The following is a 57,671-nucleotide window of genomic DNA, read 5'->3' on the forward strand; positions in this document are numbered from 1 at the left end:
GGTTGTCCGCATTCTCGAACTGGCTGGCGTCGAGCCATTTCACCTTCACCTTCACCCGATTGGCGATGCCGCCATGGTTGAGGGCTTCCAGAAGCGATTTGTAGGCGTCCACCAGAACCGTGTACTTGCCCACGACCGCAATGGTGACTTCGCCATCGGGATTGTTCACGGCCTCGGAAATGCCGTTCCAGATAGTCAGGTCCGGCTCGGGCGCGTCTTCCATGCGGAAGCGCTCGAGCACAACCTTGTCGAGCCCCTGCCCGTGATATTCGAGCGGCACGTCATAGAGCGAGGCCGCGTCGCGACCCTCGATGACAGCGTTCTCGGGCACGTTGCAGAACAGCGCGATCTTGCGCTTGTCACTGGGGTCGATCGGAATTTCGCACCGGCACAAGAGGATGTCGGGCTGGATGCCGATGGAGCGCAATTCCTTGACCGAGTGCTGGGTCGGCTTGGTCTTCATCTCGCCCGCCGCCTTGATGAAAGGCAACAGCGTGACGTGGATGAAGATGGCGTTGTCGCGGCCCAGCTCCTGGCCCAGCTGACGGATCGCCTCGAAGAACGGCAGGCCTTCGATATCGCCCACCGTGCCGCCGATCTCGCACAGGACGAAATCCACATCGCCGGCGTCCGACAGGACAAAGTTCTTGATGGCGTCGGTGACGTGCGGGATCACCTGCACGGTCGCGCCCAGATAATCGCCGCGACGCTCGCGCTCGATGATCTCGGAATAGATGCGGCCCGTGGTGATGTTGTCGCTCTGATGGGCGGACACGCCGGTGAAGCGCTCGTAATGGCCCAGATCGAGATCGGTCTCGGCCCCGTCATCGGTGACGTAGACCTCGCCATGCTGATAAGGCGACATCGTGCCCGGATCCACATTGAGATACGGGTCGAGCTTACGCAGACGGACTTTATACCCGCGCGCTTGCAAAAGCGCGCCGAGTGCGGCGGAAGCGAGGCCTTTACCAAGGGAGGAGACCACGCCGCCGGTTATGAAAATGTATCGCGGCATGGGCGGACTGCTTAGCGCAGAATCGTCCCCGACAAAAGCGCCCGATCTGAACTTGACCGTGGAAATCGCGGTTAAGCGCTGTTGAGCATGCGGACGAAGAAAATCACCCACATCGCGCAGAGCGCGAGGAAGTTGATGGAGAACACGACACCGCGCAGCACCACATTGCCCGTCAGGGTCTGAACCAGCGTGTGTGCGAGACGCCCCGCCACAAAGATCCAGGCCAGAACGAGCTGTAAAAACAGAGGCTCGCCAGCGAGAACCAGCGCCAGAACCAGCATGTGAAAGAAGGGCGGCGCTTCAAACTGGTTGCGCAGATTCGCCGCTACGCGCGCGCCGCGCCCCTGATCGGCGTCCACCCGCGTGAAATCGTCATAGCGATTGCGCCGGGAGATGACGGCGCCGGCGCGCTCAAGCGTCAGCCACAGATACAGAAAGGCCGTCAGCGCCAAATGGGCGGCTGACGGCCAGAGCAGTGCGGACACGGGGTCGAGCAATGTGAACATCGCGCGCCCCTATCGCTTATCAGTTCGGCAAATCAGGGTCCTGGGCCGGCTCATCCTGCGCAGGAGCGTCATCGGAAGCCGGTGCAGGGTCGGCAGGCGCTTCATCAGTCGGCGCAGGCACATCGGTTTCAAGCCCTTCCAGATCGCCAAAGGGCAGATCGGAATTGGTCTGGGTCTCGCCGACGCGGTCCAGGACCGAACCGGAGGACGTGGTGACGCCCGAAATGATGGCGAGCAGGATGGAGTTGCCGATGAACAGCGCGCCCAGGATCATGGTGACGCGCGTCAGCAGGTTGGCCGCGCCGCGGCCGCTCATCATGCCGCCGGGACCACCGCCGCCAATGCCCAGAGCGCCGCCCTCAGAGCGTTGCATCAGGATGACGCCGGTCAGCGCGGCGGCGATAAGAACGTGGATGATCAGAAGGACAGCAGTCATTGCGCGGCGTTTCCGAATAAACAGAGTTCGTCCGCGCGAGGACCGCGACGGACTAGTTGGCCGCGCGTTTTAGCTCAGCTTCAGGCGGAGCGCCACCTTCCACCTGTATCTTGCGCTTGGACGCCGCCGCCATGCGCCTCTGGAGCGCTTCAGCCGCTTTGGCCATCTCTTCCTGGGAGCGCTCCATGCCGTCATCTCCGGCATAGGCGACATAGGCGGCCATGGAGAGCTCCTTGGCCAGCGAGAGGTTGGCGTGGGTCAGGCCGGCCTGTTCACGCAATTCCTGAGAGACGTCGACCAAGGCCTTGGCGACACGGGAGGCTTCGCTGGAGCGGAACTTCGCCATGCGAGCCCGAAGCTCGCGCGCGCTGTTTTCGAACTCCGACAGATCGATCGCCGGCTGGCGGCCGACCTTCATCTCCCGCATGCCCGCTTCCGCGCCCACAATGATGCGCATGCACAGGCGGCGCAGGCGTTCGCCCTCAACCGTGCGCTGAGCCTCATCGATCCAGGCATGAGCTTTCTGCAGCGCCTCGATGTCGTTGGTGACGACCGCCTTGAGCACGTTGGGCGCCTCGATCGGCTTCACGGCGCCCGCGCCGCGTTCCTTGTCGCGACGACGGTCCGGGCCGATATAGTCACTGGTTACGATGAACGGCTTGCGGGCCCGGATCAGGGTGCGAATGCGGTCTTCGACAAAGCTGTTGGAGAGCGGCCGGATCAGTAGATCATCCGCGCCGCAGCCAATGGCGTTGCGCACCAGATCGGCGTCGCGACGCCAGGATGTCAGCAAGAGCGCGACAAACGGATTGTTGGACAGTTCGCCAGAGCGGATCGCACGCACGAGCCTGAACACTTCCGCCTCATGATCCGCGGTTTCCGCAATGATCAGATGCGGCGCGTCGTCCTGCACGATCCGGCGCAGCTCTGACAGGGTGTTGAGCTGGAAAATGTCGCGAAAACCAATCTCGTGGAGAGAATATCGCGTTGTGCGCTGGTTGACGGACACCGGATCGTAGAGCGCCACGCTCGCGCGGCTGTAATCGATTTCGCTCATGCACCACCCCGCCTGTTGATCAGGCCAATTCCTTATTCAACCGGGGAGACTAAATAAAAACTCTGAAGAACGCCTTACCGGAGCGTACGGATTATTGAGGCGAACTGTTCGGGCTTTAAGCTGGCGCCGCCTATGAGGCCGCCATCAATATCAGATTGCGACAACAGCGCGTCTGCATTCGCAGGGTTCATGGAACCGCCATAGAGAATGCGCAGCGCGTCGCCATCAGAACCCGGCCAGGCCGCGCGCAAGGCGGCGTGCATGGCCTGGGCGTCCTCAGGACTGGCGGTGCGCCCGGTGCCGATCGCCCAGACCGGTTCATAGGCGATGACGATCTGGTCTGCGGCGCACTCGGGAAGGCTGGCGCGCATCTGGGTGATGACGACCGCTTCAGCGTCTCCCGATTCGCGTTGCTCGAGCGTTTCCCCGACACAGAGTATGGGCGTGAGCCCCGCCTCCAGCGCCGCTTTCGCCTTTGCGCGCACAATCGCATTGTCCTCGCCATGATCGGCGCGACGTTCGCTATGCCCGACAATGACATGGCTGCAGCCCAGATCCGCCAGCATCCGCGCGCTGACATCTCCGGTATGCGCGCCCGATTGCGTCATGGCGCAGTCCTGCCCGCCCAGCATCAGCCATTCGGGCTTGGTCTGCGCCATGGCCAGGATCAGGGTTGCGGGCGGACATAAAAGGATATCCGCGTCTGGAGTCTGCGACAGCGCAGCGGAAAGTTCGGTCAGGAACGCCCGGTCAGCCAAGAGCCCGTTCATCTTCCAGTTGCCCGCCACCAGCTTGCGCCGCATCGTCGCCATCCCCGTCCTGCGTTCTTGTTTGGCCGCTTAGAAGAAGCGGCGCGCTGGGATAGCAGTGCAAGAACCCGGCTGCAACGCACTGGCCTGCTTGCCGCACAAGCCCCGCCCGGCTACGGTCCCGCCGCATACCCACCCGCCCCTAGGCCTGATCTGGAACGCTCCATGCTTTCGCTTATCCGCTCGCTCGCCCGTTCGCCCATTATCGGCGGCATGATCATCGCGCTTCTCATCGCCGCATTCGCGCTGTGGGGCGTCAGCGACATTTTCAGCGGCGGCGGCACGTCTGCGCTCGTCGTCGGTCCCCAGACCGTCAGCGCATCCGAGGTGCAGCGCAATTATGAGCGCCAGCTCTTCCAGATCCAGCGCGACAATCCCCAGATCACGCGTGAGCAGGCGGACCAGATGGGCCTGGGTGATTCTGTGGTGCGCCGCCTCATCGCCGAGACCGCGGTGGACGCCAAGGCGGATCAGATGGGCCTGACGATCTCTGACGACACGCTGTTTGAAACCCTGCGGTCGATCCCGGCCTTCCAGAACCCGTTCACCAATCAGTTCGATCCGGGCACCTACGCCTCCATCCTGCGCGAAAACGGCTATCGCGGCTCCATGGCCGAGCGTCAGTTTGAATCCGACATCACCAGCGAACTGCGCCGCGCCCAGTTTGTCGCTGCTGCGCTGGGCGGCGTCCGCGCGCCGGACATCTACGCCGAAATCCGGGCGGCTTACGAGAATGAACGCCGCAGCCTGCGCGCGCTTTTCCTGCGTCCTGTTCTGGTTGAAACGCCTGAAGCCCCGGATGATGAGACCCTGACCGCCTTCATCGGCGAGAACGCCCGCATTTTCGAACGCGCCGAGCAACGTCGGCTGACCCTGGTTCGCATCACCCCGACGGATCTGCTGCGGGATGTTGAGGTGAGCGAGGAAGACCTGCAGGCGCTTTATGACTATCGCCTTCAGAACGGCGAGCTGGCCGATCCGGCGACGCGGTCCCTGACCCAATGGCCCGCCCCGGATCAGCAAACCGCGGAAACCGCCGCCGCGCGTCTGGGCGCCGGCGAGTCCGTCGCCTCTGTCGTCGCCGAGCTCGGCCTTGGAGACGAAGTCGCTCTGGCGGATGTGGAAGCCTATCAGGTCCCGGACGCCCAGATCGCCGAACGCGCCTTCCAGATGCAGGCGGGTGAGCTGGCGGCCGTGGAGAGCCAGCTGGGCTGGCGCGTGCTGCGCATTGACGCCGCCAATGATCCCGACACGCCCGATTTCGCCGCCGTTGAGAGCGAGCTTCGCACGGAACTGGCGCGCGACACCGCAGAAGGCATGATGCTGGACGCGCTGGGAGTCTTCGAGGAAGCGCGCGGCAATGGCGCGACGCTGGAAGAGGCTGCGCGCGAGGCGGGACTGTTCGCCGAGCGCATCGATTTTGTCGGCGCGAACGGGTATTCGCCCGACCGCGAGCCGGCCCTGACCCTGCTACAGAACCCGGACATCCTGTCCGCCGCTTTCGCGGCCCAGCAGGGTTTTGCGACGGATCTTGAAGGCTATGGCGAGGATGGCGGGTATTTCGTGGTCCGCGTGGACGAGATTGAACCCGCCCGTCTCTACGAGCTGGACGAAGTGCGTGAAGACGCTTCGCGTTTCTGGGTCATGCGGGAAACCGACAACCGCCTTCAGGAGGTGGTCGACGACGTGCAGGCCCGGCTCGACGCCGGTGAAACCCTTGACGCCATTGCAGCATCCCTAGGCGCTGGCGCACGGGTTGAATCGGCTGTGCTCGGGCGGGAAGAAACCGCGGGCCCGTTCAACGCCCAGCTTGTCGCTCAGGCCTTCCGTCAACCCGAAGGCGGACGCTTTGTCTCCCGCGCTGACAACCAGACCACCCGCGCCCTGGTGCTCGTGGATGAGGTGATTGCAGCCGAGGGCGGCGCGGTCACCCAGGCCCAGCGCAACGAGATGACAGGCGAACTGCGCGATGATGCGACCCAGATCGTCACCAATGCGCTGATCAACGCCTACGATGTGCGTCAGAACCAGGACCTGATCGATCAGGCTCTGGGACGCACCACCGCACAATAACAGGCGCGTCATGACCGCTTTCGCCCCGGATCTCGAGACGGCGACAGAGCTGTGCGCGCGCGGGCAGACCGTCCTTCTGACCGCGACGCGCGTGGATGATCTGGAAACGCCCGTTTCCGCCTATCTCAAACTGGCGTCGCACAACACCAACACCTTCCTGCTGGAAAGCGTCGAGGGCGGCGCTTTCCGGGGGCGGTACTCCGCCATCGGGCTTGATCCGGACCTCATCTGGCGTTGCCGGGGCGATGTGGCCGAGATCGCCACCGCGCCCGCCCCAGGCGTTGCGCCGGGCGCATTCGAGCCCAGCGCAGACAAGCCCTTGCAATCGCTGCGCACACTGATTGACGAGAGCCGCCTCACCCTGCCCTCCGGCCTGCCGCCGATCGCGGCGGGGCTGTTCGGCTATCTCGGCTATGACACGATCCGTCAGGTGGAGCGTCTGCCCAACCATGCCGGACCGGATCCGCTGGACCTGCCTGAGGGACAGCTGCTGCGTCCGCGCGTCATGGTGGTGTTTGACGCCCTGCGTCAGGAAATCCTTGTCGCCGCGCCGGTGCGTCCCAAGCCGGGCATGGAAGCCGAACTGCAGGTCGATGCTGCGCGCCGCAGGATCGAAGCGGTCTTCGCACGACTGGACGCGCCGGCGCCGATCGCGGGTTCCGCCGCGCCCTGGACGCTGGAAGAGCCCGTCAGCAATATGGAGCCGGCGCAATACCGTCAGAATGTCGAGACGGCGAAGGACTACATCCGCGCAGGCGACATTTTCCAGGTCGTGCCCAGCCAGCGCTTCTCCGCGCCCTACACGGCGACGCCGCTGTCACTCTACCGGTCCCTGCGGCGCACCAACCCCTCGCCTTTCCTCTACTTCTTCAACCTGCCCGGCTTCGCCATTGTCGGCTCGAGCCCGGAAATCCTGGTGCGGCTGCGTGGCGACACCGTCACCGTCCGCCCCATTGCAGGCACGCGTCCACGCGGCAATTCGGAAGAAGCCGATCAGGCCCATGAGGCCGATCTGCGCGCCGATCCCAAGGAACGCGCCGAGCACCTGATGCTGCTCGATCTCGGGCGCAATGATGTGGGCCGGGTCGCCCAGGCGGGCACAGTGCGCGTCACCGAGCGCGAGATCATTGAGCGCTACAGCCATGTGATGCACATTGTCTCCAATGTGGAAGGTCAGCTGGCGGACGGCGAAGACGCCATTTCGGCCCTGATGGCCGGTTTCCCGGCAGGCACGGTGTCGGGCGCGCCCAAGGTGCGCGCCATGGAGATCATTGACGAACTCGAACCTCATCGCCGGGGCATCTATGCGGGCGCTGTGGGTTATTTCGGCGCCAATGGCGATATGGACATGGCCATCGCCCTGCGCACCGCCATCGTCAAGGACGGGCGCATGCATGTTCAGGCTGGCGCAGGGGTCGTGCTCGATTCCGATCCAGAGTCCGAGCATCAGGAAACGGTCAACAAGGCCCGCGCCCTGTTCCGGGCCGCATCCGAAGCCTGGCGTTTCGTCTAGCTCTCGATTTCGGAAGACGCGGTCGCGCTCAGCGCCTGGACGGTCACGAGCTCCACACCGACCGCCTCGGCGCGACGCGTCAGGTCGGCGAGCACGGCCAGGGTCTGCGGCCTTGGATGGCCAATGGCGATCGCCTGACCGTTCTGAAGCGCGAGAGCGAGTGCAAGATTGAGCTGGGCGCTGACCGAGGCTTCATCAGGCGCATGATCCAGAAACACATCACGCGTCAGCGCGTTGAGGCCCGCAGCCCGGGCAGAGCGCGCCGCCTGCGAGCGGGGATGGGTCAGGGAATCCACAAAGATCAGCTGTGAGGGAAATGCCCCCGCTGTGAACAAAGCGTCCATGGCGCGGCGGTCCGATGTCAGACGGCTGCCCATATGGTTGTTGAAGCCTGTCGCTCCCGGTACGCGCGAGAAGGCCCAGCGTATGCGAGAGGACATTTCGTCCGCACTCTGGAATTCCGTCAGCGCGTAAGGACCCGGATCCTCCACGCCAACCGGCTCCATGGGCAGATGCACGAAGACTTCACGCCCCGCATCCGCTGCTCGGCGGGCGATCACGGGCGCGGCCTCCGCATAGGGCAGGATTGACAGGGTCAGGGGTGCGTCCAGCGCCAGCAATTGCTCAGCCGCCGCCACATCCAGCCCCACATCATCCATGATGATCGCCAGTTGCGGACGACGCGGGGTCAGCATCGGCGCTGCGACAGGGGTCGGAGACTCGATGACCGGGATGGGTTCTTCCCCGCGAAGCGAAACCTCCGCTTCAATCCGCTGCGTCGCCTCGACACGGATAACGCCGGGCCAGAATGCCGATCCGGTTTCAGACGCCACGCCGATCTCGGACGCGACCGCTTCAGGCTCACCTGACTGCGCGCCCAGATTATAGGCGAGCGCTGCGACCAGCATGAAGCCAGCGGCCAGAGCCGAACCCAGGTGCGGCGCATATGAAGCAGTTCGCATCATCAAAGCGTATTTACAGCGAGTCGCGGTTGGCGGCGCGCACGGGCTTGCTTAAGTTCCACAGCTCATTTCACCGATGCGCGAGCCGCCCATGCTGTTGATCATCGACAATTATGACAGCTTCACCTTCAACCTGGTCCACTATGTCCAGGAGCTGGGGGCGCCGACGCGCGTCATCCGCAATGACGCCATGAGCGCCGCCGAAGCGCTGGCGCTTGATCCCAAAGGCATTCTGATCAGCCCCGGCCCGTGTGATCCGGATCGGGCGGGCATCTGTCTGGACCTGATCAAGACGGCCCCGAAAGACCTGCCGATCTTCGGCGTCTGCCTGGGGTTCCAGTCCATTGGTCAGGTGTTTGGCGGCAAGGTGGTTCAAGCCAAGGCCATCATGCATGGCAAGACCAGCCCGATCGAACATGACGGCACCGGTGTGTTCGAGGGCCTGCCCTCGCCCTATAACGCCACGCGCTATCATTCGCTCGCCGTTGATCTGCCCGACGGCACCGAGCTTGTCGCCAACGCCCATACCGCCGATGGCGAGATAATGGGACTGATGCACAAGACCCGTCCCATTCATGGCGTGCAGTTCCACCCCGAATCCATCGCCTCTGAACACGGCCATGCCCTGATCGGCAATTTCCTGCGTCTGGCGGGCATGGCGTCGGAGCAGGCGGCATGAGCCGCATACGTCCCGCCATTCAGGCCCTCGCTCAGGGACAGGAGCCGGAGGCGCCTGCGCTTGAGGCTGCGTTTGACGCCCTGATGGAAGGTCAGGCCGATCCGGTCGAGATTGGCGGCTTCCTGCTGGCGCTGACCGCGCTCGGAGAAAGCCCGCAAGCCCTGATGATCGGCGCAAAGGCGATGCGCGCTCGCATGACGCCCGTAAAGGCGCCCGCTACCGCCATAGACACCTGCGGCACGGGCGGGGATGCCCGCGGCACCTGGAACATCTCGACCGCCGCCGCTCTGGTCGCTGCGGGCGCAGGCGCGGTTGTCGCCAAGCATGGCAACAAGGCCGCCTCCTCCAAATCCGGCTCCGCTGAAGTGCTCGAAAGTCTGGGCGTGAACCTGTTCGCCAGCCCGGCGCAGGTGGAAGCGGCCCTGTCTGAAGCCCGGGTGGGCTTTCTCTTCGCGCAGGCCCATCACGGCGCGGTGCGCCATGTGGGGCCGGCGCGCAAGATCCTGGGCGTTCGCACGATCTTCAACCTGCTCGGTCCGCTCTCCAATCCGGCGGGCGCAAAACGTCAGCTGCTGGGCGTGTTTGATCGCAAATGGCTGGTTCCCATGGCTGAAGCCCTGCGGGGGCTCGGCGCGGAAGCGGCCATGATCGTGCACGGCGAGGACGGGCTGGATGAGATCACCACCACGGGCGTCAGCCATGTGGCAGAGCTCTTCCCCGATGGCGCCATCCGCGAATACGAGACCATACCCGAAGACGCCGGTCTGCCCCGCGCAGGTCTTGAAGATCTCAAGGGGGGTGAGCCTGAAGAGAACGCCCAGGCGATCCGCGATCTACTCAAGGGCGCAAAAGGCCCCTATCGCGATATCGTGCTTCTGAACGCTGCGGCGGCGCTGAAACTCGCGGGGCTCGCCGATGATCTGAAATCCGGCGCGGCGCTCGCCGCCAGCGCTATTGATGAGGGCCGCGCGCAATCCGCTCTCGACGCGCTTGTTCGCGCCAGCAACGCCTGACCCAGCCTGAAGAGTCTCCCATGAGCGATGTCCTCACCCGTATCGAAGCCTACAAGCGCGCCGATGTCGCCGAGCGCAAAGCCCGCCTCTCTTATGAAGCGGTGTGCGAGCGGGCGCAGGACGCCAGCCCAGTCCGCGGCTTCAAGGCGGCGCTGGAACGCGATGCGAACGCGAACGGTCTGGGCCTGATCGCGGAAGTGAAGAAAGCCAGCCCCTCGAAAGGCCTGATCCGGGCGGACTTCAATCCGCCGGTACTCGCCAAGGCCTATGAGGACGGCGGCGCAAGCTGCCTGTCCGTGCTGACCGACGCGCCGAGCTTTCAGGGCCATGACGATTATCTCATCGCCGCCCGCGCGGCGGTCGACCTGCCCGTCCTGCGCAAGGACTTTCTCTATGATCGGTGGCAAGTGGCCGAATCACGGGCGCTGGGTGCGGACTGCATTCTGGTGATTCTCGCGAGCGTGGATGATTCCCTCGCCGCGGACCTGATCGAGGAAGCGTTCAAATGGGGCATGGATGCCCTCGTCGAGGTGCACGACGCGGACGAAATGAAGCGCGCCCTCGCCCTGCCGAGCCCGCTCGTGGGGGTGAACAACCGCAATCTTCGCACCTTTGAAACCAGCCTGGAAACCTTTGAAACCCTTGCTCCCATGGTGGGCGATGATCGCGTTCTGGTGGCCGAAAGCGGCATTTTCATCCGTGACGACGCGGTGCGTTTGCAGGAGGCTGGCGCCAAGGCTCTGCTGGTGGGCGAAAGCCTGATGCGGCAGGAGGATGTGACGTTGGCGACGCGCACCCTCATGGGGCGCGCCTGACGCCGGGCCTTCACTTGACGTTAAGATGGAACATGCATAGAACACTTCTAGAGTTTCTATTTTGTTCCAAGAGGCGATCATGCTGACCAAAAAGCAGCACGAGCTTTTGCTCTACATCAACAAGCGTCTGTCCGAAGACGGCGTATCGCCTTCCTTTGATGAAATGAAGGAGGCGCTGAACCTCGCCTCCAAATCCGGCGTTCACCGTCTGGTCTCGGCGCTCGAGGAACGCGGCTTCATCCGCCGCCTCGCTCATCGCGCCCGCGCGCTGGAAGTGCTCAAGCTGCCCCAGGGCGGGTCCGGCAATTCGCCCGCCCCCTCCAAGACCAACGTCGTCAGCGCGGACTTCGGATCCAGCGTCTCTGACGAGCGCAGCCATGGGGTGGAAGTGCCGGTTCTCGGCCGGATCGCTGCGGGCGTGCCCATCGAGGCGATCCAGCATGAAACCGATCGCCTGCCCGTTCCCGCCGAGATGATTTCGGGCGGCGAGCACTTCGCGCTGGAAGTGCACGGCGATTCCATGATCGAGGCCGGAATCCTGGATGGCGACCTTGTGATCATCAAGCGCGGCGACACCGCCAATACCGGCGACATCGTGGTCGCCCTCGTCCATGACGAGGAAGCCACATTGAAGAAGCTGCGCAAGAAGGGCGGCTCGATTGCGCTCGAAGCGGCGAACCCCGCCTATGAGACCCGTATCTTCGGCCCGAACGAGGTGAAGGTTCAGGGGCGTCTCGTGGGCCTCATCCGCCGCTATCACTAGGCGTGCTGATCGAGCGAGGATAGTCTGGCGCACCCTTTTGAGGACGCCAGACTCATGACCGACGCCGCACCGCTCAGCCTTGACCTCTACTGGTCCTTCCGAAGCCCCTACAGCTATATCGCCGCGCAACGACTTCTTGAGCTGCGGGAGCGGTACGCCTTCACGGTGGATGTCCGCATCGTTCGTCCGTTGGCCGTCAGGAGTCCGCACTTCTTTGAAGAGCGCGATCCGCGGTGGATCCATTATGTCCTCATCGACGTGGCGCGCGAGGCGGAGCGTCTGGGGCTGCCCATCTCTGCGCCCTCACCCGATCCCATTGTTCAGGATCTCGCGACCCTGAAGATCGCGGCCGATCAGCCGCGTATCGCCTATCTCAATCGTCTGGGCGTTCTCGCCGCTGAAGCCGGCGATGGGCTCGCCTATATCGCCGCTGCCAGCCGCCGGATCTGGGGCGGAACCAGCGCCGGGTTCAACACCCCCTGGACCGATGACGGCGCCCTGGATGACGCCGCCAGGACGGCCGGACTGGATGCGGACTGGCTCAATGCCGAATCCGATGCGCAGTCTGACCGCATCGAAAGTCAGATCATCGAGAATGAAGCCAACCAGGACGCCGCCGGCCATTGGGGCGTGCCTTTGATGGTCTTTGAGGGCGAACCCTTCTTTGGCCAGGACCGGGTTGACGCCCTGCTCTGGCGCATGGAGCAACGCGGCCTGCAAGCGCTCTAGCGATCAGGTTTCAGAACCTCTCACCCACAAGCGTTCCCGCCGCATCGCCTGAGCGCTGCGCATGCGCACGACCTGCCCGTCCTGAACCCAGAACTCCATTCCGCCCAATTCGGCGCGGGCGGCGTCATCCAGCACCAGCGCCCGGCATCTTCGCTTGCGCCACGCGGAGACCTCGCCGTCAAACACGATCAGATCCGCGTAGGCACAATCCGACTCCAGTGATTCCGCAGATCCTGTGACAGCCAGCAGCAATCCCTCGGCCGTTCGACCGGTACAGCCCAGAGTGTCACAGCGGAGCGCCGCGCGTTCGGGTGTGCTGCTGACGCCTGCGCGCTGCAGGAAGACGCGCGCATCAAAGCGACCGCGCCTTCGGTCCGAGACCGCGAACTCCTCGCCCCCGCCTTCAAAACGCGCCAGCACCACGCCGCCATCGGTGATCATCATCTGGGGCGGGGTCTGGACCATGAACAGGCCGATCGCGATCGCAATCAGCGCGCCTCCAGTCACCCGCATCCATCCGAGCCCGATCACCAGACACGCAAAGCCCAGCCCGTAGAGCGCCACCAGCGCCGGGTCCGCAGCGTTTGCCCCCACCACGGCGCCGTCCAGAGATGACGCCCAGTAGGCGATGTCGAGCACCCGCCTCAGCCCCTGATCCATGACCCAGAGAAAGGGCCGCTCCAGTCCCAGAGGCGAGAAGACAAGCGCCGCACCGCCAGCGGGCATGACCCAGAAGGTGAAAACCGGCATGGCCAGCAGATTGGCGATGAGCCCATAGGCGGCCATGCGCTGGAAATGGAAAATGGCGAACGCGCCTGTCGCCGCCCCGGCAATGAGGGAGGTGGCGCTGAGCCCGGCGAGCGCATCCTTCACCTTGCCGATAAGCGAAGTCGAGAAGCCGCCTTCGGGCCGCCAGCGCTTATAGGCGTCAAAGCTAGCGATCAGGGCCGCCACAGCCGAGAAGCTCATCTGGAAGCCCGGCTCGATGACGCTTTCTGGCGCGATGAGCAGGATCAGAATCGCCGCCAGCGCCAGTGAGCGCATGGAGAAGGCCTGACGGTCAAACAGGACGCCCATCAACACCACGAACGCCATGATGTAGGCGCGCTGCGTAGAGACCGCGGCGCCCGAGATGACCAGATAGAGGCTCGCCGCGATCAGCGCGCCAAGGGCGGCGGGTTTTCGCGGGTCATGGGCGCGCGCCCAGGGCTCCCACATCGCAAACCCCAGACGGATCAACCAATAGGCTCCGCCCGCGAACAGCGCCATGTGTAGGCCGGAGATCGCGAGAATATGGCCGAGCCCTGACAGGCGCAGCGCTTCGGCGTCCTCGCGGCTGACCCGGGCGCGCTCGCCAGTCAGCAATGCGGCGGCGACTGCACCGGTGCGCGGGTCTGTGCGGGACTGCAAGTGCTCGGACAAGCGCCACCGGAAACGCGCCAGGATCAGGCCAGGAGGCACAGACGCCCCGATCTCGGCGCGCTCCAGATCTGAAATCGCGTAGCCCGTCAAACCGATCTGATCGAACCAGGCCGCACGCGCCGGATCATAGCCGCCCGCCGCCACAGGTGCAGACGGCCGTGCGAGCCGGGCGCGCACCTGAATCGCGTCGCCAGGCTCGAAACCGTCCAGTCCGGCGCGGATGCGGACCCTGTAAGGCGGCGTATCGGCATGTCCCAGCGTATGAACCCGGATCACAAGACGCGCACGACCCTCCATTCGCTCAACCCGCTCGATCCAGCCTGTGATCTGAGCGCTGCGCTCGGACTGAAAGGCCTCAAGGTTCGGCGCCCCCAAGGCGTGGGCCCTCTCGCGCGCCAAAGCGAAACCGGCAGTCAGGCCCAACATCAGCACCATCGCATAAAGGGTGACTGCGTCCCGGCGCGCGCCCCAAAGCGCCGCCGCCGACAGGCTCAGGCCCAGTCCGGCATGAACAGGCGCCAATCCAGGCTCGGAGGGCCAGGAGAAATAGGCGGCCGCTCCAATCGCCAGCGCGACCGGAGCCCACAGGATCAGACGATAGGGATCAGGTGAAGTGAGCGCCAATGGCCCGCCCAGTCCAGCCGCTACGGCTCGACGCAAGGCCGGGAATTCCCCCAAGGGTGGAAACTTTAGCGATTTCACACCTTCATCATGGCGTGAACATCAGGCGGAGGCTATGACGGAGACGGTTTGGCGTGCTAAAGAGCACCTCCCTTCGCACTGCAGCATGAATTCGCAATTGCAAGACACCATGAAAATCATCACGCGTTTCGCGCCCTCACCGACCGGCTATCTGCATATCGGCGGCGCGCGTACGGCGCTGTTCAACGCCCTGTTCGCCCAGGCGAATGGCGGCGAATTCAAGCTTCGTATCGAGGATACCGACCGCGCGCGTTCGACCGACGAGACCGTTCAGGCGATTCTGGACGGGCTTAGCTGGCTGGGTCTGAAATGGGATGGCGAGGCGGTCTCGCAATTCGCCCGCGCCGACCGTCACCGTGACGTCGTGGACGCCCTGATCGAAAAAGGCGCCGCCTTTCGCTGCTATTGCACCCCGGAAGAAACCGAGGCCCTGCGCGAACAGGCCTTCGCCGAGGGCCGCGCCCTGCGCTCGCCCTGGCGTGATCGCGACGCCTCTGATGCGCCCGCCCATACGCCTTTCGTCGTCCGCTTCCGCGCCGCCGATACCGACACCGTGATCGAGGATGCGGTTCAGGGCCAGGTCCGCTGGGGCGCCAAGGAGTTTGACGATCTCGTCCTGCTGCGCGGCGATGGCAATCCGACCTATAATCTCGCCGTGGTGGTCGATGACCATGATATGGGCGTCACCCACATCATCCGCGGCGATGATCACCTGACCAATGCGGGTCGTCAGACCCAGATCTATCAGGCGATGGGCTGGGAGATTCCGGTCTTTGCCCACATCCCGCTGATCCATGGGCCCGATGGCAAGAAGCTGTCCAAGCGCCATGGCGCACTGGGCGTCGAAGCCTATCGCGATATGGGCTATCTGCCCGAAGGCCTGCGCAATTATCTGCTGCGGCTGGGCTGGTCCAAGGGCGATCAGGAATATTTCACCGACGCCGAGATGGCCGCGGCCTTCGACCTCAAGGGTCTGGGCAAGGCCCCGGCGCGGCTCGATTTTGACAAGATGTCGAGCGTGAACGCCTGGCATATGAAACGCGCCGAGGATGCGCGTCTGACGGATCTGCTCTGGGACCGCCTTCAAGGCCGCGACGATCTGCGTCTTGATGATCAGGCGAAAGTCTGGGTTTCTTCAGCGATGAAAGTGCTGAAAGAACGCGCGGCGACCCTCGCAGAGCTGGAGGATCAAACCTATTTCCTTATTCGTCCGCGCCCGATCGAACTGACGGGCAAGTCCGCCAAGGCGATCAATGATGACGCCCGGGCGCGGCTGTCGCGTCTTGCGGACGTGCTAAGGGATACGCCGGACTGGACCGAGGCGGCTTTGGGCGATGTGCTTAACGCTTTCGCAGAGGCTGAGGAGGTTGGCTTCGGCAAGGTGGGTCAACCGCTTCGAGCGGCCCTCACCGGCGGCGCGCCAGCGCCGGACATGAGTTTCGTACTGGCTGTTCTGGGACGCGATGAGGTTCTGGATCGGCTCAATGACGTGATGGACTAGGCCGCGCCCCTATTCAGGCCGCGTCCGTCATGACCCACACAAAAGGGGTTGGAGATATGGAAAACAAGATTCAACCGAAAGGTTCCGCGCAACTGTCGATTAACGGCGAGACCTATGACCTGCCTGTGTATGGCGGCTCGCTGGGTCCGGACGTGATCGACATCCGCGCGCTGTACAAGAATGCGGGCGTTTTCACCTTTGACCCCGGCTTCACCTCCACCGCGTCATGCGAAAGCCAGATCACCTATATCGATGGCGATGAAGGCACGCTTCTGTATCGCGGTTATCCGATCGATCAGCTGGCCGACAACGCCAGCTTCATCGAAGTGGCCTATCTGCTGCAAAACGGTGAGCTGCCGAACGCCAAGGAACTCGAAGAGTTTGACTGGACGATCCGCCGCCACACCATGCTGCATGACCAGTTCGACCAGTTCTTCCGCGGCTTCCGCCGTGACGCCCACCCGATGGCGATCATGGTCGGAACGGTTGGCGCGCTGTCGGCCTTCTATCATGACTCCACGGACGTCAATGACCCGCAGGCCCGCCTGATCGCGTCCCACCGCATGATCGCCAAGATGCCGACCATCGCGGCACGCGCCTACAAATACCACATCGGCCAGCCCTTCGTGGCGCCGCAGAACGATCTCGACTATGCGTCGAACTTCCTGCAGATGTGCTTTGCTGTCCCGGCGGAAAAATACGAGGTGTCTCCGACCCTCGCCCGCGCCATGGACAAGATCTTCACCCTGCACGCCGACCACGAACAGAACGCGTCGACCTCGACCGTGCGTCTGGCCGGCTCTTCGGGCGCCAATCCGTTCGCCTGCATCGCAGCCGGCATCGCCTCGCTGTGGGGCCCGGCCCATGGCGGCGCGAACGAAGCGGCTCTGAACATGCTGCGTGAGATCGGCTCGGTGGACAATATCCCCGAATATGTCGCGAAAGCCAAAGACAAGAACGATCCGTTCCGTCTGATGGGCTTTGGTCACCGCGTGTACAAGAACTATGACCCGCGCGCCAAGGTGATGCGCGAGACCTGCCACGCCGTGCTTGACGAGCTTGGCGTGCGCAATGATCCGCTGCTGGCTGTCGCCATGGAGCTGGAGAAGATCGCACTCGAGGACGAGTACTTCGTCGAGAAGAAGCTCTATCCGAACATCGACTTCTATTCGGGCATCACCCTGAAGGCGATGGGCTTCCCGACCGAGATGTTCACCGTGCTGTTCGCCCTGGCCCGCACCGTCGGCTGGATCGCGCAATGGTCGGAAATGATCGAGGATCCGAGCCAGAAGATCGGTCGTCCGCGTCAGGCCTTCACCGGCGCGACGCAGCGCGATTTCGTGGCGATCGACAAGCGCTAGACGCTCTCGACACCAAGACAAAAAGAACCGGCGAAGCAAGTGCTTCGCCGGTTTTCCTTTGTCTGCACATCAGCTTTGCAGGGGGCCGAAACCCTGCCGGGAAAACAGAGCGTCCAGCCCCACGCCCAGCGTTTCGGACAGTCTCAACGCCACTTCGATGGTGGGATTGAACTGACCCCGCTCGATCGCCCCGATCGTTTGGGGATGGACCTGCACCCGTGTGGCGAGCTCCTGTCGGGAAAGACCGCAATCCACGCGATAGGTCTTCACACGGTTCTGGAAATTCACAGGCTCAGCCATGACTGTCCTCGTCCTCCAGACCGTCAAAGTCAAAGTCGGACGGGCGCAAGGCCCAGGCCAGGATCAGTTGCGGCCCGGCGATGACGAGCGAGACGCCGATAACCCCCACGGACAGGACGTAAGCGGCCGGCAGCGGGCTCACACCCACGGCCGTGATCAGCACGAGCACGATGAGGGCCAGCTTCAAGCCCCGTCGCGTGGCCATGCTCACCAAAGCCTGCTGACGTTCGTCATGGGGTTCACCGGGCAAGGAAAAGGCCGGGCGGCTCGCCAGAAACAGGTTGCGATCAAGCCGCATCGCGAGAAACACGAAGACGAACAATAGCGGCGACAGGGTGGTGACAGAGTTCGTCAGGCCCTCACCCTCTGTCAGCACTCCGGCGACGCCGTCGAGCACCACGCCAAGCGCAAGCGCGATCACCCCCATCAACACCATGATGCAAATGACCAGCGTCCGGCGCTTGGACACTGACGCCCAGTTCTTCGCCTTTTGCGGATCATCATCCGCATCAGCGATATGAAAGGCGTGCAAGGGACCGCGTACTGACATGACTTCCTCCTTAATACAAAGCATAACGTAGCATATATGCTACGTTATGCAATGCATTGCTTCTGCTATGAGAGTTCGGCAAACAAGTTAGGAAGTTACGAGGCCCAGTATCGCTTGAGCGGCGTTGACCGAGGGCGAGCCGCCAGCGCCGCGCATGTGCTCGGTGACCTCACGCAACCGTTTGGACACATCGGCCCGGCGTCCAGCGTCATCCAGCAACTCGCCGACGCTTTGCGCCAGCACGTCCCCGCGGCACCGCGTCTGGACATGTTCGGGGATCAGCATTTCATCCGCCGCAATATTGGCGAGCGAAATGTATTTCGATTTCATCAGGAAGAACCGCGCCGCCGCCCAGGCGAGCCAGCCCAGCCGGTAGGCCGCCACGGTCGGCACGCCCAACCTCGCCAGTTCCAGCGTCACGGTGCCCGAGCAGGCCAGCGCCGCATCGGCGGCATGGAAGGCGTCTCGCCGCTCATCACTCTCGACCACGATCAGATCCGCAAAGGCCGGCTCCGCTGCAATCATCTCCTGCGCCTGAGCCGCGATGGAGGATGCGAGCGGGGTGACGAATTTCAGGCCCGGGCGGTCGGCTTTCAGTCGTTTCACCGCGTCGGCGAAGCGCGGGAACAGGCGCGTGAGCTCGGACTTGCGGCTGCCAAAGAGAATGAGAAGAAGCGGATCCGTCTCTGCAACCCCATGGCGCGCCCGGAAGGCGGGCCCGTCACCGCTGAGATCGCGCTCCAGCGCCGGATTGCCCACAAAGGTCACATCCATGCCGTGCTCGGTGAAATAGGGCGCGTCAAAGGGATGGATCGCCAGCAAATGATCAAAGGTGTCAGCCGCCACCTTGGCGCGCTCCCGTCGGGCGGCGAAGACCTGCGGCGCGACGTACTTGATCAGCGGCGTGTCAGGCAGGACCTCACGCAGTTTCCAGGCCGCGCGTAGCATGAACCCCCAGGAATCGATGAGAATGACGGCGTCGGCCTCAAAGGCTTTTGCGGCGTCTGCGGTTTCCTGCGCGCGTTGATGAACGAGGTTGATGATCTTCAGCCCATCAAACAGGCCAAAGACCGAAAGCTCTGAAATATCAAAGGGCGAGAGTGCGCCGCGTCTGGCCATTTCCGGGCCTCCGACTCCTGCGATTTCCACATCCGGTCGAAGCGCGCGCAGCGCGTCCATGAGATCGCCCGCGAGCGCATCACCGGATGGCTCTGCAGCGACGAGGAAGATCCGCGGTGCTCTCGCCAGATCTGATGGGGTTTCAGGCGTTTGCGTCATCCGCTGGCCCATCCATCTCTACAGCCCATACCGCCAGGCCCGCCGCGTCAGCCGCCTGACCGACCGCTTCGCGGCCCAGCACCATTGCGCCGCCCGCCGGGATCACGATGCCGGCCAGCCCGGCCCTGGCCGCGCCCTGCACGGTCGACACGCCGATGACCGGCAGATCAATGCGGCGCTCCTGACCCGGCTTGGGTCGCTTGGCGAGCACTCCCGAGCGGTTGAGCTCATCGCCCCGCAATTCGGCCGGCAGGCCTGCGACCCGGGCCAGCATCTGATCGGTGCCTTCCTGCGCCTCAACGGCCAGCACCAACCCCTTGCAAACCACGGCCCCTTGCCCGATATCCTCAGCGCCCGTAACGCCCGCGACATGCAACGCCTTCTTGGCGTCAGCCTCGGCAATGGCGTCAGGTCTGATCGAGCCGATCAGCCCGGGCTCCACCAGAAGCTCGTCTGCGATGTCATTGGCGCCAATCACCGTGAAACCCTCTTTTTCAAAGAAGCCCACGATCACCCTCAACAGAGCGTCATCGCCACGCGCCGCTGCTGCCAGCGCCTGAGGCAGGAAGGCCATGCCCTTGAGATCGGGTTTCAGCGCCGAGAAATCCGGCCGCGTCACAATGCCGGCAAAGCAGACGGCGTCGCAATCGGCCTGACGCAGATCCTTCACCACCTGTCCCAGCTGGGCGATGCCGCGAATGACCGGGCTGTCATAGCGCGTGGGATCGGCGAACCCCTTGAGAGCGATCACGCAGGCCAGTCGATCGCCTGTCTGCGCCGCACGCGCCACATAGACGGGCAGATCCCCGCCCCCGGCGATCAGCCCGAGACGCTGGTAGACCGCCACACCTAGCGCCCTTCCGGCGAGCAGAGCGGGCGCTTGGCCGGCGTGCGGATGAACTCGACGATGTCCATGACTTCCGGCCGGTTCTCGAACAGTCGCGCCGCATCCTCGACCCGTTCGTGGAACGCGCCTTCATTGGCGAAGACCAGACGATAGGCGGCGCGCAGATCGTGGATGGCGTCCCGCGAGAAGCCGCGGCGCTTGAGACCCACAAGGTTCAGCCCGGCCAGCGCGCCCAGATTGTCCACCATGCCATAGGGGATGACATCGCCTGTCACCGGCGCTCCGCCGCCGATGAAGGCGTATTTGCCGATCCGGCACTGCTGGTGCAGCGCCGAGAGGCCGCCCATGATCACATAGTCGGCGACCGAGGAATCCCCGCCCAGCGTGGCGTTGTTGGCGAACACAACATGGTTGCCGACGGTGCAGTCATGGGCGACGTGCGCGCCGACCATGAAGAAGTTGTTTGAACCGACCTTGGTGATCCCCTTCGCGCCTTCCGTGCCCATATGCATGGTCACGTGCTCGCGCAGGGTGTTGTTGTCACCGATGATCAGACGCACATCGCCGCCCTTGAACTTGAAGTCCTGGGGCGGCTCGCCAAGCGCGACAAAGGGGTGGATCTTGCAATCCGCGCCAACTTCCAGATTGCCGTTCAGGCTGACATGGGAATGCAGTCGCGTGCGGTCTCCGATCTGAACGTTCGGACCGACAACGCAATACGGACCAATCTCGACGCCTTCGCCCAGGCGGGCGCTCTCGTCCACGATGGCGGTCGGGTGAATGCTGGTGGTCATGTGAACTCCGTCAGGCTTCGCGCGGCGCAGACGTGGCCGAGAAGGTCGCGTCCGCGCATCTCACGCCATTCACGCGCGCCTCGCCCTTGAACTTGAAAACGCCGCGGCGATTGGCGGTGACTTCGACCGGCATTTCAAGCACGTCGCCAGGGCGCACGGGGCGCCGGAACTTCGCCTGCTCCACACCCATGAAATAGATCAGCGTATTGGAAATATCCGCATCAAGCGTCTTGGACATCAGGATCGCGCCGGTCTGGGCCATCGCCTCGATGATCAGGACGCCCGGCATCACCGGGTTTTCAGGAAAATGCCCCTGAAAATGCGGCTCGGCGGCAGACACGCATTTGAAACCGACAATGGACTCGCCTGGCACATAGCGCTCAGCGCGGTCCACCAGCAGAAAGGGATAGCGGTGCGGCAAGCGGCGCAGGATTTCGTCGGGCCCGATCGCGGTCTCAAGATCACTCATCAGTCTTCCTTTTTGCGCTCGGGTTTGGATTTGCGGCTCACTGCGCGGCGCAGCCAGGCCGTTTCGCGCATGAAACTCTGAATCGGCTGGGCCGGCGAACCCGCCCAGGTCTCACCTGCGGGCACGTCCTTCATGACGGCCGCGTCCGCCGCCAGGCGGGCGCCCTGCCCGATCTTCAGGTGGTCCGCCACGCCGACCCGACCGCCAAACTGGGCGCCGGCGCCAATGACCGTGCTGCCTGAAATGCCGGCGAAAGCAGCCATGACAGCATACTCGCCCACATCCACATTATGCGCGATATGGCACAGATTATCGATGCGCGCGCCCTTGCCGATGCGGGTGTCCTTGAGCATGCCGCGATCCACGGTCGCATTCGCGCCGAGCGTCGCCTCATCCTCGATGATCACGCGACCGAGATGCGGCAAGGTGAAGACCTCGCCATTCTCATAGGCCAGACCAAAGCCCGCTTCGCCCACAACCGCCCCGGCGGAAATCTCGCAGCGCGCGCCGACCAGGGCGCACTGGACATTCGCGCGCACGCCAATTCGGGCGTGATCTCCGATGACCACGCCCGGACCGATGATGGCGCCGGCCTCGATGCGGGCGTTCTCGCCGATCACCGCATCGGGACCGACGATGACGCCGGGCGCGAGACGCGCGCTGTCTGCGATGGTCGCTGTCGGATGGATGAAGTCCGGGCCGTCATGAAACCGGGGCGCCAGAAGGCGGGCTGCGGCCTTGGCGAATCCAGCGCGGGTCACCCGGTGCACAAGAACAGCCTGACAATGGGGCAGCGCCTCCGCCCAGCTGGCGTCCGGCACGATCGCCACTCCGGCCATGGGCGGTGTTTCCGGCGGCGCCTTGCCCGCCAGGAAGATGAGGTCGCCCTCTCCGGCGGAGTCCGGCGTGGACACGTCAGAAACAGCGACATCGCCGTCGCCTATCAGATCAGATCCGATAAGCGCGGCGATGTCGGAAGCCTTGAGCGGACCGAGCCGCTCAAAAAATCGCGGGTCGGCCCCCATGTCAGACCAACCTTATTGCTGCTGTTGCTGAGCTTGCTGGGTCGGCACGCGAACGCGGTTCACCGGCGTGGTGGTGATGCGCTGGTTCAGGCGCTCAATGGCGGACTGGGTGATGTCCACAGAGTCGCGAGCGTACACGATCGCGGAGCGGTCAATCAGAACGTCCGCATTGCGCTCGTTGACGATCTCCTGCAGCACTTCCTGCAGCACGGGCAGCACCGGGCGCATGGCCTGCTGCTCGGTGGCCGCCAGCTCCTGACCGCGCAGACGGCGGGTCTGCTCGAAGGTCGCGGCGTCGCGTTGCAGGCTTTCATAGCGGGCCGCCAGGTCCGGACGCTGACGGATCGCGTCTTCAGACAGCGCGGAGAGCTCGGCGTTCAGCGCTTCGCTTTCGGACTGGATCGCAGCCTGTTGCGGCTCGAGCTCAGCCTGGATTTCCTGGCCGATGGCCTCCAGACGGGTGGCGATGTGCTGACCGACCGCGCTTTCACGCAGGATGCGCTGTTCGTTCATGACCAGCACGCTCTGGGCGTAGCTCGCGGCGCTGAAGCCGAGGCTCAGGACCAGCGCGGCTGAGAGCATGCGCAGCGGGCGCATGGCGGCGAAAAACTGACGTTTCATGAGTCTAGAACCCCGTTCGAGTGCTGAAGCGGAAGAACGCCCCTTGGTCGTAATCTTCCTTGATGAAGGCATGCGCCAGGTCAAACCGCACCGGGCCGAAGGGAGAATCCCAGAAGATGCTCATCCCGGCCGATGCGCGCAGCGCAAGGTCGTCGACAGTGTAGATGGCCGTATCCGAGCCATCATCGGCAATCTGGTCCTCGTCAGGCAGAAGACCGACCGTGCCGAATTCGGTGAACAGGCTGCCCCGGATGCCGTATTGCTCCGGCAGGCCCAGCGGGAAGCCCATTTCAAATGCGCCAATGGCGTAGAAATTACCGCCCAGGGCGTCGCCCGAGACGAATTCATCACCATCCTCGAGCGCTTCCGCACGACGCTGGACCACGCGCGGGCCAATGCCGGCGGTTTCAAAACCGCGGAAGGAATTGCCGCCCTTGAAGAAGCGGTCGTTGATCCGCGCGGTATCCCCGCCCCAGGAGAAGAGATAGCCCGTCGAACCCGTAGCGCTGAAGACCAGGCGGTCGCGCCAGACGCTGCGATAGATGCCGCCCTGCAGTTCCGAACGCACATAGCGCACATCACCGCCAAAGCCTGCGAAGTCCTGGTTGAAGCTCAGCTGGAAGCCGCGAGTCGGTTCACGGAAATCGTCCGTGCGGTTCCAGCGCAGCGAATAGCCCATCAGAGAGGTGATGCGGGAGCCGGCGGCGCGCTGGATGGATTCCGACACGCCCGAATAGGTGCGCACATCGTCCGTCCGCAGGGTGTAGTTCACGCCAGCCTGCACGGCGCGCGTGAGCGGGAAGCCTGCACGCAGGGTGAAACCGGTGGATTCGGTTTCAAACGACGCCTCGCGCGAGAAGTCGGACCGGACGCGGAACAGGTCAAAACCCGCCGCCAGATTCCGGTCCAGGAAACGCGGCTCGGTGAAGCGGATATCGATCTGTTGCTGGCGCGAGCTGGTGGAGACACGCAGGCGCAGGAACTGCCCCCGACCGCGCAGATTGCGTTCCGAAATCGAGAAGTCGACCAGGAAGGAATCCGTCGAGGAGAAACCGGCGCCGAAGGCCAGTTCGCCCGTAGGCTGTTCGGTCACCCGAACCTGGACCTGGGCGCGATCAGGCGCGCTGCCTTGCACCGGCTCGACTTCCACATCCTCAAAGAAGCCCAGCTGTCCCACGCGGGAGCGCGACACGTTCACCAGCGCCTGGTTGAAGGCGTCGCCCTCCACAAGGTCCAGCTCACGACGGATGACGCGATCCAGGGTCCGGGTGTTGCCGATGATGTCGATGCGCTCGATGTAGACCCGCGGGCTTTCCTCGATAACGAAGGTGATGTCGACGGTCTGATCTTCACGGTTCAGAGAGACGCGCGGGCTGACATCCACGAAGGCGTAGCCGGCGGCGCCCGCCGCAAAGGTCAGGGAGTCGGTCGCATCCTCGATCAGGCTGCCCACGTACAGGCGGCCTGGCTGCGTCGGCAGGACCGCTTCGAGATAATCGGTGTTGAGATCGGAAATCTCGGTTTCGACTTCGATTTCGCCGAAATTGTAACGCTCGCCCTCATCCATGGTGAAGGTGACGTAGAATTCCGACTGGTCCGGCGCGAGTTCCGCCGAGACCGAGGTCACGCGGAAATCCGCAAAGCCGCGGTCATTGTAGAATGTCCGCAGCTGTTCACGGTCGTACTCGATCCGGTCAGGATCGTAATTGTCATTCGAGCTGAAGAATTTCCACCAGCGCGCCTCGGTCGTCACGATCTCGCCGCGCAGGCGACGGTCGGAATACGCCTCGTTGCCCACAAAGGAAATGCGCTCAACACCGGTCACCGGGCCTTCGGAAATCTCGAACACCAGATCCACACGGTTCTGGGGCAGTTCGACGATCTGCGGCGTCACCTGGGCGGCGAAACGACCGGATCGACGATAGACTTCCAGAATGCGCTGCACATCGGACTGCACGCGCGAACGGGTGAAGATGGCGCGCGCCTGAAGCTCGATCTCGTCGGTGATCTTGTCATCGCCGATGGCGCGATTGCCTTCAAGAATCACGCGGTTGACGATCGGATTCTCCTCCACGAACAGCACCATGGAGGCTCCGTCGATCGCAACGCGGACGTCAGAGAACAGGTTCGTGCTGTACAGCGTCTGGATGGACAGGTTGATGAGGCGGGGATTGGGCAGGTCGCCCGGCTGGATCAGCAGGTAGGACAGGATCGTGTCCGCTTCCACCCGCTCATTGCCTTCCACGAGGATCTGCAGGATCGGCTGCTGGCGGACTTGCTGGGTCTCTGCGGACGGCTCGGCCTGAATCTCGGGCTGGCCTTGGTTAACATCCGCATCCTGCGCAAGGCTCGCACCTGCGCAGAAGACGCTCAGGAGCGCCGCCGCCAATCCCTTGAAGATCACATTCATGAAAGGCCCTCGTCCCTCGCCTGCGACGCCCCCATCACAGGAACTGACCGCGCAGATAACTCAAATCATTCCAAGTGGCCACCACGAACATGGCCAGAATAAAGCCGAGTCCCAGCCGGAACCCCAATTCCTGGACGGACGGGCTCGGCGGGCGTTTAGCTATAGCTTCATAGGCGTAGTACACAAGGTGACCGCCGTCGAGAACCGGAATGGGCAGAAGATTCATTAACCCCAGCCCAACGCTCAGAAGCGCGGACAGCGCGATCATGACAATCAGCAGTCGCTCGAGCCGGACCAGCAGCCCGATGGGTTGCGCGGCGCCATTGTCGCTGACGGCCAGGTTCGCCAGCTGTCCGGCCGTGGTCGCGATTCCGACAGGCCCGTTGATATGCTCGGTTGACGCCCGCCCGGTCACCAGACGGGACAGATAGCTGACAATGGTTCCGGTCGTATCGACAGTGCGTGTGACGCCATAGATCGGCGCCTCCCAGATCGCCGGGCGATAGATCACCCGTTCCGCCTCGGTCGAACTGCGGATGCCGATCGTGCCCAGCGGACGCTCCCCGCCCAGATTGTCGTCGCGCATGACCCGTGCCGGCGTGACAGTCAGCAAGACCCGCTCGCCATTGCGCTCCACGGTGACCGAGATCGGCTGCCCGGCGCGGGTGACCACATATTCGGTCATGTCCGTGAAGCCCTCAATGGGCGTATTGTCCATCCGGACGACCACATCTCCGGGCTGGAACCCGGCTTGCTGGGCGGGACTGTCCTCCATGACTTCGCCCACCAGCGGCTCCAGCCGGGATTCGCCCTGCACCACGCCCAGAATGGCGAACAGCACAATCGCCAGCAGGAAGTTGGCCAAGGGGCCGGCAGCAACGATGAAGGCGCGTTGCCCGACCGGTTTGAAATGCAGAACGCTGTCTGGATCCGGATGCTCGCGCCGCAGCTCTTCAAGCGTTTCATAGTCGGGCGCGCTGGCGGCGTTGGCATCGCCTCGAAACTGCACGAAGCCGCCCAGCGGCAGGGCGCTCACCTTCCAGACCGTGCCCAGCCTGTCGGTGCGGGAAAACAGCGTCGGCCCAAAGCCCATGGAGAAGGCGTCCGCATGCACGCCGCACATCCGTCCGGCCCAGTAATGACCGAGCTCATGGATGATCACGACGAAGCCCATCACAAGGATGAAGGCGAAGATGGACAGGGTTCCTGACCCAAGCCAGTCGAGCATGTAGTCTCCTTACGCAACGCCCGGTTCAGCGGGATCGCTGCTTAACTGCGTCGGTCGCCAACCGGCGTCCCTGTCGGTCTACGTCCAACACAGTCTCAAAGTCAGATGGCTCGACCGCAGCGACGCCATCCTTCTCCCCTCTATCGAGAGAGTCCGAAACGCATGCGGCGATGTCAAGAAAGCCAATCTGACCATTCAGAAAGGCGGCGACGGCCACTTCGTTGGCGGCGTTGAAGATCGCTGGCGCGCCCTTGCCCGCATCGAACGCGGCGCGCGCCAGGCCCAGGGCGGGAAACCGCACGGGATCAGGCGCTTCGAAAGTAAGCTGACTGAGCAGCGCCAGATCAAGGCGCTCGACGGGCGTCTCGATCCGGTCCGGCCACGCCAGGGCATGTGCGATCGGGGTGCGCATGTCCGGCATGCCCAGCTGGGCGAGCATGCCGCCATCGGCATATTCCACCAGTCCGTGGATGATGGATTCAGGATGCACCAGCACATCCACATCGCTGTGGGGCAAGCCGAACAGATGACAGGCCTCGATGATTTCGAGCCCCTTGTTCATCATCGTGGCGCTATCGACGGAAATCTTTGCGCCCATGCTCCAGGTCGGATGGGCGACGGCCTGGGCGGGGCTGGCTTGCCCCATCTGCTCCAGCGTCCAGCTTCGAAAGGGCCCGCCAGATGCAGTGAGAATGATGCGACGCACGCGATCGCGCTGGCGCTCGTCGAACGCCTGGAAAATGGCGTTATGCTCGGAATCCACCGGCAACAGGCGCGCGCCGGCGTCACGCGCCGCATGCATGAAGAGATCGCCCGCACACACAAGGGCTTCCTTGTTGGCGAAGGCCACGGCCGCGCCGCGCTTGACCGCCTCCAGGGTCGGCGGCAAGCCAGCCGCTCCCACAATGGCCGCCATCACCCAGTCCGCAGACAGACGCGCCGCTTCGCAGATGGCGTCAGGTCCTGCGCCCGAGCGGATGGCTGTGCCTTTCAGCGCCGCCTCCAGCGCCGATCCGGCTTCTGGCGCGGCGACCGCACAGAATCGTGCGCCCGTCCGGATTGCGAGTTGCGCCAGCTCATCCGCCTGAGTGTTCGCCGTCAGCGCGACGATCTCGAAGGCGCCCTCCGGCGCGCGCTCAATCAGATCCAGCGTCGCCCGCCCTACCGATCCGGTCGCGCCGAGGATTGTGACTTTCCGCGCGCTCATGCGCTTCCTCCCGGCCATCCGCCCGGTCCGAACAGGGACCAGACGCCGGCGAACAAAGCGGCCATCATCAGGGCGTCCACGCGATCAAGCACGCCGCCATGGCCGGGTATCACCGTACCCGCATCCTTGACGCCGAACCGACGCTTGGCCAGCGACATCAGCAGATCGCCCGCCACCGCCGCCACAGCCGTGGGCGCCGCCAGAAGCGCGCCATGACGCGGATCCCATCCGGCCCACCAGGCGGCGAAGGCGCCCGCGATCACGCCAAAGGCCAGCCCGGCCACCAGTCCGGACCAGGTCTTGTTCGGGCTGGCGGCCGGAAGCAGCTTCCACCCGCCCAGCCAGGAGCCGGCCAGATAGGCGAAGGTGTCCGCCGCCCAGACCACGCTGATCAGAAAGACGATGCCGGCGAGTCCGGCCATGTCATCCGTACGCAGTACGGCGAGGACTGCAGCGGCCAGCGCGACATAGGCGACCCCGAACAGGGCCTCGAGACCGCGCTCGCGCGGCTTGCGGTCCAGATAGGCCGCCAGAGCGCCCGCCGCGATCCAGACTGCTGCGCCATAAAGCTCGAGCTCACTCGCCAGCAACACGCCGCCCACCGCCGTGCCCGTCGCAATGGCGAAGGCGCGTGGAGGCGCATCACGATCTGACATCCGCACCCATTCCCAGGCCATGGCGGCGGCGAAAGCCGCGATGAAGATGGAAAAGGCCACCCCGCCCCATAAGATCATGCCGATCGCGACCGGCGCCAGCACCAGCGCCGACAGCACCCGGCGTGAGAACATCGGGTCGCCCCGCCTCAATCTTGACGGGTTGAGGGGCGGCTCGGTCGAGGGGTCTTCAGCCATGACGCACGCCGCCATAGCGGCGATCGCGACTCGCAAATTCAGCGATCGCACGCTGGAAAGCGGCTTTGTCGAAATCGGGCCAGAGAATGTCCATGAAAACAAACTCGGCATAAGCCGCCTGCCAGAGCAGGAAGTTCGAGATTCGATACTCGCCGCTGGTCCGGATCACGAGGTCCGGATCAGGCAGAGCCGCCGTATCGAGATACTGACCGAAATCAGCTTCGGTCAGCGCGGAGAGGTCCCCGTCAAGCGCAACGGCGGCGCGACGCGCGGCGCGGACGATTTCATCACGTCCGCCGTAATTGAATGCGATGTTGAGAGAGAAGGCGTCATTCGCCTCTGTCCGGGTCTCAACGGTCTCGATGAGCTTGAGAAGCTCCTCGCTGAGACCTTCGCGGCGCCCCAGAATGCGCACTCTCACGCCCTCGGCGTGAAGGCGGTCCAGATCGGCCGCCACGAACCGGCGCAAAAGCTCGAACAGCGCTTCCACTTCCGCAGCGGGCCGGCTCCAGTTCTCGGTCGAGAAACTGAACAGGGTGAGATGGCGCACGCCCAGTTCACCGGCGGCGCGCACCGCCTCACGAACCGCTTCAACCCCCTTGCGATGACCAAAGGCGCGCGGCCGGTCTCGCGACGCCGCCCAGCGTCCATTGCCATCCATGATGATGGCGACGTGCTGCGGCGTCGGGCCGGACGGATCGGTCTCGCTCATGGGAACGGCCCTCCCGCCGTCACAGGGCGCTCATGGCGAGCGCCCGTCCAATCAGACCTGGGTGATCTCTTCCTGCTTGGTCTTCAGCAGGGCATCAATGGCGGACACCTTGGCGTCGGTCAGCTTCTGGATCTGGTCCGCCAGCTTCTTGTGCTGGTCCTCGCTGATCTCGCCATCCTTCTCGTCGCGCTTGAGCTGGTCCATGCCATCCCGACGCACATTGCGCACGGCGATGCGCGCATTTTCGGCATAGGCGCCAGCGGTCTTCGCCAGCTCGTTGCGACGCTCCTCGTTGAGCGGCGGGATCGGAATACGCAGAGTCTCGCCTTCCGACACCGGGTTCAGACCCAGCGAGGAATTGCGAATCGCCTTCTCAACGGCCCCGGCGAGATTCTTGTCCCACACCGAGATCGTGATCATGCGCGGCTCGGGCACAGACACATTGCCGACCTGATTGATCGGGGTCAGCGCGCCATAGGCTTCCACCTTGATGGGGTCCAGCAGGCTTGCGCTGGCGCGGCCCGTGCGCAGACCGCCGAATTCCTTCTTCAGCGCGTCAATCGCGCCATCCATGCGGCGCTCGATGTCTTTGATGTCGAAACCGGACATGTCCGTGTCTCCCCTGTTTGTTTCGGGCTCGGCCTAGCCGCCCACGACCGTGCAAACGCCTTCGCCATCCAGAACACGAGCGAGACCGCCCTGCTCACGGATATTGAAGACCACGATCGGTATCTGGTTGTCGCGCATCAGCGTCACCGCTGATGCATCCATAACTTTCAGATCGCGCGCCAGAACGTCGATATAGTCAAGGCGCTCAAACCGTTCCGCCTGCGGATTCTTGCGCGGGTCGTCATCATAGACGCCGTCCACGCTGGTGCCCTTGAACAAGGCGTCACACCCCATTTCAGCCGCGCGCAGGGCAGCGGCCGTATCGGTTGTGAAAAACGGGTTGCCCGTGCCCGCGGCGAAAATCACCACGCGACCGCGCTCCATATGGCGCACGGCGCGGCGGCGGATATAGGGCTCGCACACGGTGGTCATGGGAATGGCGGACTGGACGCGGGTCTGCACGCCGACGCGCTCGAGCGCGGTCTGCATGGCCAGGGCGTTCATCACGGTCGCCAGCATACCCATATAATCGGCGGCGGCGCGTTCCATGCCCTTGGCGGCGGCAGTCAGGCCGCGGAAAATGTTCCCGCCGCCGATGACGAGGCAGAGCTCGTAGCCGGCCTCGACCGCCTCACCCACTTCCCGGGCAATGCGATCAGCGGTGTTCATGTCGATGCCATAAGGCTGATCGCCCATCAGGGCTTCACCGGAAACCTTCAAAAGCACCCGCTTGAACGGGCCCTTAGGCGTTTTTGACGGTCGGTCCTCGGTGTCAGTCACGGCAATCTCCGCATGAATGCTGTCTACAGATGGAATCCGGCCCGGACGTGTATACACAAGCCCGGGCCGAAAATCTTAGCCTTTGGCGACGGCTGCGACTTCTGCGGCGAAGTCTTCTTCTTTCTTCTCGACGCCTTCGCCCAGAACCATGCGGACAAAGCCGGTCAGTTCAATCGGGGCGCCCGCTTCAGCTTCGGCCGCTTTCACGGCTTCGCCAACGGTCTTGTCGGTGTCGAACACGAAGACCTGCTTCAGGAGCACGACTTCTTCGTAGAATTTGCGCAGACGGCCTTCGACCATCTTCTCGATGATCTGCTCGGGCTTGCCCGATTCACGAGCCTGGCCCGCGAACACGTCACGCTCTTTCTCGACCACGGCCTGGTCCAGCTCGCCCTCGTGGACGGCCAGAGCCGGGGCCGGAGACGCGGCCGCGACGTGCATGGCGATCTTGCGGCCAAGCTCGGCCAGAACGGCCTTGTCGCCTTCGGACTTCAGCGCAACCAGAACGCCGATCTTGCCCATGCCGTCGCCGGCGGCGTTGTGCACGTAAGCGGCCACAACGCCCGGATCCACGGACAGGGTTTCAACGCGACGCACCGACATGTTCTCGCCGATCTGGGCGATCAGGTCGGTCATGGTGTCTGCAACGGACTTGCCGGCCGAGGTCTGAGCCGATTTGAGCGCTTCGAGGTCGCCCGCATTGATGGCGAGGCCCGCAACTTCAGCGACGGCTTTCTGGAACAGCTCGTTCCGGGCCACGAAGTCGGTTTCAGCGTTCACTTCAACCGCAGCAGCGGCCATGCCGGCGCCACGCTCTTCAGCCTTGACGGCCACCAGGCCTTCAGCGGCGACGCGGTCAGCCTTCTTGGCGGCCTTGGACAGGCCTTTCTTGCGCAGCCAGTCGATGGCGGCTTCCATGTCGCCGTCAACTTCCACAAGCGCCTTCTTGGCGTCCATCATGCCCGCGCCGGATTTGTCGCGGAGCTCTTTGACGAGAGCGGCGGTGATCTGAGCCATGGGGAGGTCTCCTTGGATCGCGCTTTGGCGCTATTAGGATTTGGCGTCTTCAGCCGGCGCTTCGACAGCGACAGCTTCTTCGGCCTTGGGTTCTTCAGAGGCGGCTTCACCTTCATCCAGGCCCAGCACAACGTCGCTCGGCATGTCAGATTCGCCCAGATCCATGCCCAGAGCGGCCTGGCTGTCGGAGATGCCGTCCAGAACGGCGTCAGCGATCAGGTCGCAGTACAGCGACAGGGCGCGAGAGGCGTCGTCATTGCCCGGGATCGGGAAATCGATCGGGTCGGGATCGCAGTTGGTGTCGACCACGGCGACGACCGGGATGCCCAGGCGCTTGGCTTCCTGGATGGCGATGGACTCCTTATTGGTGTCGATCACGAACATCAGGTCCGGGGTGCCGCCCATTTCCTTGATGCCGCCGAGAGAGCGTTCAAGCTTCTCGCGCTCGCGGGTCAGCATCAGGATTTCCTTCTTGGTCAGACCGGTCGGGCCGCCTTCGGCGTCCAGCAGGGATTCCAGCTCGCGCAGACGCGCGATGGACTTGGAAATGGTCTGCCAGTTGGTGAGCGTGCCGCCCAGCCAGCGGTGGTTCATGTAGTATTGCGCGCAGCGCGACGCCGCCTGAGAGATCGGCTCGGCGGCCTGACGCTTGGTGCCCACGAACAGAACGCGACCGCCCTTGGCGGCGACTTCACGCACCTTCACCAGGGCCTGGTGCAGCATCGGAACGGTCTGGGACAGATCGATGATGTGAATGTTGGCGCGTTCGCCGAAGATGTATTCCTTCATCTTCGGGTTCCAACGGTGGGTCTGGTGACCAAAGTGACAGCCGGCTTCAAGCAGCTGGCGCATGGAGAATTCAGGAAGAGCCATGATTTCGGGTCCTTTTCCGGTTGGCCTCCACGGAGCGGAGCCGCGCCTCATGCCCAGAACCGGAAGCGGTTTTCAGGCACGACTTGCGACACCGGAGCGACTTTTCACCATGAAAAGCCGAAGCTCCGCGTGCGGGATCGGGCGCGCTTATACGGGCATGAGGACTTTGCCGCAAGCCATGAGAGCGGAGTTTTCCGCCTTTGACGCAGAGCCGAGCCGACTTTTTCAGCTAGGACATCCAAGCGCGGCGCTTTAGAGCGTTTCCACCTCGAGAACACCCGCCACAGCCTTCACCGCAGCGCGGGCGGCGGGATCAACGGCATGACGCCCGGGCAGTCGGAGCTCTGCAAGCCGACCATCCGACAGCGGGACAATAAGGTGGATCGACCCCTTCACCGCGCCCTGCCGGTCATTCGCCCGATCAATTCTCTTGCGCAGGGGCTCTAGCGCGGCGGGCTCTCCGACCCGGATCTTGAGCCCCTGCCCGATATGCTCGGCCGCAAACGGATCAATCGTATCCGCCCCATCAATGATGAGGCGCAACCCTTCATCCTGAGCCTCGATCTTGGCGTTGACCAGAACGGACGCGCCCGGTTCGATAACGTCGCGAATCTCGCGCAAGACCTTGGGGGGGACCAGCGCCTCGAACTCGCCGGACGGGTCAGAGAGCGTGACGAAGGCGAATTTCTCGCCCGAGCGTTGGGAGACCTTCTCCTGCCGTCGCCGCACGACAGCGGCCAGACGGGCTGCGCGCGCGCCCTCCGCCGCCTTGGACGGCAGATCGGCGAACACCACCACGCCGCGACGGCCCAGAGCGGGCATCATGTCATCGAGCGGGTGGCCGGACAGGTAATAGCCGATCGCCGCCAGCTCTTCATCAAGACGACGGACAGGATCCCAGGGCTCGGGCTCGGGCAGGTTGGGCCGCTCCAGCTTGGTTCCGCCGCCCTCACCGCCACCGCCAAAGAGCGAGGCTTGGGCGCTGTCGCGCTCGGACTGGGCGTTCTGGGACACCGAGAGCAGAATCTCCGCCGAGGCCAGCGCCTTGGCGCGATCCGGCTCCAGCGTATCGAAGGCGCCTGCACGCGCCAGATTTTCAAAGGCGCGTTTGTTGACCTGACGCGGATCGACCCGCTCGGCGAAGTCGAAGACGTCCCTGAAGGGACCGCCCGCCTTCCGGACGTCGGCCACATGCTCCATCGCCGAATAGCCCACATTGCGGATGGCGCCGAGCGCATAGCGGATCTTGCCATCTTCGAGCGAGAAATCCGCTTCGGACGCATTCACATCCGGGGGGAGCACCTCCAGCCCGATCCGCTTGGCCTCCTGAAAGAAGACCGCGAGCTTTTCGGTGTTCGCGCTATCCAGACTCATCAGGCCCGCCATGAAGGCGGCGGGATGGTTGGCCTTCAGCCAGCCCGTCTGATAGGCGATGAGGGCGTAGGCGGCGGCGTGCGACTTGTTGAAGCCGTAGCCCGCGAACTCGGCCACAAGGTCGAAGATGTAATTCGCCTTCTCGCGCGAGACGCCGCGCTTTTCCGCCCCTTCATTGAAGCGCACGCGCTGCTGGTCCATCTCCTCCTTCTTCTTCTTACCCATGGCGCGGCGAAGAAGGTCGGCCTCCCCAAGCGAGTAGCCGGACAGGATCTGGGCGATCTGCATCACCTGTTCCTGATAGATGATGACCCCGTAGGTCTCCTTCAGGACGGGTTCGAGATCCGGATGCAGGTAGTCGGGCTCGGCACGGCCGAATTTCCGGTCCACATACACGTCGATATTCTTCATCGGCCCCGGCCGATAAAGCGAGATCAGCGCGATGATGTCCTCAATGCTGTCAGGCTTGAGCTTGCGCAGCGTGTCGCGCATGCCCGTACTTTCAAGCTGGAACACGCCGATGGACGCGCCCACGCCCAGAAGCTCGTAGGTCGCGGGGTCGGTGAGGCTGATCGCGTCCATATCGGGGCGGTCAAGACCCGCGCTCTCGATATAGCTCAGGGCGCGCGAGATCACGGTGAGGGTTTTCAGCCCCAGAAAGTCGAACTTCACGAGCCCGGCCGGCTCCACCCATTTCATGTTGAACTGGGTGGCCGGCAGGTCCGAACGCGGATCCTGATAGAGCGGAACGAGTTCGGTCAGCGGACGGTCGCCGATCACCACGCCGGCGGCATGGGTCGACGCGTTCCGGAACAGCCCCTCCAGCTGCAGCGCCACATTGATGAGACGATCCACCATCTCGTCATTGCGCTGCATTTCCTGAAGCTTGGGTTCGGTCTTCACCGCTTCGGCCAGCGTGATGGGCTGGGCGGGATTGTTCGGCACCTGCTTGGCGATCCGGTCCACCAGACCAAAGGGCAATTGCAGCACCCGCCCCACATCACGCACCACGGCGCGCGCCTGCAGGGTGCCGAAGGTGATGATCTGGGCCACCCGGTCCTGACCGTAGCGCTCCTGAACATAGCGGATGACCTCGCCGCGACGGTCCTGACAGAAGTCGACGTCGAAGTCGGGCATCGACACCCGTTCTGGGTTCAGGAAGCGTTCGAACAGCAGGCCGAAGCGCAGAGGATCCAGGTTCGTGATGGTCAGCGCCCAGGCGACCAGTGAACCTGCGCCTGAGCCCCGTCCCGGCCCGACCGGGATGTCATGGGCCTTCGCCCACTGGATGAAGTCGGACACGATCAGGAAGTAGCCCGGGAACCCCATCCGCTCGATAATCCCGAGCTCGTAATCAAGACGCTCGAAATAGGCCTCGCGGGTATCGGCGAGCTCGATCTTGGACAGACGGTCTTCCAGCCCGGCAATAGAGCGGGCGCGCAATTCTTCTGCTTCGTTGCGATCCCCTTCGGTTGGAAAGCTCGGAAGAATGGGTTTGGAGGTCCGGGGACGGAAGGCGCAGCGCTGCGCGATCTCGACCGTGTTGGCGATGGCCTCAGGCAGATCGGCGAACCGGTCCGCCATGGCGGCGCCGGATTTGAAATCATGCTCGGCCGTCAGCTTGCGCCGATCCTCCATGCTGACATAAGCGCCTTCGGAGATGCACAGCAGCGCATCATGGGCCTGATAGAGCTCGGACCGGGGAAAATGCGGCTCATTGGTCGCCACGAGCGGCAGATCCAGCGCATAGGCGCGATCCACAAGCCAGTCCTCGGCCGTGACGTCATCGGCGCGGCCATGACGTTGAAGCTCGAGATAAAGCCGATCCGGGAAGCGCGCCCGCAGCCGGTCGAGAAGCTCCTGCGCGGGTCCTGTGCGACCGGCGCAGACAAAACGGTTCAGCACGCCGTCAAACCCGCCCGTCAGACAGATCAGTCCGTCGCTGTGCTCGAGCACCCTGTCGATCGGAACATGAGGCTCATCGGTCGCGGCGACGTCCAGATAAGCGGCCGAGGACAGCTTCATCAGATTGGCGTAGCCCAGCTCTGATTGCGCCAGAAGCACCAGCGTGCCGTCAGGACGCGAGCGTTCGCCCGGACGCGGCTCCTCCACCTGGATAGAGAGCGTAACTCCGATAATGGGCTGCACGCCCTCACCGGAAAGAACCTCAGAGAATTCGAGCGCGCCGAACAGATTGTTGCTGTCGGTCAGCGCCGCGGCGGGCATGGAGAAGGTTTTGCACAGCGCCGCCGTCTCCTTGATGCGGATCGCCCCCTCCAGAAGCGAGTACGGCGATCGGACACGCAGATGGACAAAGGGGGCATCGCTCACGGCAGGCGCTCCAGATCAGGCGGAATCAGGTCCTCAGTGTAGACCCCGCCTTGCATAAAGGTCAGCCCGCGAGTGCCGCTGAGAGGCTGAGCGCGACAGCGATAAAGCCGACGATGACAGCGGCGGAGGTCATATCTTCGATCAGGTTACGCATGGGACAACTCCTTGATCAGCTGCATCTAACGCAGCTATTCCTGTTTTGTTCCATTGCATGTTTTCTGCTTTTGTTCCGCGCGTCAAGCAGATTTTGATTCGGCTCGGAAAGCTGCGGAAAAACCGCCACTTGGAACATTTGAAGAACGAAGTTTGAGCCCAGCTCAGGCGTCCGCCCACGCCACCACGCGCCCCTGATCCAGGGTCACGACCCGGTCCATGCGTCCGGCGAGTTCATGATTGTGCGTCGCGATCAGGGCCGCCGCCCCGGCTTCCCGGCACGCCCGGGCCAGCGCTTCAAACACCTGATCGGATGTGGCCGGATCAAGATTGCCCGTGGGTTCGTCGGCCAGCAGGATGCGCGGTTCATTCACCAGGGCCCGTGCTATCGCGACACGCTGCTGCTCCCCGCCCGACAATTGTCCCGGACGGTGATGAAGTCGTCCAGCCAGACCCAGCGCGGCGAGCTGGAGCTCAGCCGCATCCCGCGCCGCCTTCTGACTGGCGCCCGCAATCATGCGCGGCAGCGCCACGTTATCAAGCGCATCAAGTTCGGGCAGCAAGTGGTGGAATTGATAGACAAAACCCACTTCCCGACGACGCAGTGCGGTGCGTTCACGCTCCGACAAGGCCAGTCCATTCTGGCCGCCAATCCAGACTTCGCCCGCATTCGGCGCCTCAAGAAGCGCCGCGGCATGAAGCAGCGAGGACTTGCCTGAGCCGGACGGCCCGACCAGGCCGACGAGCTCGCCGGCATTGAGGTCGAGATCCGCGTCGGTCAGAACCTCCAAACGCTCGCCCTCGGTTTCATAGATGCGGGTGATCCCGCGCAGGGACAGCGCCGGCTTACTCATAACGCAGCGCCTCCACGGGGTCGATGCGGCCCGCGCGCCAGCTTGGCGCCAGGGTTGCGATCAGCGAGGTGAAGAAGCCCCAGAAGGACACGAAGGCCACCTCGCCCCAATCAAGCCGCGCCGGCAGGCGGTAAAGCGAATAGACACTGGGATCGAAGACATTCACACCGCTGACCCAGCTGACGAAATCCTGCAGGGGACCAATACCGATGACGGCGAGCAGGCCGAGCGCAATCCCGGCCAGCGTGCCCAGCACGCCCACGGCGGCGCCCGCAATCAGGAAGATCCGCATGACCGCGCCCTGGCTGGCCCCCATTGTGCGCAGGATGGCGATATCCTTGGTCTTGTTCTTCACCAGCATCACAAGGCCTGAAATGATGTTCATCGCCGCGATCAGGACGATGGCGGACAGGATCAGACGCATGGCGACGCGTTCCACCTGCAGCGCATTCCAGAAAGCCTGGTTCTGTCGCCGCCAGTCAAAGATGACGGCGCCCTGCGGCGCCATGGCCCGGATCTGTTCCATGACCGGTTCGGGCGCATCGGGATTGGCGATGCGCACATCGATATATTCACCCTGTGCGGGCTTATTGAAGAACAGGGACGCCTGATCCAGCGGCATGTAGATGAGGACCTGGTCCAGATCCTGAACGCCGACGCTCAACAGTCCGCCAATGGTGTAGCGCTTGGAGCGCGGCGTCATGCCGAGCGCCGTCGTGGCGCCCTGAGGCGAGACCAGCGTCACCTGATCGCCGACCCCGACGCCGAGCTGATTGGCCATCACCGTCCCCATGATGATGACGTCGCCGCCATTGCGGCCTTCGCCGAACCGATCAATCGAGCCGGCCGCCAGACCGCCGCCCGCATCATCCGCACCGTGCGCGCCCGTAATCAGATCAAATCGAGCGAGGTCCTCGGGGCGAACACCTGACACAGAGGCGAACGCCGCCGAGCGGCCCGAAGTGACAAGCGCCTGCCCGGTCGCCACGGGTCCGGCCTGGCGCACGCCATCCAGCGCGCGGATCCGGTCCGCCAACGTCCGCGACAGCTCGCCCTGGTCCGCAGGAACCATGACGTAGACATGCGGCTGAACGCCCAGCAGCCGGGTCAGCAATTCGTGCCGGAAGCCGTTCATCACGCTCATCACCGTGATCAGAACCGCCACCGCCAGCATGATCCCCACAAAGGAGATCACCGAGATCAAGGTCACGCCGCCATGCTTGCGCCGGGCCCGCAGATACTTGAACGCCAACAGGAATTCATAGCGGGAGAACGGCGCCGCGCCCGATTGCGGGGCGGCTTCGGTCGCGGCGGCGTCTGAACTCACTTGAACGCGCCCTCCACAAGGCGATTGACGGCGTCCTCGAGGCTGAGTTCGTGGCGCTCGCCGCTGGCGCGGATCTTCACCTCGGCCTTGCCTTCCTTCAGGCCGCGCGGCCCCACGATCACCTGATAGGGCACGCCAATCAGATCCATGGTGGCGAATTTCGCGCCTGCGCTGGCTGCGGTGTCATCGAGCAAAGGCTCGAGCCCGGCCGCATCGAGCTTGGTGTAGATCTCGTCCGCCGCTTTCGCACAATCGGCGTCACCGGCGCGCATATTGATCACGCCAGCGCCGAAAGGCGCGACGGCTTCAGGCCAGATCACGCCATTCTCGTCATGGCTGGCTTCGATGATCGCGCCGAGAAGACGAGACACGCCCACGCCGTAAGAGCCCATATGGACCGCCGTCTCCTTGCCATCGGGGCCCGCGACCTGGGCTTTCATCGGATCGGAATACTTGGTTCCGAAATTGAAGATATGGCCCACTTCGATGCCGCGCGCGGAGAGACGCCGCTCCTCAGGCACCTCAGCCTCGAACCGGGCTGCGTCGTGCATTTCCTCGGTCGCGGCGTAGAGCGCCGTGCGCTGATCCACATAGGGCTGCAGATCGCCGTCAAAATCGACCTCGCCCGGCGCGGGCATGTCCACGAGACGGGAGTCGCAGAACACCTCGCTCTCGCCGGTTTCCGCCAGGATAATGAATTCGTGAGACAGCTTGCCGCCAATGGGACCTGTGTCGGCGCGCATGGGCACGGATTTGAGCCCCATACGCGCAAACGTATTGAGGTAGGCTACGAACATCTTGTTGTAAGCCTTTACAGCGCCTTCATAATCAAGATCAAAAGAATAGGCGTCCTTCATCAGGAATTCGCGACCACGCATGACGCCGAAGCGGGGACGGATCTCGTCGCGGAACTTCCACTGGATATGATAGAGGATCTTCGGGAGGTCCTTGTAGGAGCGGCAATAGCCCCGGAAGATCTCTGTGATCATCTCTTCGTTGGTGGGTCCGTAAAGAAGATCGCGCTCATGGCGGTCCACAATGCGCAGCATCTCCTTGCCGTAATCATCATAGCGGCCGCTCTCGCGCCAGAGATCTGCAGGCTGCAAGGTCGGCATGAGAAGCTCGATCGCCCCGGCGCGATCCTGTTCTTCCCGAACGATCTTTTCGATCTTGCGCAGCACCCGTAGGCCCAGCGGCAACCAGGCGTAAATCCCCGCCGCTTCCTGGCGGATCATGCCGGCGCGCAACATGAGCTGGTGAGAGACGATCTGCGCGTCAGACGGGGTTTCCTTCAGGACGGGCAGGAAATAGCGGGACAGGCGCATGGGGAAGAATCCGGCGTGAATGAAAAACTGCGGAACCCCACGATTAGACTTAGCGTTGCCTAAGAACAAGCCATCCCTGCGCGTCCCGTGCGGGTGAACTCACATGGCGTCCGGCAAAGAGACCCGCTCATGAGCGAAGGCCCTGAGACACCCGCCTCCTCCTCGACAGCAAACGGGCTGACAATTGGCCGGCTCTTCACCGGCATGGCGATGTTCGGCTCGGCGACACCGGTCAGCAAGATCGTCACCCAGGCGGCGCCGGTCTTCATCGCCTCACTCTTCCGGGTCGGGCTCGGCGCGTTGTTTCTGGCGCCCGCCGCCTGGTTCAAGCGCGAGGAAATCTACAAGATCAGTCGCGGAGACTGGGTCCGCATCGGTCTGATCGCGGTTTTCGGATGGTCGGATTCTCCGCCTTCATGCTCTACGGCATGCGCCTCGCCTCAGGTGTTACGGGCGCCATCGTGATGAGCACGACGCCCGCCGTCACCGCAGCCGCCTCCATGCTGTTTCTGGGCGACCAGGCCAGCTGGCGGAAGCTGAGCGCCATCGCCCTCGCCGTTCTGGGCGTCTTGATCCTGCAGCTCGGCGCCTCCCTGAACGAGACAGAAGGCGCGCTTCTGGGCGGCGCTCTGGTATTCGCGGCCGTGTGCTGTGAAAGCACCTACACGCTGGTGGGCAAGACCCTGACCCGGTCCATCGATCCGCTGCTGGTGACGTTTCTCGCCTCCGCCCTCTCCATCCCGCTCTTCATCCCGCTCGCAATCTGGCAATGGCCGAACTTCACGCCGCAGGATTTTGACGCCGGGGTGTGGACCGCCTTGATCTGGTATGGCGTGGGCACGCTCGCCCTTGGCAGCTGGCTCTGGTATGCGGGCGTTCAGAAAGCCGAGGGCTCAACGGCGGCCGCCTTCATGGGCGTAATGCCCGTCTCGGCGCTGGTCCTGTCCTACATTCTGCTGGGTGAAGCGTTCCGCTGGATCCATCTCGCAGGCTTCGCCGTGGTCTTTGCCGGCGTCCTGTTGATGAGCTGGGAGCACGCCAGAATGTCCAAGCAGGATACGGATGAGAGCTGAGCCTATTCGTACTCGACGAATTGCGGTCCCCAGGGCAGAGCATCCAGACTGATCAGCCCGAACTCCAGGATGCAGAACAGCACCAGCCAGACCCCGGCTGCGAGAACGGCGGCGAGCCACATCTTCTCCTTGATGCGGGGTGACACCGGCGCGCCCGGCTCTGAGCCTTCAACGATCTCGCCATCCTCGAACTGTCCGCGCACCTGAAGCGGCAGCGAGCCGAGAAACAGCATCCACCAGGAAATGAGATAGATAACAACGCCCGTCACGATCCCGACGCCACGATCGGGCAGGAAGCCCTGGGCGATCCAGATCACGAAGACGAAGCCCAGAAGGGCGTATTCGGCGATCCGTCTCAATGACCGCCCTCACCTTCGTAAAGCGCCGGGTCCTGCATCAGCTCAACCAGCACCCCGCCCGTATCCTTGGGATGGACGAAGATCACCGGTACGCCATGGGCGCCAATATAGGGTTCGCCCGTGCCCAGCACGCTCGCGCCGCGCTCCACCATGGCGTCGCGGGCCTTGATGATGTCAGCGACCTCGAAACACATATGGTGCTGGCCGCCCTTGGGGTTCTTCTCGAGAAACTTGTGGATCGGGCTCTGATCGCCCAGAGGCTCGATTAGCTCGATCTGCATGTTCGGCAGCGTCACGAAGACGACGCGAACGCCCAAGTGCGGGAAATCCTTGGCCTCGGTCCGATCGGTGACGCCATACAGGTCAGCATAGACCTTGGCGGCCGCTTCAACGTCCGGCGTCGCCACGCCCACATGGTTCAAACGTCCAAGCTTCATCACAGGCTCCCCGATCAGGCGGTCAATACAATGGCTTCCACATGGGGTTTCTTGCCCCAGATGCGACTGGCTTCACGACGCACGCCACGTCGAATGGCTTCCTCAACCGCAGCCGGGTCACGCCGGTCCCGGCGATCCAGACGCTTGAAGGCAGCCTCGGCGGCTTCGGCCAGATCATCGAGGAAGTCATCGAGATCGTATTCATAGGTCGAAGCCACGCCCATGGCGCGCACATCGATCTCAGACACCAGATTGCCGTCGGCCAGCACTGCCGCCACGGTCAGATGGCCGTTATAGGCCATGCGGCGGCGTTCCTTGATGGACTCTGCATCCGCATCGACCAGGAAATTGCCGTCCACATGCATGCGGCCCGCCGGGGCTTCATCCACGATGGACGCGCCGTCCTGGGTGATGCGGATGATCGAACCATTGCGCGGGACGATGGCGTTGGGCACCTGAAGGTCGCGCGCCAGCTGGGCATGTTCGACCAGATGGCGATATTCGCCGTGCACCGGGATGGCGGTCCTGGGCTTCGCCCAGGCGTACATCTGGCGCAGCTCGTCGCGGCACGGGTGGCCGGAGACGTGAATATGCTCGTCACGCTCGGTGATGATCTTCACGCCTCGCTCGGCCAGCCGGTTCATCAGGTCAAAGATGCCGCGCTCATTGCCCGGTATGATCCGGGATGAGAAAATCACGCTGTCACCCTTATTGAGCGTGACATTGCGATGCGAGCCTTCAGCAATGCGCGACAGCGCCGCACGCGGCTCGCCCTGGGAACCCGTGCACAGGAGCAGCACCTTGTCGGGCGGGAAATAGCCGATTTCCTCTTCCTCGATGAAGGGCTGGCAATCGGCCAGAAGGCCCACCGCTTTCGCGGCCTGGGTCATGCGGTGCATGGATCGACCGACAAGGCAGACACGGCGGCCATTGGCTTCGCCGGCGCGGATCGCGGTTTCGAGCCGGGCGACATTGGAGGCGAAGGCGGCAATGGCGACGCGGCCTTCCTGTTGTCCGACGAGTTCAATGAGATTGTCGCGCACATCGGCTTCAGAGCCGGACTCGCCCTCGGTGAAGACATTGGTGCTGTCACACACCATCGCCATCACGCCCTCTTCACCAGCCGCTTCCAGAGCGGCCACATCGGTGGAGTTGCCAATCAGGGGTTCAGGGTCGATCTTCCAGTCGCCAGTGTGCAAGACCGTGCCGACCGGGGTGCGGATGATCAGGCCGTTGGGTTCGGGAATGGAGTGGGTCAGCGTCACCAGCTGCATGTCGAACGGGCCGAGCTCGAACCGCGAATGCAGGCCGATCTCGTGCAATTCCGCTTCGCCCAGCAAGCCGTGTTCGGCCAGCCGGTCGCGCATCAGCCAGGCGGTAAAGGGCGTGGCGTAGATCGGGCATTCAAGCTGTCGCCACAGATGCGCCACTGCGCCCATATGGTCTTCATGGGCGTGGGTCAGAACAATGCCCAAGAGCTGGTGCTTGCGTTCAACGATGAAGCGCGGATCCGGCGTGATGATATCGACGCCCGGCGTGGTCAGATCGCCAAAGGTCACGCCGCAATCGACGATGATCCATTTGCGGTCTTCTTCAGGTCCGAACCCGTAAAGGTTCAGATTCATGCCGATCTCGCCCGAACCGCCCAGCGGTACGAAATAGAGTGCGTTGTCGTCCTGGGTCACTCTGCGTGCATCCCCTCGCCTTGCGGCGCATTGCGTTTCCAGATTTCCAGGAGGCCCCGCATGGTCAGGTCGGGGTCGTAATGGTCGATCGTCCGGGCTGCGCCCTCGAACAGGGAGACAACGCCGCCGGTTGCTATAACAGTCATGGGTTGGCCGTACTCGGCTTTCAGCCGCGTCACAAGCCCATCAATGAGATCGACATAGCCCCAGAACACACCCGACTGCATGGCGCCGACCGTATCCTTGCCCATAACCCGTTGAGGTTTCTCGATAGCGATGCGCGGCAGGCGCGCTGCAGCCTGGTGCAGCGCCTGCATGGACAGGTTGATCCCCGGGGCGATGACGCCGCCTTCGAAATTGCCGTCCGCCGACACAACGTCGAATGTGGTGGCGGTCCCGGAGTCCACAATGATCATCGCGCCGTCATAGACGACGCGGCCGCCAAGCGCGTTCACCAGACGGTCCGCACCCGCCTCTTCCGGACGCGGCAGGTTCACCCCCACGCCCAAATCCACATGCGCATCCCCCACCACGACTGGCTCCGAGCCGATATAGCGACGCGCCAGATTGCGCAGGTTGAACAGCGATTGCGGCACCACCGAGGAGATCACGCACCCCTTCAGGTCCTCAAGACTAAGCCCCTGGAGTTGAAGCAATTGCTGCAGCCAGACCGCATACTCATCCGCTGTGCGCGTGGAATAGGTGGCGGTGCGCCATTGCGCGCGCCAGCCAGCGCCGTCATGCACCGCGAACAGGGTGTTGGTGTTGCCGCAGTCGATCGCGAGAAGCATGGAAGGCTCCTGAAGACGGCGCGTCAGGACGGCGCGCCGGGAAAAAACACATCACCCGCCGAGATAAAGCGCCGGCCGCCATCTTTCAAATCAAGACGCAGCGAGCCGTCCGGGCCGAGATCCGCGAAGACGCCTTCCAGCGTCTCGTGATCGAGCCGGACCACACAGCGCTCGCCCAGGCCATGAACCCGGGACAGCCAGGCTTCCCGGATCGGCGTGAAACCATCCTGGGCCCAGCGATTGAGCCAGTGGTCAAACCGTCGGGACAAGCGCTTCGCCGCGGTTTCGACACTGATGTCAGCGCCCTGGGCGCTCAAATCCGTTGCGGGTCGTTCTGAGTCTTCAGGATGGTGGGCGAGATTGATCCCGATCCCGACTGCAAGCCACAAGCCGCCATGCGCGTGCTGGCCGGATTCGAGCAGGATGCCGCTGATCTTGCGCCCACCGACCAGAACGTCATTGGGCCATTTCAGACGGACCCGTTCGGGATCGATGACGCTGGCGCACACATCGCCAACCGCCAGTGCGGCGGCGAAGGACAATTGCGCCGCGCGCGCCGGATCACAATCAAGCCGGTAGAGCCCGGTGGTGAAGAGATTTCCGGTTTCGGACGCCCAGGGACGCCCGCGCCGACCGCGCCCGCTGCTCTGGCGGCGCGCAACGATCCACTGGGGACCGGTTGCGCCCGCGAGAGCCTGACGCTTGGCCTCCTCATTGGTGGAGTCCAGCGTCTCGTAATAGGCAATGGGCAGATCAGGCTGATTAGCCGCCAATGCCCGCCCCGGCGTTCACCACGAGGGCGATGATGATGCCCACCACCGGCATGGATACCGCGATCAGAGCGGCGAGACGCGAGATGATGGCCGCGCCAGTCGGCGCCGGCAGGAAGTCGCCGGTCGGCTCGTCAAACCAGATCACCTTGATGACGCGCAGATAGTAGGCGATCGAGATGGTGGAGAAGATCACCGCCAGGATGACAAGCCAGATCAGGCCCGCCTGCACGGCGGCGTAGAACACGAAGAGCTTGCCGAAGAAGCCGATCATGAAGGGCATGCCGCCAATTGAGAACATCAGCGCGGTCATGGACCAGGCGAGCGCCGGACGGGTCTGGGAGAGGCCCGAGAGGTCCTCGATCCGTTCGACCATGCCTTCGGAACGACGCATGGACAGGATGACGGCGAACGCGCCGGCGACGCCGATCACATACAGCGTCATGTAGAACAGCACCGACCACAGGCCGAGCGCGGTGCCGGCGGACAGACCCACCAGTACATAGCCCATATTGCCGATGGAGGAGTAGCCCATCAGGCGCTTGATGTTCGATTGCATCAGCGCGCCGAAGGAGCCGAACGCCATCGACAGCACCGCCATCACCATGGTGACCTGCTGCCATTGCTCGGTCATCGGGCCGAAAGGCTCCATCAGAACGCGAGCCAGCAGCACCATGGCGGCGAGCTTCGGCGCGGTGGCGAAGAAGGCCGCGACCGGGGTTGGCGCGCCCTCATAGACGTCCGGGGTCCACATGTGGAACGGCGCGGCGGACACCTTGAAGGCAAGGCCGGCGACCACGAACACCAGACCGAACAGCAAGCCCAGATTCTGGGAGCCCTCGGCAGCGGCGACCGCAATGGCGTCAAAGCTCGTGGAGCCCGAGAAACCATAGACCAGCGAAGAGCCGTACAGCAGCAGACCCGAGCTGAGCGCACCCAGCACGAAGTATTTCAGGCCGGCCTCGGACGCTCGCAGGGAGTCGCGGTTGAAGGCGGCGAGGACGTACAGCGCCAGTGATTGCAGCTCAAGACCCAGATAGAGGGTGATGAGATCGTTCGCCGAGACCATGAAGCTCATGCCGAGCACGGCGAGCGTCACAAGGACCGGGAATTCAAATCGCGCGAGCTGTTCGGTGCGCAGGTAATGTCCGGCAAGCACCAGCGCGACCGCACCGGCGAGATAGACCGCCGTCTTGGCGTACATGGCGAAGGAGTCGAGCACGAAGGCGCCGTGGAAGGCGGTTCCGCCCGGCCCTTGCGCCATCCAGACCGACAGGCCAGCGGCAAGGATCAGCAGCGCCGTCGCCAGCGTCATGATGCGTTGTGCGGCCTTCTCTTCACCCTTGGTGTAGACCCCGATCAGCAGAAGCGCCATCGCGCCGACGGCGAGCACCAGCTCCGGCGTCAGCAATTGAAGGTCAGCGAGCAGCGTCGAAACAGTCATGTCCTGTCCTTGCTAGTGCGCAGCGGTTTCAGCCGGAGCGGCGTCGGCGGCGGGCGCCTCCACCGTCTGCGCGGACTGGTAGTGCTGAATGAGTTGGTCCACGGAAGCGCGGGTGGTGTCGGTGATCGGCGTCGAGAAGAAACCGAAATACACCGCCAGAACCGCCAGAACGCCCAGATTGATCCATTCACGGGCATTCAGATCGGTGGCGGCTTCAAGCTTGGGATTGGTGACCACGCCGAACACGACCTTCTTGTAGGCGACCAGCATGTAGACCGCCGAGAAGATCACGCCGAGCGCTGCGCCTGCTGCGACGCGGGGGTCCACCTGGAAGGCGCCCGTCATGGTCATGATCTCGCCGATGAAGCCCGACGTGCCCGGCAGGCCCACATTGGCCATGGCGAACAGACCGAAGACCGCAGCATAGACCGGCATCTTGTGCACCAGACCGCCATAGAAGGAGATCTCGCGGGTGTGGAAACGGTCATAGATCACGCCGATGCACAGGAAGAGCGCAGCGGAGATGACGCCGTGGCTGAGCATCTGGAAGATCGCGCCCTGAACGCCAAGCTCGGTCATCGTGAAGATGCCCAGGGTCACAAAACCCATGTGCGCGACAGAGGAATAGGCGATCAGCTTCTTGATGTCGGTCTGGCGGAACGCGATCAGCGAGGTGACCACGATCGCGATGATTGACAGGATGAACACCATCGGCGCGAAGAACTCGCTGGCGTTGGGGAACATCGGGATCGAGAAGCGCAGGAAACCGTAACCGCCAAGCTTCAGCAGGATGCCCGCGAGGATCACGGAGCCCGCCGTGGGCGCCTGCACGTGGGCGTCCGGCAGCCAGGTGTGCACCGGCCACATGGGCATCTTCACCGCGAAGGAGGCGAAGAAGGCCAGCCACAGCCAGGTCTGCAGGTCACGCGCGAAGGGATGCGCCAGCAGCACCTCGATATCGGTGGTGCCCACCTGGGTGAACATCACGATCATCGCGGCCAGCATCAGCACCGAGCCGAGGAAGGTGTAGAGGAAGAACTTGAACGCCGCATAGATCCGGTTCTGACCGCCCCAGACGCCGATGATCAGGAACATCGGGATCAGCGAGCCTTCGAAGAAGATGTAGAACAGGAACATGTCGAGCGCGCAGAACACGCCGATGACTAGCGTTTCCAGCAGCAGGAAGGCGGCCATGTAATCGGCGACGCGCTTGTCCAGCTTCCAGCTCGACAGGATGCAGATCGGCAGGAGGAACGCCGTCAGCACCACGAACAGCACCGAAATGCCGTCCACGCCCATCTTGTAGGAAATGCCGAGCGCCGGCAGCCAGGGCAGGCTTTCGACAAACTGGAAACCGGCCTGACCGGCGTCGAATTCCACCAGCATCAGAAGCGACAGGGCGAAGACAAAGAGCGTCACGAACAGCGCGATGCCCTTGGCGTTCCGGTCCAGCACTGCGCGCTCCTCGCTACGCATCAGGGCGCGCAGCAAGAGGATCGCGACCGCCCCGAGGGCCGGCAGGAAAGTGATGGCGGAGAGGATGGGAAGTTGACCCAGCATGAGACCCTACGCTCCAGCGCCAGCGATCAGCCACAGGGCCAGGACAAGGACCCCGATGAGCATCACGAATGCATAGTGATAGAGATAGCCGCTCTGCAGCTTGGCGATACGGCGGGCCGAGGACATCGCCGTGGCGGCGATGCCGTTCGGACCCAGCCCGTCGATGATCTTCTGGTCGCCGAACTTCCAGAACACATCGCCGAGCACGCGCGTCGCACGCACGAAAGTGGCGTTATAGAGCTCGTCGAAATACCACTTGTTGGACAGGAAGCGGTGCAGCGGACCATTGTTCGCGGCGATCCGGCGCGGCAGTTCGGGATTGGCCATATAGAAGTACCAGGCCAGAACGAAACCGAGCAGCGTCACCACGAACGGGCTGAACAGCACCCAGGTCGGCGGATGGTGGCCATGATGCTCACCCTCGGCACCTTCGCCATGATCATCGGCCCCGGCGGCGGCATGGCTGTCGCCATGCGCGTCCGCGGCTTCGACCGCATGCTCCTGAGCCGCCTGAGCCTCATCCTCGGACATGGCCGCTTCCAGCGATGCGGCTTCCGCTTCGCTCAGCTCGACCCCGTGATCGGATGCATGGCTCTGGGCGTAATCCTCGACCAGATGACCGTAATTGCCCACAGCGTACGGACCCGCCGGCAGGCTCTCTTCCCAGAAGGTCAGAGCGCCCTTGCCCACGAAATCGGACTTGAAGGCCGCGCCGGCGAACAGGGCGCCGATCGCAAGGACCAGCAGCGGGATCAGCATGACCGGGCCGCTTTCATGGGCGTGCTTGAGCACTTCAGGCTCGCCCCGGTGCTTGCCGTGGAAGGTCATGAAGATCAGACGCCAGGAATAGAAGCTGGTCAGGCCGGCGGCGATGACGCCGATCCAGAAGGCGAACATGCCGAAGGCGACGCCGTCCTGGCCCATCATGAAGGCTTCCTCGATGATCATGTCCTTCGAGTAGAAGCCCGCAAAGCCGATGCCCAGCAGCGGAATGCCCACACCTGTCAGCGCCAGCGTGCCGATGATCATCATGATCCAGGTGATCGGCAGCAGCTTGTAGATGCCGCCCATATTGCGCATGTCCTGCTCGTCGTGCAGGCCGTGAATGACCGAGCCGGCGCCGAGGAAGAGCAACGCCTTGAAGAAGGCGTGCGTGAACAGGTGGAACATGGCCGCGGAATAGAGGCCCAGGCCCGCCGCGAAGAACATGTAGCCCAGCTGCGAACAGGTCGAATACGCGATCACGCGCTTGATGTCGTTCTGCGCCAGACCCACGGTCGCGGCGAACAGAGCCGTTGTCGCGCCAATGAAGGTGATGAAGGCGGAGGTGTTCGGCGCCAGCTCAAAAATGGCGTGCGCGCGACAGACCAGGAACACGCCAGCCGTCACCATGGTGGCGGCGTGGATCAGCGCGGACACAGGCGTGGGGCCTTCCATCGCGTCCGGCAGCCAGACGTGCAGGAAGAACTGGGCCGATTTGCCCATAGCGCCGATGAACAGCAGGAAGCCGATCAGCTCGAGCACTTTGAAATTGATGCCGAAGAAGGCGATCGTCTCTTCCGCCATGGCCGGAACCTGGGCGAAAACGACGTCGAACTGCAGCGAACCGAAGACCAGATAGATCGCCATGATGCCGAGCGCGAGGCCGAAATCGCCAACCCGATTGGTGACGAACGCCTTGATGGCGGCGCTGGTGGCGCTGTCCTTCTGATACCAGAAACCGATCAGCAGATAGGAGGCGAGACCCACGCCTTCCCAGCCAAAGAACATCTGGATGAAGTTGTCCGCGGTCACCAGCGACAGCATGGCGAAGGTGAACAGCGACAGATAGGAGAAGAATCGCGCGCGGTGCGGATCATGGGACATGTAGCCCCAAGAATAGACATGCACCAGCGAGGACACCGAGGTGATCACGACCAGCATGACGGTCGACAGGGTGTCCAGGCGAATCGCCCAGTTGATCTCGAAATTGCCAACCGCCATCCATTGCGCCAGCTCGATGGTGCGGGCGTTGCCGCCCATCGCGACGTCAAAGAAAAGCGCAATGGAGCACAGGGCCGCAGCGATGGTGGCGCCGGTGGTGATGATCTGGGCCAGACGGTCCCCGATCTGCTTTTGCAGCAGACCGGCGATCGCAGCGGCCAGAAGCGGGGCGAAGACGACGATATAAGCCATGACCGTGCGTTAGCCCTTCATCAGGTTGACGTCGTCAACCGCGATGTCGCCGCGGTTGCGGAAGAAGACGACGAGGATGGCGAGACCGACCGCGGCCTCGGCGGCGGCGACGGTCAGGATGAACATGGCGAACACCTGGCCGGTGAGGTCTCCGAGATGAGCGGAGAAGGCGACCATGTTGATGTTCACCGACAACAGGATGAGCTCGATCGACATCAGGAGGATGATGACGTTCTTGCGGTTCACGAAGATCCCGAACACCCCGATGGTGAACAGGATCGCCGCCAGGGCGAGGTAGTGACCCAATCCGATTTCAAGCATCAGCCAATCCCCTCGCCGCTCTTGATGTCGACGATTTCAACGGAGTCTTCGCGCTTGCGGTTCACCTGGGCGTGCATGTCCTGACGCTTGACGCCATCGCGATGACGCAGGGTCAGAACGATCGCGCCGATCATGGCGACAAGCAGCACGAGGCCCGCAATCTGGAAGAACAGGACGTAACGGTCGTAGATGAGCGCGCCGAGCGCAGCGACATTGGTCATGTCGTCCGGCGTCGGCGACTGAAGCGCGGCGGACGCGCTGTCAGCGCTGACCCAGCTCAGCCCGGTCATCGCAAGGATGCCGGCGAGCGCAAGCGCCACCACACCGCCGAGCGGCGCATGAGAGATGAAGCCTTCCTTGAGCTGGGCGAAGTCGATGTCGAGCATCATCACCACGAACAGGAAGAGCACCGCAACCGCGCCCACATAGACAATGACCAGGATCATCGCCAGGAACTCGGCCCCGAGAAGGACGAACAGCCCCGCCGCCGAGAAGAAGGCGAGGATCAGGAACAGGACCGCCCGAACCGGGTTTTTGGCGATCACCACCATCAAGGCGGAAAGCACCGCGGTCGCTGAAAGAATGTAGAAGGCCGCTGCTGACAGCACTGTTGCCCCCCTTGCGGGCGACGAGCGAGGCTCGCCGGACTGAGATCAAGTGGAACTGGAGAGAATCCCCAGCCCCGATATGGAGTCGCGCGCCGTAATAGCGTTAGCGATAGCGCGCGTCGAGTTCGAGGTTCCGAGCGATTTCACGTTCCCAACGGTCGCCGTTATCGAGGAGCTTGGCCTTGTCGTAGTACAGCTCTTCACGGGTTTCGGTGGCGAACTCGAAGTTCGGGCCCTCAACGATTGCATCCACAGGGCATGCCTCCTGGCAGTACCCACAATAGATGCACTTGGTCATATCGATGTCGTAACGCGTGGTGCGGCGGGAGCCGTCAGCGCGAGGTTCGGCCTCGATGGTGATGGCCTGGGCCGGGCAGATCGCTTCGCACAGCTTGCAGGCAATGCAGCGCTCTTCGCCATTGGCGTAGCGACGCAGAGCGTGCTGGCCGCGGAAGCGCGGGCTCAGGCGTCCCTTCTCGAAGGGATAGTTGATGGTCGGCTTCTTGCGGAAGAAGTACCGCATGCCGAGTGCGAACGCGCCCCAGAAATCCATCAGGGCGGCGCCGCGCAGGGTTTGTGCAATCCGGCTCATGTCAGATCCTAAGCCCCTTAAGCAGCGTTCGAGTAGACGACGATGGCGCCCATCACGGCGACGGCGGCCAGCGAGGTCGGCAGGAAGATCTTCCAGCCCAGACGCATCAGCTGGTCATAGCGGTACCGGGGCACCAGCGCCTTGACCATGGCGAACATGAAGAAGAACAGCACGACCTTGATGGCGAACCAGAACACCGGCGGCACCCAGGTGAAGGGCGCGAAATCGAACGGCGCATGCCAGCCGCCCATGAACAGGACGGTCATCAGGGCGCACATCAGGACGATGTTGAGATATTCGCCGATCATGAACAGCAGGTACGGAGTGGAGGAGTATTCCACCTGATAGCCGGCCACCAGCTCGGATTCCGCCTCGGGAAGGTCGAACGGCGGACGGTTGGTCTCCGCCAGCGCCGAGATGAAGAAGATCACGAACATCGGCACGGTGATCACGAAGGTCGGCCAGGGCAGCATGTCAAACGACAGCACGTGCCAGTTCCAGAAGCCGCCCGCCTGCGCCTCGACAATGTCGGACAGGTTCATGCTGCCCACCATCAGAAGGATGGTGACGAGCACGAAGCCGATGGACACCTCATAGGAGACCATCTGGGCCGCCGAGCGCAAAGCGCCGAGGAACGGGTATTTCGAGTTGGACGCCCAGCCGCCGATGATGATGCCGTACACGCCGAGCGAGCTGATCGCGAAGATATACAGGATGCCGACATTGAGGTCGGAGATGACCCAGCCCGGCGCCACGGGAATCACGGCCCAAGTGATGAAGGCGAAGACCAAAGTCATCAGCGGCGCGAGGATGAACAGCGGACGGTCCGCGCCGGCCGGAACGATGATTTCCTTGAGCACGAACTTGATGAAGTCGGCGAAGGACTGCAGCAGACCGAAGGCGCCGACCGTGTTCGGGCCCTTGCGCATCTGAACCGCCGCCCAGACCTTGCGGTCCATCAAGAGCAGGAAGGCCAGCGAAAGCAGCAGGACGACCATGAAGCCCAGGATCTGGCCGACGGACGCCAGCGTGCCCCAGAGCGGTCCCCATTGGGTGACGAAATCGTACATGAGCCCTACTCCGCCGCTTGCAGGGTTTGACGCGCAGCGGCCGCCGCGGCTGAACACTCAGCCATGGTCTTGGACGCCCGCGCGATCGGATTGGTAAAGTAGAAGTCTTCCACCGGGCTCCTGAACGGCGCATCGGACACGTCGCCCGCTTCACCCAGCTCGGCCGGTTTAAATTCGCCTGCAGAGAGCGCGCCCGGCGCATGGTCGATCTGACCGAGGATCTCATGATCCGCGATCAGCTTGGCGCGCAACGCGTTCAGGCTGTCATAGGGCAGCGTCTTGCCGAGGCGGGCGGACAGGGCGCGGAAGATGGCCCAATCCTCTTTGGCTTCGCCTTTGGGGAAGACGGCGCGTTCGGCCATCTGCACCCGGCCCTCGGTGTTCACATACAGGCCCGGCTTCTCGGTATAGGCGGCGGACGGCAGGATCAGGTCCGCGCGTTGCGCACCCTTGTCGCCGTGATGGCCCACATAAATGACGAAGGCGGAGCCCAGCCTGGCCGTGTCGATCTCGTCCGCGCCCAGAAGCACGACGGTTTCAACCTCGCCCGAAGACGCGCCGTCGAGGATGGCGGCCGTATCGCGACCGCCTTCACCCGGGATGAAGCCCAGATCGAGCGCGCCAACGCGGCTCGCCGCCGTGTGCAGCACGTTGAAGCCGTTCCAGCCTTCTTTCACCGCGCCGATCTTGTCAGCGAGCTCACCAGCAGCCCGCAGCACCTGCAGACCGTCTTCACGGGCCAGTGCGCCAGCGCCGAGGATGATCATCGGACGCTCGGCGTCCTTGAGGGTCTTGATGAAGCCCGAGCGCTTGCTGCTGAGGCCTGCGAGGTCCGCAGCGCCCTCACCCACATGCGCATAATCATAGGTCAGGTCATGGGCCTCGCCGATGACGCCGATCTCGCACTTGCCGGTCAGCCAGCGCTGACGGATGCGGGCGTTCATCACGGCCGCTTCCACGCGCGGATTGGCGCCGACGATCAGAATGGCGTCAGCCTGATCAATCCCCTTGATGGTGGAGTTGAACAGATAGCTCTCGCGCGGACCCGCGCCCAGTTTCGACCCGTCCTGACGTGCATCGAGGGATTTGACCCCGAGCGCATCAAAGAGGTTCTTCGCGGCGTACAAGCCCTCGACATCATTCATGTCGCCTGCGATCACGCCGATCTTCGAGGCATCGCCTGAGAGCTTCTCTTCGGCGATGGTCAGCGCGTCATCCCAGGAAATCGGGGCGAGCTTGCCGTCCTTCTTGGCGAACGGGCGATCCAGACGCTGGCGGCCCAGGCCGTCCCACACAAAGCGGGATTTGTCGGAAATCCATTCCTCGTTCACGTCGTCATGCAGGCGCGGCATGATGCGCAGCACGGCGCCGCCGCGGCTGTCGACGCGGATGTTCGATCCAAGCGCGTCCATCACGTCGATGGTCTCGGTCTTGGTCAGCTCCCACGGACGCGCGTTGAAGGCGTAGGGGCGAGAGGTCAGCGCGCCCACCGGGCACAGATCAATGACATTGCCCGACAGCTCGGACGTCATGGACTGCTCCAGATAGGTGGTGATCTCCATGTTCTCGCCACGGCCGATCGCGCCCAGCTCAGGCACGCCCGCGATCTCGGTGGAGAAACGGACGCAGCGCGTGCACTGGATGCAGCGGGTCATCTCCGTCTTGATCAGCGGACCCATGTATTTTTCTTCAACCGCGCGCTTGTTCTCGTCAAAGCGGGACCCCGAACGACCATAGGCCAGCGACTGGTCCTGAAGGTCGCATTCACCGCCCTGGTCACAGATCGGGCAGTCGAGCGGGTGGTTAATCAGGAGGAACTCCATCACCCCTTCGCGCGCCTTCTTGACCAGCGGGCTGAGCGTGCGCATTTGCGGCGGCTCGCCATTCGGCCCGCCGCGCATGTCGCGCACCAGGAAAGCGCAGGAGGCGACCGGCTTGGGCGCGCCCACCAGCTCCACCAGGCACATGCGGCAATTGCCCGCCACCGACAGGCGCTCGTGATAGCAGAAGCGCGGAATTTCCCGGCCCGCCGCTTCAGACGCCTGCAGCAGGTTGTAATCGTTCGGGACGGTGACTTCCTCGCCGTCGATCACGATGGTGCGCAGATTATCAGACATGTCTGGTTCCTACTCCGCAGCCTGGGGCACGAACACCGGCTTGCCGGCGCGGTAGTTGTTGATCCGATCCTCGATCTCGCCGCGGAAGTGACGGATCAGGCCCTGAACTGGCCAGGCCGCCGCATCGCCGAGCGCGCAGATGGTGTGGCCTTCCACCTGGCCGGCCACATCGAGAAGATCGTCGATCTCGCTCGTCTCCGCTTCGCCGCGGGACATGCGGTCGAGCACGCGCCACATCCAGCCGGTGCCTTCGCGGCACGGCGTGCACTGGCCACAGCTCTCGTGCTTGTAGAAGTACGAGATGCGCGCGATCGCTTTGACGAGGTCGGTGGACTTGTCCATCACGATCACCGCGGCGGTGCCAAGGCCCGAGCGGTGCTCCTTCAGGGCGTCAAAATCCATCAGGACATCGTCGCAGATTTCCTTGGGCAGCAGCGGCACGGACGAGCCGCCCGGAATGACCGCCTTGAGATTGTCCCAGCCGCCGCGCACGCCGCCGCAATGGGTCTCGATCAGGGTCTTGAGCGGGATGCTCATCACCTCTTCGACGTTACAGGGCGCGTTCACATGGCCGGAGATCGAGAAGACCTTGGTGCCGGCATTGCCCTCGCGGCCAAATCCCGCAAACCAGTCCGCGCCCCGGCGCAGAATGGTGGGCGCAACGGCGATGGATTCCACGTTGTTCACGGTGGTCGGCGCACCATAAAGGCCCGCATTCGCCGGGAAAGGCGGCTTCAGGCGCGGCTGGCCCTTCTTGCCTTCCAGGCTTTCCAGCAGCGCAGTTTCCTCGCCGCAAATGTAAGCGCCGGCGCCGTGGTGGATGTAGAGATCGAAATCCCAACCGTGGATGTTGTCCTTGCCGATCAGCTTGGCGTCATACGCCTCCTTGATAGCGGCTTCCATCCGGCCCAGCTCGAACTGATATTCACCGCGGATATAGATGTAGCAAGCATGCGCCTGCATCGCGAAGGACGCGATAAGGCAACCCTCGATCAGGGTCTGGGGATCATTGCGCATGATCTCCCGGTCCTTGCAGGTGCCCGGTTCGGATTCGTCAGCGTTCACTACGAGGTAGTGCGGGCGCGCCCCCACTTCCTTGGGCATGAACGACCATTTCAGGCCGGTCGGGAAGCCGGCGCCGCCCCGGCCACGCAGACCGGACTTCTTCATCTCGTCGATGATCCAGTCACGGCCCTGCTCAAGGATCTCCTTGGTGGCGTTCCAGTGACCGCGTTGCTTCGCCCCCTCAAGGCGCCAGTCATGGCGGCCATAGAGATTGGTGAAGATCCGGTCCTTGTCCTGCAGAAGCTGGGTCATGATTTACCCTTCCGCCTTGCCGGCCAGGTCTTTGGCCTGGTCGATCCAGTTGTCGCGCTCGATCCGGCCGCGCAGCTTCAGCGCCGCATCGACCCAGGCCGATTCTTCAGCCGACCAGCTTGCGATCTGGCCGTAATGATACACGCCGATTTCGTTAAGCGAGGCTTCCAGTTTCGGACCGAGACCGGACAGCTTCTTCAGATCATCGGCTTCGCCCTTGGGCTTTTTCAGAAGCGCCGGCTTCTTGCCCGCGCCAGCGTCCGCAGCGACGTCTTTCGGAGCCGTGGATTTCGCCTTCGCCTTGGGCTTGGCCTTGGTTTCGGCGGCCTTTTCCTGCGGCTTGGCCGGTTCGGCTTTCGGAGCTTCGGCTTTCTCGGCGCCCTTGGTGTTGGGCAGCTTGATCTTCTTGGCGCGAGAGCCGTCATAGAGGCTCTCATCGACCAGCGTCTTCACCGTCGCCTGGGTCGGTTCGGAGCAGGAGCGGCCCGAGATCGGTCCTGCCTTGACCTCCTTGCCGGCGCGCAGATCGTCGAGCATCTGCTCAAGCGCTTCAGCGGTCAGATCTTCGTAATAGAGGTCGCCCTCAGTGTTGGAGATCTGGACCATCGGCGCATTGGCGCAGGCGCCCAGGCACTCGACTTCTTCCCAGGCCAGCATGCCGTCAGACGACACATGCTCGCGGCCCTTCTTGCCGATCTTCTTCTCGCACACCGCTTTGAGGTCGTCCGCGCCGCGCAGCCAGCACGGGGTCGTGCCGCACACCTGGATCAGGTGTTTGCCGGTCTGCTCGAGGTTGAACATCGTGTAGAAGGTCGCGACCTCGTACACGCGGATATACGGCATGCCGCAGCGGGCCGCGATCTCGCGCATGGCGGGTTCGGACACCCAGTTGTCCTGCTTCTGCGCAATCCACAGCAGCGGGATCACCGCTGACGCCTTCCGCTCTTCAGGATATTTGGCGAGCCAGAATTTGACCTTGGCTTCGCTCTTCTCGTTGAAGGCGAAGCTTTCGGGTTGCTCGGCGGCGATGCGACGCGCGCTCATCGGTCAATCTCCCCGAA

General features: G+C 63.5%; 54 protein-coding genes and 1 pseudogene (2 of these 55 cut by a window edge). 11 read left to right on the top strand and 44 right to left on the bottom strand.

The annotated features are described in order from the left end of the window. The 5 genes from OA2633_RS02615 to tpiA form a co-directional block, all read right to left on the bottom strand. Positions 1–1,015, bottom strand: the 5' portion of a protein-coding gene (locus tag OA2633_RS02615) for a CTP synthase (protein WP_009800927.1). It extends 614 nt beyond the left edge of the window; only the first 1,015 of its 1,629 coding nucleotides appear in the window; its start codon is at positions 1,013–1,015; the stop codon falls past the left edge of the window. 71 nt (positions 1,016–1,086) lie between these two features. Further along, positions 1,087–1,521 carry an MAPEG family protein gene (locus OA2633_RS02620; RefSeq protein WP_009800928.1) on the bottom strand — a complete coding sequence of 145 codons (435 nt, stop codon included), beginning with the start codon at positions 1,519–1,521 and terminating at the stop codon, positions 1,087–1,089. A 19-nt stretch (positions 1,522–1,540) separates the two neighbouring features. Further along, positions 1,541–1,957, bottom strand: coding sequence for a preprotein translocase subunit SecG (gene secG / locus OA2633_RS02625; protein ID WP_009800929.1), 417 nt, complete (start codon positions 1,955–1,957; stop codon positions 1,541–1,543). Positions 1,958–2,009: 52 nt separating this feature from the next. Further along, positions 2,010–3,014, bottom strand: coding sequence for a transcriptional regulator (locus OA2633_RS02630; protein ID WP_009800930.1), 1,005 nt, complete (start codon positions 3,012–3,014; stop codon positions 2,010–2,012). A 74-nt stretch (positions 3,015–3,088) separates the two neighbouring features. Beyond that, the gene (gene tpiA, locus OA2633_RS02635; RefSeq protein WP_009800931.1) at positions 3,089–3,826 is read right to left on the bottom strand and encodes a triose-phosphate isomerase; all 738 of its coding nucleotides are present in this window, start codon (positions 3,824–3,826) and stop codon (positions 3,089–3,091) included. 162 nt (positions 3,827–3,988) lie between these two features. Here tpiA and OA2633_RS02640 point away from each other — a divergent pair, with 162 nt between their 5' ends. Continuing rightward, positions 3,989–5,896, top strand: a complete 1,908-nt coding sequence (locus tag OA2633_RS02640) for a peptidylprolyl isomerase (protein ID WP_009800932.1) — start codon at positions 3,989–3,991, stop codon at positions 5,894–5,896. Positions 5,897–5,906: 10 nt separating this feature from the next. Continuing rightward, positions 5,907–7,409, top strand: coding sequence for an anthranilate synthase component I (trpE, locus tag OA2633_RS02645; protein ID WP_009800933.1), 1,503 nt, complete (start codon positions 5,907–5,909; stop codon positions 7,407–7,409). On the opposite strand, the gene OA2633_RS02650 is transcribed toward trpE, so the two are convergent. Beyond that, positions 7,406–8,374 (bottom strand): divergent polysaccharide deacetylase family protein, encoded by a 969-nt coding sequence (locus OA2633_RS02650; RefSeq protein WP_009800934.1) that lies wholly within the window; start codon positions 8,372–8,374, stop codon positions 7,406–7,408. The genes trpE and OA2633_RS02650 overlap by 4 nt on opposite strands. A gap of 88 nt (positions 8,375–8,462) precedes the next feature. On the opposite strand from OA2633_RS02650, the gene OA2633_RS02655 reads away from it, so the two are divergent. The 5 genes from OA2633_RS02655 (at position 8,463) to OA2633_RS02675 (ending at position 12,370) form a co-directional block, all read left to right on the top strand. Further along, the gene (locus OA2633_RS02655) at positions 8,463–9,050 is read left to right on the top strand and encodes an aminodeoxychorismate/anthranilate synthase component II (protein WP_040612974.1); all 588 of its coding nucleotides are present in this window, start codon (positions 8,463–8,465) and stop codon (positions 9,048–9,050) included. Continuing rightward, positions 9,047–10,063: an anthranilate phosphoribosyltransferase gene (trpD, locus tag OA2633_RS02660; protein WP_009800936.1), complete on the top strand. Its 1,017-nt coding sequence runs from the start codon at positions 9,047–9,049 to the stop codon at positions 10,061–10,063. Before OA2633_RS02655 ends, trpD begins: the two co-directional genes overlap by 4 nt. Before the next feature lie 20 nt (positions 10,064–10,083). Beyond that, on the top strand, positions 10,084–10,878 hold the full coding sequence (gene trpC, locus OA2633_RS02665; RefSeq protein ID WP_009800937.1) for an indole-3-glycerol phosphate synthase TrpC: 795 nt from the start codon (positions 10,084–10,086) through the stop codon (positions 10,876–10,878). Between the two features lie 79 nt (positions 10,879–10,957). After that, positions 10,958–11,641, top strand: a complete 684-nt coding sequence (lexA, locus tag OA2633_RS02670) for a transcriptional repressor LexA (protein WP_009800938.1) — start codon at positions 10,958–10,960, stop codon at positions 11,639–11,641. A gap of 54 nt (positions 11,642–11,695) precedes the next feature. Beyond that, complete coding sequence (locus OA2633_RS02675) at positions 11,696–12,370, top strand: 2-hydroxychromene-2-carboxylate isomerase (protein ID WP_009800939.1); 675 nt, start codon at positions 11,696–11,698, stop codon at positions 12,368–12,370. A gap of 3 nt (positions 12,371–12,373) precedes the next feature. On the opposite strand, the gene OA2633_RS02680 is transcribed toward OA2633_RS02675, so the two are convergent. After that, positions 12,374–14,416 carry a ComEC/Rec2 family competence protein gene (locus OA2633_RS02680; RefSeq protein ID WP_009800940.1) on the bottom strand — a complete coding sequence of 681 codons (2,043 nt, stop codon included), beginning with the start codon at positions 14,414–14,416 and terminating at the stop codon, positions 12,374–12,376. A 163-nt stretch (positions 14,417–14,579) separates the two neighbouring features. Here OA2633_RS02680 and gltX point away from each other — a divergent pair, with 163 nt between their 5' ends. Both gltX and gltA read left to right on the top strand, forming a co-directional pair. Next, on the top strand, positions 14,580–15,995 hold the full coding sequence (gltX, locus tag OA2633_RS02685; protein WP_009800941.1) for a glutamate--tRNA ligase: 1,416 nt from the start codon (positions 14,580–14,582) through the stop codon (positions 15,993–15,995). 56 nt (positions 15,996–16,051) lie between these two features. Continuing rightward, a complete protein-coding gene (gltA, locus tag OA2633_RS02690; RefSeq protein ID WP_009800942.1) occupies positions 16,052–17,356 on the top strand; it encodes a citrate synthase in 1,305 nt (434 codons plus the stop codon). Between the two features lie 69 nt (positions 17,357–17,425). On the opposite strand, the gene OA2633_RS02695 is transcribed toward gltA, so the two are convergent. From OA2633_RS02695 to proS, 21 genes are all read right to left on the bottom strand, one after another. After that, positions 17,426–17,656 (bottom strand): helix-turn-helix transcriptional regulator, encoded by a 231-nt coding sequence (locus OA2633_RS02695; protein ID WP_009800943.1) that lies wholly within the window; start codon positions 17,654–17,656, stop codon positions 17,426–17,428. After that, on the bottom strand, positions 17,649–18,206 hold the full coding sequence (locus OA2633_RS02700; RefSeq protein WP_009800944.1) for a hypothetical protein: 558 nt from the start codon (positions 18,204–18,206) through the stop codon (positions 17,649–17,651). The genes OA2633_RS02695 and OA2633_RS02700 overlap by 8 nt, the downstream gene beginning before the upstream one ends. An 87-nt stretch (positions 18,207–18,293) precedes the next feature. Next, positions 18,294–19,484, bottom strand: coding sequence for a lipid-A-disaccharide synthase (gene lpxB, locus OA2633_RS02705; RefSeq protein WP_156776062.1), 1,191 nt, complete (start codon positions 19,482–19,484; stop codon positions 18,294–18,296). Beyond that, positions 19,468–20,331, bottom strand: coding sequence for an LpxI family protein (locus OA2633_RS02710; RefSeq protein WP_009800946.1), 864 nt, complete (start codon positions 20,329–20,331; stop codon positions 19,468–19,470). The genes lpxB and OA2633_RS02710 overlap by 17 nt, the downstream gene beginning before the upstream one ends. A 2-nt stretch (positions 20,332–20,333) precedes the next feature. Further along, positions 20,334–21,125, bottom strand: coding sequence for an acyl-ACP--UDP-N-acetylglucosamine O-acyltransferase (gene lpxA, locus OA2633_RS02715; protein ID WP_009800947.1), 792 nt, complete (start codon positions 21,123–21,125; stop codon positions 20,334–20,336). Between the two features lie 10 nt (positions 21,126–21,135). Beyond that, positions 21,136–21,594: a 3-hydroxyacyl-ACP dehydratase FabZ gene (gene fabZ, locus OA2633_RS02720; RefSeq protein WP_009800948.1), complete on the bottom strand. Its 459-nt coding sequence runs from the start codon at positions 21,592–21,594 to the stop codon at positions 21,136–21,138. Then, complete coding sequence (gene lpxD / locus OA2633_RS02725) at positions 21,594–22,619, bottom strand: UDP-3-O-(3-hydroxymyristoyl)glucosamine N-acyltransferase (RefSeq protein ID WP_009800949.1); 1,026 nt, start codon at positions 22,617–22,619, stop codon at positions 21,594–21,596. The genes fabZ and lpxD overlap by 1 nt, the downstream gene beginning before the upstream one ends. A gap of 12 nt (positions 22,620–22,631) precedes the next feature. Continuing rightward, the gene (locus OA2633_RS02730; protein ID WP_009800950.1) at positions 22,632–23,240 is read right to left on the bottom strand and encodes an OmpH family outer membrane protein; all 609 of its coding nucleotides are present in this window, start codon (positions 23,238–23,240) and stop codon (positions 22,632–22,634) included. A 4-nt stretch (positions 23,241–23,244) separates the two neighbouring features. Then, positions 23,245–25,650 carry an outer membrane protein assembly factor BamA gene (bamA, locus tag OA2633_RS02735; protein ID WP_009800951.1) on the bottom strand — a complete coding sequence of 802 codons (2,406 nt, stop codon included), beginning with the start codon at positions 25,648–25,650 and terminating at the stop codon, positions 23,245–23,247. A 34-nt stretch (positions 25,651–25,684) separates the two neighbouring features. Then, complete coding sequence (locus OA2633_RS02740) at positions 25,685–26,878, bottom strand: RIP metalloprotease (RefSeq protein WP_009800952.1); 1,194 nt, start codon at positions 26,876–26,878, stop codon at positions 25,685–25,687. A gap of 25 nt (positions 26,879–26,903) precedes the next feature. Further along, complete coding sequence (dxr, locus tag OA2633_RS02745; protein ID WP_009800953.1) at positions 26,904–28,085, bottom strand: 1-deoxy-D-xylulose-5-phosphate reductoisomerase; 1,182 nt, start codon at positions 28,083–28,085, stop codon at positions 26,904–26,906. Further along, the gene (locus tag OA2633_RS02750) at positions 28,082–28,936 is read right to left on the bottom strand and encodes a phosphatidate cytidylyltransferase (protein WP_156776064.1); all 855 of its coding nucleotides are present in this window, start codon (positions 28,934–28,936) and stop codon (positions 28,082–28,084) included. Before OA2633_RS02750 ends, dxr begins: the two co-directional genes overlap by 4 nt. Continuing rightward, complete coding sequence (gene uppS / locus OA2633_RS02755; protein ID WP_009800955.1) at positions 28,929–29,648, bottom strand: polyprenyl diphosphate synthase; 720 nt, start codon at positions 29,646–29,648, stop codon at positions 28,929–28,931. The genes OA2633_RS02750 and uppS overlap by 8 nt, the downstream gene beginning before the upstream one ends. Before the next feature lie 51 nt (positions 29,649–29,699). Then, positions 29,700–30,257, bottom strand: coding sequence for a ribosome recycling factor (frr, locus tag OA2633_RS02760; RefSeq protein WP_009800956.1), 558 nt, complete (start codon positions 30,255–30,257; stop codon positions 29,700–29,702). A 33-nt stretch (positions 30,258–30,290) separates the two neighbouring features. After that, the gene (pyrH, locus tag OA2633_RS02765) at positions 30,291–31,037 is read right to left on the bottom strand and encodes a UMP kinase (RefSeq protein ID WP_040612400.1); all 747 of its coding nucleotides are present in this window, start codon (positions 31,035–31,037) and stop codon (positions 30,291–30,293) included. 75 nt (positions 31,038–31,112) lie between these two features. Then, a complete protein-coding gene (tsf, locus tag OA2633_RS02770; protein ID WP_009800958.1) occupies positions 31,113–32,054 on the bottom strand; it encodes a translation elongation factor Ts in 942 nt (313 codons plus the stop codon). Positions 32,055–32,087: 33 nt separating this feature from the next. Beyond that, positions 32,088–32,927, bottom strand: a complete 840-nt coding sequence (gene rpsB, locus OA2633_RS02775; protein WP_009800959.1) for a 30S ribosomal protein S2 — start codon at positions 32,925–32,927, stop codon at positions 32,088–32,090. A 252-nt stretch (positions 32,928–33,179) separates the two neighbouring features. Next, positions 33,180–36,632, bottom strand: a complete 3,453-nt coding sequence (gene dnaE / locus OA2633_RS02780) for a DNA polymerase III subunit alpha (RefSeq protein WP_009800960.1) — start codon at positions 36,630–36,632, stop codon at positions 33,180–33,182. Positions 36,633–36,949: 317 nt separating this feature from the next. Next, entirely contained in the window at positions 36,950–37,639 is a 690-nt protein-coding gene (locus OA2633_RS02785) for an ABC transporter ATP-binding protein (RefSeq protein WP_009800962.1), read from the bottom strand. Beyond that, a complete protein-coding gene (locus tag OA2633_RS02790) occupies positions 37,632–38,966 on the bottom strand; it encodes a lipoprotein-releasing ABC transporter permease subunit (protein WP_009800963.1) in 1,335 nt (444 codons plus the stop codon). Before OA2633_RS02790 ends, OA2633_RS02785 begins: the two co-directional genes overlap by 8 nt. Further along, the gene (gene proS / locus OA2633_RS02795) at positions 38,963–40,291 is read right to left on the bottom strand and encodes a proline--tRNA ligase (protein ID WP_009800964.1); all 1,329 of its coding nucleotides are present in this window, start codon (positions 40,289–40,291) and stop codon (positions 38,963–38,965) included. The genes OA2633_RS02790 and proS overlap by 4 nt, the downstream gene beginning before the upstream one ends. 210 nt (positions 40,292–40,501) lie before the next feature. Here proS and OA2633_RS15715 point away from each other — a divergent pair. After that, a pseudogene (locus OA2633_RS15715) lies at positions 40,502–40,809 on the top strand (EamA family transporter); the annotation flags it as partial. After that, positions 40,792–41,364: a DMT family transporter gene (locus OA2633_RS02805; RefSeq protein ID WP_241760725.1), complete on the top strand. Its 573-nt coding sequence runs from the start codon at positions 40,792–40,794 to the stop codon at positions 41,362–41,364. The pseudogene OA2633_RS15715 and the gene OA2633_RS02805, both read left to right, overlap by 18 nt. Positions 41,365–41,366: 2 nt before the next feature. Here OA2633_RS02805 and OA2633_RS02810 read toward each other — a convergent pair whose 3' ends face one another. The 16 genes from OA2633_RS02810 to OA2633_RS02885 all read right to left on the bottom strand — a co-directional run. Then, positions 41,367–41,723, bottom strand: coding sequence for a DUF1467 family protein (locus tag OA2633_RS02810; protein ID WP_009800967.1), 357 nt, complete (start codon positions 41,721–41,723; stop codon positions 41,367–41,369). Continuing rightward, complete coding sequence (gene mce, locus OA2633_RS02815) at positions 41,720–42,160, bottom strand: methylmalonyl-CoA epimerase (RefSeq protein WP_009800968.1); 441 nt, start codon at positions 42,158–42,160, stop codon at positions 41,720–41,722. Before mce ends, OA2633_RS02810 begins: the two co-directional genes overlap by 4 nt. Before the next feature lie 14 nt (positions 42,161–42,174). Next, complete coding sequence (locus OA2633_RS02820) at positions 42,175–43,785, bottom strand: ribonuclease J (protein ID WP_083783301.1); 1,611 nt, start codon at positions 43,783–43,785, stop codon at positions 42,175–42,177. 56 nt (positions 43,786–43,841) lie between these two features. Further along, on the bottom strand, positions 43,842–44,636 hold the full coding sequence (locus tag OA2633_RS02825) for a type III pantothenate kinase (protein WP_009800970.1): 795 nt from the start codon (positions 44,634–44,636) through the stop codon (positions 43,842–43,844). 23 nt (positions 44,637–44,659) lie between these two features. After that, complete coding sequence (locus OA2633_RS02830; protein WP_009800971.1) at positions 44,660–45,409, bottom strand: biotin--[acetyl-CoA-carboxylase] ligase; 750 nt, start codon at positions 45,407–45,409, stop codon at positions 44,660–44,662. Beyond that, entirely contained in the window at positions 45,399–46,850 is a 1,452-nt protein-coding gene (gene nuoN, locus OA2633_RS02835; RefSeq protein WP_009800972.1) for an NADH-quinone oxidoreductase subunit NuoN, read from the bottom strand. Before nuoN ends, OA2633_RS02830 begins: the two co-directional genes overlap by 11 nt. Before the next feature lie 12 nt (positions 46,851–46,862). Continuing rightward, on the bottom strand, positions 46,863–48,410 hold the full coding sequence (locus tag OA2633_RS02840; RefSeq protein ID WP_009800973.1) for an NADH-quinone oxidoreductase subunit M: 1,548 nt from the start codon (positions 48,408–48,410) through the stop codon (positions 46,863–46,865). A gap of 6 nt (positions 48,411–48,416) precedes the next feature. Beyond that, positions 48,417–50,585, bottom strand: a complete 2,169-nt coding sequence (gene nuoL, locus OA2633_RS02845; RefSeq protein ID WP_009800974.1) for an NADH-quinone oxidoreductase subunit L — start codon at positions 50,583–50,585, stop codon at positions 48,417–48,419. Positions 50,586–50,594: 9 nt separating this feature from the next. Continuing rightward, positions 50,595–50,906 carry an NADH-quinone oxidoreductase subunit NuoK gene (nuoK, locus tag OA2633_RS02850; protein WP_009800975.1) on the bottom strand — a complete coding sequence of 104 codons (312 nt, stop codon included), beginning with the start codon at positions 50,904–50,906 and terminating at the stop codon, positions 50,595–50,597. Next, positions 50,906–51,514: an NADH-quinone oxidoreductase subunit J gene (locus OA2633_RS02855; RefSeq protein WP_009800976.1), complete on the bottom strand. Its 609-nt coding sequence runs from the start codon at positions 51,512–51,514 to the stop codon at positions 50,906–50,908. The genes nuoK and OA2633_RS02855 overlap by 1 nt, the downstream gene beginning before the upstream one ends. A gap of 103 nt (positions 51,515–51,617) precedes the next feature. After that, positions 51,618–52,106 carry an NADH-quinone oxidoreductase subunit NuoI gene (gene nuoI / locus OA2633_RS02860; RefSeq protein WP_009800977.1) on the bottom strand — a complete coding sequence of 163 codons (489 nt, stop codon included), beginning with the start codon at positions 52,104–52,106 and terminating at the stop codon, positions 51,618–51,620. Positions 52,107–52,123: 17 nt separating this feature from the next. Further along, complete coding sequence (gene nuoH / locus OA2633_RS02865) at positions 52,124–53,176, bottom strand: NADH-quinone oxidoreductase subunit NuoH (RefSeq protein ID WP_009800978.1); 1,053 nt, start codon at positions 53,174–53,176, stop codon at positions 52,124–52,126. A gap of 5 nt (positions 53,177–53,181) precedes the next feature. Further along, positions 53,182–55,293, bottom strand: coding sequence for an NADH-quinone oxidoreductase subunit NuoG (nuoG, locus tag OA2633_RS02870; RefSeq protein WP_009800979.1), 2,112 nt, complete (start codon positions 55,291–55,293; stop codon positions 53,182–53,184). Between the two features lie 9 nt (positions 55,294–55,302). Continuing rightward, complete coding sequence (gene nuoF, locus OA2633_RS02875) at positions 55,303–56,610, bottom strand: NADH-quinone oxidoreductase subunit NuoF (protein ID WP_009800980.1); 1,308 nt, start codon at positions 56,608–56,610, stop codon at positions 55,303–55,305. Between the two features lie 3 nt (positions 56,611–56,613). After that, positions 56,614–57,654, bottom strand: coding sequence for an NADH-quinone oxidoreductase subunit NuoE (gene nuoE, locus OA2633_RS02880; RefSeq protein WP_009800981.1), 1,041 nt, complete (start codon positions 57,652–57,654; stop codon positions 56,614–56,616). Continuing rightward, on the bottom strand, positions 57,651–57,671 hold the 3' end of the coding sequence (locus OA2633_RS02885) for an NADH-quinone oxidoreductase subunit D (RefSeq protein ID WP_009800982.1). It continues 1,170 nt past the right edge of the window; only the last 21 of its 1,191 coding nucleotides appear in the window; its start codon lies beyond the right edge, outside the window; it ends in the stop codon at positions 57,651–57,653. Before OA2633_RS02885 ends, nuoE begins: the two co-directional genes overlap by 4 nt.

It is taken from the genome of Oceanicaulis sp. HTCC2633 (assembly GCF_000152745.1).
Classification (GTDB): domain Bacteria; phylum Pseudomonadota; class Alphaproteobacteria; order Caulobacterales; family Maricaulaceae; genus Oceanicaulis.

Bases quoted from the DNA above. Each gene is read 5' to 3' on its own strand.
- dxr (WP_009800953.1), bottom strand. From the start codon at position 28,085: ATGAGCGCGCGGAAAGTCACAATCCTCGGCGCGACCGGATCGGTAGGG.
- gltX (WP_009800941.1), top strand. From the start codon at position 14,580: ATGAATTCGCAATTGCAAGACACCATGAAAATCATCACGCGTTTCGCG.
- nuoI (WP_009800977.1), bottom strand. From the start codon at position 52,106: ATGAGCCGGATTGCACAAACCCTGCGCGGCGCCGCCCTGATGGATTTC.
- nuoH (WP_009800978.1), bottom strand. From the start codon at position 53,176: ATGTACGATTTCGTCACCCAATGGGGACCGCTCTGGGGCACGCTGGCG.
- OA2633_RS02650 (WP_009800934.1), bottom strand. From the start codon at position 8,374: ATGATGCGAACTGCTTCATATGCGCCGCACCTGGGTTCGGCTCTGGCC.
- lpxB (WP_156776062.1), bottom strand. From the start codon at position 19,484: ATGACGCAAACGCCTGAAACCCCATCAGATCTGGCGAGAGCACCGCGG.
- OA2633_RS02630 (WP_009800930.1), bottom strand. From the start codon at position 3,014: ATGAGCGAAATCGATTACAGCCGCGCGAGCGTGGCGCTCTACGATCCG.
- nuoE (WP_009800981.1), bottom strand. From the start codon at position 57,654: ATGAGCGCGCGTCGCATCGCCGCCGAGCAACCCGAAAGCTTCGCCTTC.
- bamA (WP_009800951.1), bottom strand. From the start codon at position 25,650: ATGAATGTGATCTTCAAGGGATTGGCGGCGGCGCTCCTGAGCGTCTTC.
- fabZ (WP_009800948.1), bottom strand. From the start codon at position 21,594: ATGAGTGATCTTGAGACCGCGATCGGGCCCGACGAAATCCTGCGCCGC.
- OA2633_RS02730 (WP_009800950.1), bottom strand. From the start codon at position 23,240: ATGAAACGTCAGTTTTTCGCCGCCATGCGCCCGCTGCGCATGCTCTCA.
- secG (WP_009800929.1), bottom strand. From the start codon at position 1,957: ATGACTGCTGTCCTTCTGATCATCCACGTTCTTATCGCCGCCGCGCTG.
- nuoF (WP_009800980.1), bottom strand. From the start codon at position 56,610: ATGACCCAGCTTCTGCAGGACAAGGACCGGATCTTCACCAATCTCTAT.
- tsf (WP_009800958.1), bottom strand. From the start codon at position 32,054: ATGGCTCAGATCACCGCCGCTCTCGTCAAAGAGCTCCGCGACAAATCC.
- OA2633_RS02825 (WP_009800970.1), bottom strand. From the start codon at position 44,636: ATGCTTCTCGCGATCGACTGCGGCAACACCAACACCCTGTTCGCGGTG.
- gltA (WP_009800942.1), top strand. From the start codon at position 16,052: ATGGAAAACAAGATTCAACCGAAAGGTTCCGCGCAACTGTCGATTAAC.
- trpC (WP_009800937.1), top strand. From the start codon at position 10,084: ATGAGCGATGTCCTCACCCGTATCGAAGCCTACAAGCGCGCCGATGTC.
- OA2633_RS02700 (WP_009800944.1), bottom strand. From the start codon at position 18,206: ATGTCAGTACGCGGTCCCTTGCACGCCTTTCATATCGCTGATGCGGAT.
- mce (WP_009800968.1), bottom strand. From the start codon at position 42,160: ATGAAGCTTGGACGTTTGAACCATGTGGGCGTGGCGACGCCGGACGTT.
- OA2633_RS02740 (WP_009800952.1), bottom strand. From the start codon at position 26,878: ATGCTCGACTGGCTTGGGTCAGGAACCCTGTCCATCTTCGCCTTCATC.
- OA2633_RS02620 (WP_009800928.1), bottom strand. From the start codon at position 1,521: ATGTTCACATTGCTCGACCCCGTGTCCGCACTGCTCTGGCCGTCAGCC.
- OA2633_RS02840 (WP_009800973.1), bottom strand. From the start codon at position 48,410: ATGCTGGGTCAACTTCCCATCCTCTCCGCCATCACTTTCCTGCCGGCC.
- nuoN (WP_009800972.1), bottom strand. From the start codon at position 46,850: ATGACTGTTTCGACGCTGCTCGCTGACCTTCAATTGCTGACGCCGGAG.
- OA2633_RS02675 (WP_009800939.1), top strand. From the start codon at position 11,696: ATGACCGACGCCGCACCGCTCAGCCTTGACCTCTACTGGTCCTTCCGA.
- nuoL (WP_009800974.1), bottom strand. From the start codon at position 50,585: ATGGCTTATATCGTCGTCTTCGCCCCGCTTCTGGCCGCTGCGATCGCC.
- OA2633_RS02805 (WP_241760725.1), top strand. From the start codon at position 40,792: ATGCTGTTTCTGGGCGACCAGGCCAGCTGGCGGAAGCTGAGCGCCATC.
- proS (WP_009800964.1), bottom strand. From the start codon at position 40,291: ATGCGCCTGTCCCGCTATTTCCTGCCCGTCCTGAAGGAAACCCCGTCT.
- nuoK (WP_009800975.1), bottom strand. From the start codon at position 50,906: ATGCTTGAAATCGGATTGGGTCACTACCTCGCCCTGGCGGCGATCCTG.
- OA2633_RS02655 (WP_040612974.1), top strand. From the start codon at position 8,463: ATGCTGTTGATCATCGACAATTATGACAGCTTCACCTTCAACCTGGTC.
- nuoG (WP_009800979.1), bottom strand. From the start codon at position 55,293: ATGTCTGATAATCTGCGCACCATCGTGATCGACGGCGAGGAAGTCACC.
- OA2633_RS02820 (WP_083783301.1), bottom strand. From the start codon at position 43,785: ATGAATCTGAACCTTTACGGGTTCGGACCTGAAGAAGACCGCAAATGG.
- OA2633_RS02640 (WP_009800932.1), top strand. From the start codon at position 3,989: ATGCTTTCGCTTATCCGCTCGCTCGCCCGTTCGCCCATTATCGGCGGC.
- OA2633_RS02785 (WP_009800962.1), bottom strand. From the start codon at position 37,639: ATGAGTAAGCCGGCGCTGTCCCTGCGCGGGATCACCCGCATCTATGAA.
- trpD (WP_009800936.1), top strand. From the start codon at position 9,047: ATGAGCCGCATACGTCCCGCCATTCAGGCCCTCGCTCAGGGACAGGAG.
- OA2633_RS02695 (WP_009800943.1), bottom strand. From the start codon at position 17,656: ATGGCTGAGCCTGTGAATTTCCAGAACCGTGTGAAGACCTATCGCGTG.
- rpsB (WP_009800959.1), bottom strand. From the start codon at position 32,927: ATGGCTCTTCCTGAATTCTCCATGCGCCAGCTGCTTGAAGCCGGCTGT.
- frr (WP_009800956.1), bottom strand. From the start codon at position 30,257: ATGTCCGGTTTCGACATCAAAGACATCGAGCGCCGCATGGATGGCGCG.
- OA2633_RS02750 (WP_156776064.1), bottom strand. From the start codon at position 28,936: ATGGCTGAAGACCCCTCGACCGAGCCGCCCCTCAACCCGTCAAGATTG.
- lpxA (WP_009800947.1), bottom strand. From the start codon at position 21,125: ATGACCACCAGCATTCACCCGACCGCCATCGTGGACGAGAGCGCCCGC.
- trpE (WP_009800933.1), top strand. From the start codon at position 5,907: ATGACCGCTTTCGCCCCGGATCTCGAGACGGCGACAGAGCTGTGCGCG.
- lpxD (WP_009800949.1), bottom strand. From the start codon at position 22,619: ATGGGGGCCGACCCGCGATTTTTTGAGCGGCTCGGTCCGCTCAAGGCT.
- uppS (WP_009800955.1), bottom strand. From the start codon at position 29,648: ATGAGCGAGACCGATCCGTCCGGCCCGACGCCGCAGCACGTCGCCATC.
- lexA (WP_009800938.1), top strand. From the start codon at position 10,958: ATGCTGACCAAAAAGCAGCACGAGCTTTTGCTCTACATCAACAAGCGT.
- tpiA (WP_009800931.1), bottom strand. From the start codon at position 3,826: ATGGCGACGATGCGGCGCAAGCTGGTGGCGGGCAACTGGAAGATGAAC.